The organism is Cytobacillus sp. T106 (assembly GCF_040492155.1).
In the GTDB taxonomy this organism is placed as follows: domain Bacteria; phylum Bacillota; class Bacilli; order Bacillales; family Cytobacillaceae; genus Bacillus_AB; species Bacillus_AB infantis.
The window spans coordinates 170,010-227,518 of sequence record NZ_JBEUMK010000005.1 but is presented as its reverse complement, the minus strand read 5'-3'; the positions used below and the strand labels follow the sequence as shown (position 1 = coordinate 227,518).

Here is a 57,509-nt window from a genome sequence, read left to right as displayed (position 1 = left end):
AAGGGCAGTCATGTATTCGGGGAGCGTTCCGGGATACATAAGTTGTGCTCAGGAAGGGCAGTCGTGTATGGAAAGAGTTCCAATCGCTGCATGACCCAGCACTAAAAAGGCAAGTCATGCATAGAAAGAGCCCTCATCAATGCATGACACACAACCAGAAAAGAAAAGCCTCGCCCAAAATATGACCGCACTCCACCAGGCCCAACAAAATCTCCTGACAAACAAAAAAGGACCGGAATCCCCAAGATTCCGGTCCTTTTTTGTACCGTTCTTCTTACTTATTCATCCCTGGTTTGTCGTTGTAGCCGGCAGTGAAGATGGCTGACAGGAACGCGATAGTTACGCCGATGATCAAAATCAAGCCCATGATGTTGGCCTCCTTTTTATGTAGGGATTCCTTTTTGCATACCTATGTAATCTTATTATAGCCCAATTCCGGCATGGTGTGAATGAAAAACTGTGGATATTTTATGGAGAATATCCGGGGAAATGCGGCACGGCTGGCAGTTTGAGGGACCCTGAAGGCGAGGGGAATTCTGCTTTTCTTCCGGGTTATAGAATGTTTAATTGCCCAAGCGCATAGATTATATTAATCGTCTCTGATAATGCGACAGGGGGAGGTCCTTATGGATATTTTAAAAAAAATCGAGATGTACAGACACGAAGAGGAAAAGCTTAAATGGGAAGGGACATTCAGGGAGTATTTAGACATTGTCAAAGAGAAGCCATGGGTAGCCCAGTCAGCACATTCCAGGGTATACAGTATGATAAAGGATGCCGGTGTCGAAGACGATAAAGGGAAAAAGCGTTATAAATTTTTCAGCAATCAGCTGTTCGGGCTTGAAGAATCGCTTGAACGGCTTGTGGAGGAATATTTCCATCCTTCTGCTAAAAGGCTTGATGTCAGGAAAAGGATCCTGCTTCTGATGGGTCCTGTGAGCGGGGGGAAATCAACGCTCGTCACGATGCTAAAACGCGGGCTTGAAGCGTATTCCCTGACCGACAGGGGTGCAGTATTTGCAATCAAAGGCTGCCCGATGCATGAAGACCCGCTCCATTTGATTCCGCATCATCTGCGCAAGGACTTTTTCGATGAGTATGGAATCAGAATTGAAGGGAATCTGTCTCCGCTGAATATGATGCGGCTTGAGCAGGAGTATGGGGGACGGATTGAAGACGTTGTGGTTGAGAGGATCTTTTTCTCAGAGGATAAACGGACCGGGATCGGAACATTCAGCCCGTCTGATCCGAAATCCCAGGATATTGCCGATCTTACCGGCAGCATAGATTTCTCCACGATTGCCGAATATGGTTCAGAGTCTGACCCGCGGGCCTACCGGTTTGACGGGGAGCTGAATAAGGCGAACCGGGGGATGATGGAGTTCCAGGAGATGCTGAAATGCGATGAGAAATTCCTCTGGCATCTGCTCTCTCTCACACAGGAAGGCAATTTCAAGGCAGGGCGGTTTGCGCTCATTTCTGCGGATGAACTGATTGTGGCGCATACAAATGAAACAGAGTACCGTTCCTTCATTTCCAATAAGAAAAACGAGGCGCTTCATTCCCGGATCATTGTCATGCCTGTCCCTTATAATCTAAAGGTGACAGAAGAAGAAAAAATCTATGAAAAAATGATCAGTGAGAGCGATGTTTCTGATGTCCATATTGCACCGCACACGCTTAAGGTGGCAGCGATGTTTACGACCTTGACGAGGCTGAAGGAACCTAAAAAGGGTGATATTGACCTGGTGAAGAAAATGAGGCTCTATGACGGAGAAAGCGTGGAAGGCTACAACCGCGCAGACGTGGAGGAGCTGCAAAAGGAATATCCTGATGAAGGAATGAGCGGAATTGATCCGCGTTATGTCATCAACCGGATCTCATCCACAATCATCCGAAAAGAGATTACCTCAATCAATGCGCTGGATGTTTTGAGATCCCTGAAAGAAGGGCTTGATCAGCATCCGTCGATCACCGCTGAGCTGAAGGAACGCTATTTGAACTTCATTTCACTGGCCCGCAAAGAGTATGATGATATTGCCAAGAAGGAAGTCCAGAAAGCATTTGTCTACTCATATGAAGAATCCGCCAAAACACTCATGGACAATTATCTGGACAATGTGGAGGCATACTGCAATAAAGCGAAGCTCCGCGATCCTCTGACAGGAGAGGAAATCAATCCGGATGAAAAGCTGATGAGGTCGATTGAAGAGCAGATCGGCATCTCGGAAAATGCGAAAAAGGCATTCAGGGAGGAAATCCTGATCCGCATCTCTGCCTATGCAAGGAAAGGCAAGCGGTTTGACTACAATTCGCATGACCGTCTCCGCGAAGCCATCCAGAAGAAGCTGTTTGCAGACCTGAAGGATGTTGTGAAGATTACAACCTCTTCCAAGACCCCTGACGAGCAGCAGCTGAAAAAGGTGAATGAAGTTGTTGCAAGACTCATTGATGAGCACGGCTATAATTCTACTTCTGCAAATGAGCTGCTGCGGTATGTTGGAAGTTTGCTGAACAGATAAATGTGAAAAGGCTGGCAGGGTTTGCCGGCCTTTTGGCTGTTTTCTCCCAGGCAAGAGTTAGTTTTAATTTGGGCGGACAGGGGAAAAGGGTGTATAGAGGTGATTGAGATGAAGAAAAAGGAACTGGACAAGGACTTTGTGCCAAGAAACAGCTCCATGGCTGAGAATGTAGAAGAGATGCATAATCTAGGAAAGCAGATGGAGCATCTCAGGACTGGGGAAGAGCTTGAAGAGGATGGAAAGCAGCCTGACCCTATCCAGTATAAAGATAACGAAAAATGACTCCTGCGCTGAAGCTGCAGGAGTTTTTTTGACCGCATTTTTCCGGGGTTCTATTTCAACCTGACCCTTAATAGATATAGCAATAAAAAGCTATTAGTCAGGGGAGAAGCAGGGATGAGAAAATGGGTGGCTGCTATTTTAATAGCGATTGTGCTGTTTGTACTGCAGGAAGGACAGGCTTCTGCCGCACAAAGGAATGAGTATATATGTGCAGTCGGCGTGAATGACTCTGTTTTGAATTTGAAGCAGAACCCTCCGTTTGTGCTGGAGCATACAGCCTATATGCCTATTAAAGATTTGGCAGCAGCCATTGGAGCCAGCATCTCTATAGAAAATCCTGATAGCTATACGATCAAAAAGGGCAAATCATGGATCCGCTATTCAGTAAAACAACAGCAGGCCTCAACGTCCATGGGAAAAACGGCCGAATGGAAAGCGGTGGTCCGGGAAAACAGCCTATTCATACCGATCCGGTCAGCCGGCGAGTTTTTTGGCTATAGAGTTGAATACCTCTCAGCCGGCCCTGTCGTCCGTCTGGTGAACAAAGGAGCGAAAATGGCAAACGAACAATTCATGAGCGCCAATAGAGCGGCTCTAAAAGATTTTTATGTGAAAAAAAAGGCGGTGTACTTAACCTTTGATGATGGACCTGCGAAGGGAATGGAATCCATCCTTGATATTTTGAAGAATAAGAAGGCAAAAGCGACATTCTTTATGATTGAGCCGCAGGCAAGAGCCAACCCGGCTTCTGTTAAGCGGCTGGTGGAGGAAGGGCATTATCCGGCCCTGCACAGTGTTACCCATGATAAAAACAAGCTTTATGCCGGAAACCCGCAAAATCCCGCCCTGGAAATGGATAAGACCAGGAAAACAATATTGAGCCTGACAGGCATTGACTCCAGGCTGGTGAGAATGCCTTATGGAAGCAAGCCTTATATGACAGGGCCGTTCAGGGACGCCCTTGTGCAGAAGGGATATAAAATGTGGGACTGGAATGTTGATACATTAGACTGGAAATATGCAAGGAGCAGTCCGAAGACTATCTTTGAAAATGTGAAAAAAGGGCTTCAGCCGGCGGCTGCAGGCGGGAAGCCCCCAGTCATCCTGATGCATGTGAACAGCGGGACGGTTTCCATGCTGCCGCAGATCATCGATTACCTATACTCACAAGGATATGAATGCCAGGCTTATAACCCCAATGCCCACTTTTCAATGAATTTCTGGAAGGATGAGAGGCTCTAAAAAAGGCTTGTCCGACAGCATAGGCATTTGTCTTATTGTCAAAATTATTTGTAAATTATTTCGATGTCTCGCATAGTATAGAGTAATTAATATTTCACGTTCCTTTTGACACTCGGGATATTGTATGTTGCTAAAGGCAAATGTGTGCAATGAATCCATGAAATTTTTTCAAGGAGGGGTTATAATGACCGACATCAACAACCGCCAGTTTGTGATTTCCGAAGAAGATTGGTCCCTCCATCGCAAAGGCCACGATGATCAGCAGCGCCACCAGGAAAAGGTACAGGATGCGATCCGGAACAATCTACCAGATCTGATAACAGAAGAAAGCATCATTATGTCCAATGGCCGTGAAGTCGTGAAAATTCCGATTCGCTCTCTTGACGAATATAAAATTCGTTATAACTATGATAAAAACAAACATGTAGGCCAGGGAGACGGAGACAGCCAGGTAGGCGATGTGGTCGCCAGAGACGGCTCCAGCGGCCAGAAAGGCCCCGGGAAAGGCCAGGGTGCAGGCGACCAGCCGGGTGAGGATTATTTTGAAGCTGAAGTGTCCATGATGGAGCTTGAGGAAGCACTGTTCAAGCAGCTGGAGCTGCCAAACCTGAAGAGGAAGGAACAGGAAGAGCATCTGGTTGAGAATATTGAATTCAATGATATCCGCAAAACAGGATTAATGGGCAATATTGATAAAAAGCGGACAATGATGACCGCCTTTAAACGGAATGCGATGACAGGCAAGCCGGCATTCTATCCGATCTATCAGGAGGATCTGAAGTTTAAGACATGGAACGAAATTGTAAAGCCGGATTCAAAGGCAGTCGTGCTCGCAATGATGGATACGAGCGGATCGATGGGATTATGGGAGAAATATATGGCCAGAAGCTTTTTCTTTTGGATGACCCGGTTTTTACGGACAAAGTATGAGACGGTGGAAATAGAGTTCATTGCCCACCATACAGAAGCGAAGGTCGTATCAGAGGAAGATTTCTTTTCAAAAGGGGAAAGCGGGGGAACCATTTGTTCATCAGCCTACCGCAAAGCTCTGGAACTGATCAATGAAAAATATAATCCAAGAAGATTCAATATCTATCCTTTCCACTTTTCCGACGGCGACAATCTTACCTCTGATAATGCCCGCTGTGTGAAGCTTGTTGAAGAGCTGATCGCGGTATCGAGCATGTTCGGGTACGGTGAAGTCAATCAGTACAACCGCCACTCGACCCTCATGTCCGCTTATAAGAATATAAAAAATGAACACTTCCGATACTATATCCTCAAGCAGAAAGCTGATGTTTTCCATGCGATGAAGAGCTTCTTCCAAAACGAAGAAAATAAAATCTATGCATAAACAGAACCGGCGGGCGCAATGCCTGCCGGTTTTACTGTCCGCTCGCACAAAAAAAGCCGTTTAATAAAAAGCGGCTTTCGTTGGCTTTCCATGAAGGTGTTCTTTTATTTCTCCAGCGGGATTGCGATAATTTTCCCGCCGATCTGGACGTGGACTGTGTCAGTGAATACAGCTTTCACAATCCCTTTTAAGGAGATCGAAGAATTTAATGCCAATTTGGATTGTGCTGGATTTTCCGCCATGAAGATTCCCCTTTGCTTCGTATTTGAAGAGTAGCACCTAATTAAAGTAAATGAGTTAGTTACTTTCTTTTTGCCACTTTTTTGGAACTCCTAAACCTGATTTGGCGCATTATGAAGGAAATAAAGATTTGGGAAGGGGAAAAGAAAAAAGCAGCTGCTCATGAATAGCAGACTGCTTTCTCTTCTTTCAGCACTGAGCTTTTGCAGACAGGGCAATCGATATCATCACTCTGCTTAAATTGGATTTTTTTGAAATCTTTTTTGATGAATGTGGTAAAGCCTTTGTACTTATAGCCGCATTCACAGAAATTCGAGTCTTTGACCAGATGCCTCTGATTAGTCTCTTTGCATAAAAATGTCGGGTAAAACATTGATATCCCTCTCTTTAATAAATGGATTAGGCAAATTAGAAAGGGTGTATGATTTATAAAAGTTTACAAGAATGATATTCTTGGCGGCCCGGCTGCCATGACAAATAACTTGTTTTAGGCCCGTGGCTTTGCGTCTTTTACTTTCGTAAAATTTGCCCTTAGTAAGATTAGCACTAAATCAGGGGAAAAATAAAGAGTTTGTTTATTGTTAATATTCTTACTTTAGCCACTCTCCGTTGTAGAGGGGAGTGATGACCTATGGGGAATTGCAGAAAAGAAGCAGCCTGGCCGGTTGGCCAGGCTGTGAGATTAAGAAAGGAACTCTGCCGGATTGAGCCCGAGCTCCCGGCAGATGTCACTGACTGCCTGCTGCTCATTCGGATCAAAATGTCCGTCTGCAAAGCCGATTGCGATACAATAGCGGGCCACCAGCCTGGCGATTTCCGGTTTCGTCCGTATCCTGCCAAGCGCTCTGAATGCCTCTGCCCTGCCGATCGAAGGATCGCGTTCAATCTTCTGGACGTACAGGTTAAACTGCTGAATGACCTTCTGCGTATCAAATACCCGAAGTTCATCACTCTGGTTGACGAATTCAACCATTTTCTGGCGTTCTGCCGGATCCAGCCTTCCATCAGCCATAGCTACAAGTGCACATGCTGCTACAATGGCCTCAAGGACGTCCTGGCTCTTGAATCGGTTAAAGAGGTCCTGGGCTTTTCTTTTTTGCTGGTTGGCCCATTCGGCGTAATCGGTCTGGGATGGAGACCAGGCATTGCCGCAGCTGTTACAGGTAAACTTCAGCTGTTTTTTTCCAATGAAGCCGCCCAATAATCCGACAGGCCCGAGGATCAGGCCGCCAATTGCCGCTTTACCGAGGCCGAAGCCCTTTTCGCCGGTGCGTACATTTGTGGAATGGCAGCGTGGGCATACAATTTCTTCTCCCCCATATCCCTGTGAGGAAGAGTAGGAAGGCTGTCCATAGGAAGGGGACGAATAGGAAGCTTGCGGCTGTGTCTGCTGATAGCTTCCTGAGCTATAGTTCTGCTGGGAGCTGCCTGTGTTATAGCCCTGCTGGTAATTTTGCCCTGCAGGAGCCTGCTGTGAAAAGCTCTGCTGGTAAGTCTGGTTCTGCCCGAAAGGCTGATTGCCATGTGAAGGCTGGGGAGCCGGTTCATCATCCACCGTCACGCCGAAATTACGGCAGAGGGCAGCCAGGCCGCCCTGAAAGCCGCTGGCGATGGCATTAAATTTCCATTCGCCATTATGCCTGTATAGCTCTGCTGCGACGATGGCCGTTTCAACGGTAAAATCCCTGCCAAGGTTAAAGCGGATAAGCTCTTCATTATTTTGTTCATTAAAAATCCGTACATACGCATTTTCAATATGGCCGAAGTTCTGCTGTTTTGCCTGAGCATCGTGGATGGTAATTGTAAAGGCAATCCGGTGGATCGAGTCCGGCACCCTCCGCAGGTCAATTCTGATTTGTTCATCATCTTGATTGCCCGCGCCTGTGCGGTTATCGCCGCTGTACAGGATAGAGCCATTCCCGCCGTTAGGGTTATTATAGAATACGAAATCGAGGTCACTATGTACTTTTCCTGATGCGCCTAATAAGAAAGCAGATGCGTCCAGATCATAGTTGGATCCCTGACGGCTGATATCCCAGCCTAATCCAACAACAACATTTTGAAGCCCGGGGCGGTTCTTGGTCAGATCGACCTTCTGCCCTTTGCTGAGCGTCACTCCCATAATTTCACTCCTTCTTTTCCAGGACCGGCGTAAGCCGTCTCTTGATAGAATCATATATTCCCAATATAACACAGTTCTTAAAGCGGTTTACAGCTTTGGCTGTGCGGACATGCCTCTTTTTATCATACGGGTCAAGGAAGGAAAAGTTTCAGGGGGAGGAGGTTCGTTCAAAGAAAAAAGCAGCTTCCCTGATTGGGGGAGCTGCCTCATGATTGGGCAATTTATTATCTGTCGACATAAGCCGGGCCTGAATGGTCCTGGCGGGTGTTTCCTTGGTCAGAATTCAAAAATGGAAGCTTTGATTTGACTTTGCTGATATTGTCTTCACCGAATGTAGACTTTACCTTATTCATAACCTTATCCCGAGATTCCTTGTTCCTGAACATATACGCAAGCGCACCCAGTGCCACTACCCCAGTCAGGGAATTTCTTTTGCTCATGGATTAGTCCTCCTTAGGTTTGATATTATTCCTTTCCCTTTGCAGGGGGAGATAAACAGTTATATTTTGCTAACTGGGTGAGCGAAGTTAAAGTTGCGATTATATCGAAAAGGGATTTGTATTAACTGGGTTAGAATGAAAAAAAGTTTGATAAGCCTGTTGATTGGAGTGGAAGGCACGTAGACTCCTGTGGGATTGCAGCGGCAGAGCTGAGACCCCGCAGCGCGTAAGCGTGAGGAGGCTCAGCGCCGCCCCGCGGAAAGCGAAGTGCCTGGAACGGAAATCAACAGCCAACATTCAGAGGCTATTAAGACAAAAAGGGATACAGAATGAACCCATTCCATACCCCTTTTGCATATTATTAGAAATTGAAGTTATCAGGATCGGCACCGACGCGTTCGTTTTTGTTGAGGGCATCGATTTTTTCCATGTCTTCTGAGGAAAGCTCGAAGTCAAAGATATCTGCATTTTCAATGATGCGGTGTTCTTTGACTGATTTCGGAATGGTGATGACCTCATTTTGAAGGTCCCAGCGCAGGATGATCTGGGCAGGGGACTTTTTGTGCTTTTCGGCAATCTCTGTAATAACAGGCTCATCCAGGAGCTGTCCCTGCTTAAGAGGAGACCAGGCTTCAAGCTGGATTCCTTTTTGTTTGCAGAATTCGCGGAGCTCAAGCTGGGCCAGATGCGGATGGTATTCAACCTGGTTGACCATCGGCACGATTTCCGCTGTTTCAAGCAGATCCTCCAGATGGTGTACATGGAAGTTGCTGACCCCGATTGCACGGACTCTGCCATCCTTATACAGCTTTTCTAAGGCTCTCCAAGTGTCTTTATACTTGCCTTTGACAGGCCAGTGGATCAGGTACAGATCGACATACTCCAAGCCAAGCTTTGAAAGGCTTTCGTCGAATGCAGCCAGTGTAGAGTCATAGCCCTGCTCAGAGTTCCAGACCTTAGTCGTGATGAATAGCTCTTCGCGCGGGGCACCTGATTCTTTTATAGCCTGTCCCACGCCTTCTTCGTTGCCATAGATGGCTGCTGTGTCAATGCTCTTGTAGCCGTTATTGATGGCTGCTTTGACTGAATCAATGACTTCGGATCCTTCCTGGACCTTGAAAACGCCGAGTCCGAACCAGGGCATTTCCACTCCATTATGCAGCTTTGTTGTGTCCTGCAAGCTTTTTGGCATATTGTTACCTCCCGGAAATTTAATTGCCTTTTTATTTTCTCACAAATGGGGATATTTACTATATTGATATGCTCAGAAATTTAATGATTGATGCCTGCTACCTGATCGACATCAAGGATAAAGGAAATCCCATTGCCAGGAACATTCAGCTCGACAGCATCGCAGATTGCCTGGAATACTTCCTGTGTCCGTCCGCTGTGGATGATGGTCAGCACAATCTCTTTTTCAGGCTCGATCAGCATATTGAATAAAGTGGCTTTTTCGTTGATGCCGATCCCTCTGCCGGAAATGATGGTTGCCCCGTCAGCCCCGGCATCTTTTGAGGCCTTTATAATCTTTTCGGCTTCCGAGCTTTTTACAATGGTCACAATCAAATCGTATTCTTTATCGGCTGGCTTCATATTGGCCGCTCCTTCCTCTGCTTCTGCATCAGCGGGGACTTCCGGGGACTGGACGCCGATGAATCCGTTAATATTGATAAGCAATCCAAGTCCTGTACCGGGCCTTTCAAAATGGAGATGGCTGCTGACTTCCGTAATGACTTCTTCAGCGGATTCTTCCTTGATCAGCATAAGGATGACTTCTTTCTCGTGGTTGATCTCCAATCCGAGAAATGAGGTTTGCTCATTTTTTCCAATTCCCCTTGCATATACAGTTGCCGCAGCAGCAAGCCCGGATCCCCGGGCAAGCCGGACAGCTTTTTTTGCAGTGCCTTTTTTTACGATGGCGATGAAAAGCTTGTAGATCATTTAAGAAGCACCTTCCTTCCTCTTGAACAGGAGCCCCAGGATCAGGACAGCCAGTATCGGTATAAGGGCGACCAGGGCGATCAGGCCAAAGCCATCTGTCAGGGGATCCCGCCCCTCAGTTACTGCGGCAGCGCCGACAGCCATTGACAGGATAAAAGTAACGGTCATCGGCCCTGTTGCTACACCGCCCGAATCGAAGGCGATGCTTATAAAGCTGGTGTTGGAAAAATAAATCAGGATCAGCACGAGTGCATATCCCGGCGCAAGATAGTACCAGAGAGAGAAGCCGTGATGGATGCGGAGCATGGCAAGGGCAATGGACAGACCGACTCCCCCTGAAAGGGTGATGAGCATGATTTTTTCTGAGATGTATCCCGATGTTACTTTTTCAACCTGTTTGTTTAATATTTTTACAGCTGGTTCTGCCAATGTAGTGACAAATCCGAGTACAAATCCAATTGGAATGATGATCCAGGAATATGGAAGATTACCCAGCTTCTTTCCCATTTCCTCCCCGATTGGCATAAAGCCGAGATGGACCCCGTGAAGGAAGAATGCCAGTCCGGCAAAAGCAGACAGAAAACCGGCAAGGATCTGGATGACCTTCTGTTTCTTTAATTTTAGAAAAAATATCTGAAATATGATGAAGCAAAGAAGAAGGGGAGCAAGGGCCAAAGCAACCTCTGTCAGAGTGCTGCCGAAACCATGAAATAGCTTGTCCATCATTTAAAGATCCCTCCCAGCAGCAGAACGGCCAGGATCGGTCCGATGCTGGCAAGGCCGACAAGGCCAAATGAATCGCCCGAGGATTGTTGGTTCCGGAAAACCTGGGCCACACCTACTCCGAGTGCCAAGATGAAGGGTACGGCGAGGGGCCCTGTCGTTACGCCTCCCGCATCAAATGAAATTGGCACAAATGACGATGGGGAGAAGATGCTGACAATAAAGACGATGGCATAGCCGGCTATCAAAATGGCGGTAACAGGGATTTTGTAAATGGTCCTGATCATAGCAAGGCCGACAAAAAGACCGACTCCGGCAGCCACGGATAATATGAGGGAAATGGACGATATCTTTCCTCCGGATACCTGGTCAACCTGTGTGGACAGTACCCTGACGTCAGGCTCTGCCAGCGTGACGGCAATTCCAAGGATGAATCCTGTGAGGATGATGACCCACGCTTTATTCGACTTCGGCAGGATTTTCCCAATCATCTCGCCTATTGGAAGAAGGCCGATATTGACGCCGATGAGGAAGAACATCAGTCCCAGGATGACAAAGAATAGGCCAAAGAGGAATGGAAGAAAGTCCTTGAAAGGCAATTGGATCAGGACAAGCTGCAGAAGGATGACTGCAGCAGAGACGGGAAGGATGGCAAGCAATGTTTCTTTGATGGATTCTTTAATTTCTTTCACATGAAGCGCCGCCTTTATTAACAATTTTTTTGTTTTTTATTTCTGCTTTTTTACCCAGTTTTACAGTTGCAGTAACAGCCTGTGGAAAAAAACATTTTCCAATTAATTGCGGTGGCGGATAAAAAAAGCAGGCACCCCATTGGGGCGCCTGCAGCGGTTATTGAAGGGTATTCATATTAGGCTGGTTCATCATTTGCTGTCCGCCTGCCTGGGTATAGCTTCCAAGCAGCTGTTCTGTATCCTGCGGCGCAAGCTGGGGAACCTGGTAATAATGCTTTTGATTCTGGTAGAGGAACAGCTCGTAAGCCATTTCTGCATAATTGGGAACACTATCAGCAAGCACACGCCTTACGACTGGGTTTGTGCACTCCAATGCGGCCATTGACAGCTGGGAGGCTGCACCTTTCATTAAAGCAAGCAGGTAGCCTGAATAGCATTGGTCGCCAATCTCGGAAGCTGACTGTTTTGGTGCAGCAGGCTGGGATGGCTGTAGTCCGTAGATGACGTCATGTGTTTCGCCCATCATATAGGTTGTAGTCGATACAGCCGGCTTTTGGCCGGTAGTGAAGCAGTCAACCATGGTGTTGTATTGGGTGATCATAAACTGCCTCTGGCGGTTTGCAATTTCCTTAAGCTGCGGATCCTGGATTTGCCCGCTGAACATAAGGTATTGATCGATTGCCGCTACGGTGCTTGAAAGGACCTCTTTCATGTCCAGCATCTCGTGTCCGCCATGATTCATATGTGCCGGGATCTGCTCATTTGTGTTCATTCCTGACTGTCCTTGCTGGTTAAACTGCTGCATCTGACTACCCCCAGTTTGTAATTTTTTCCCTCATGAAGGGCTGTGATGGTGAAGACCATACATAACTATTGTGGTTATTCCGTAGGGCAATCATGCGGGGCAGTTGCAGCTAAAAGAGGAATAAACATCCATCATGAGGATTCTATCTGATGGCGGGAAACATATGGGCTGCCTTTTACCCAGAAGCGCCACGGATAGTCTTTTGCTTCGCCGGAATTATCAATTCCAATCCTTTTTCCTTTAGCTATCTCAGCAGGGGTATAGCCTTCAGCAAGAATGAGGGGAGGCTCCGAAAAGAGGCGTCCATAATCCTCCATGGTGACGCCAAGGGCTTTCGTAAGCTTCCCTGGCCCGTTGGTCAAATTCTTCAGATTATCCATCTTTCTCCGCTCTTTCATCAGGGAAATTCCTTCAGCAGGTTCTATGGCCCTGATGAGAACAGCCTCCGGTTTGTCCTTTTCAGCGCTGACGACATTTAACAAACAGTGGGTATGCATAAGGTATGTGTAGGCGAACCCCGGACCGGCGTACATGACTTCTGTCCGCTTGGTCCGGCGGTTATTATAGCTATGTGCAGCCATGTCTTCGGGGCCTTTATAGGCTTCTGTTTCTACAATATATCCAGCGGCTGTACCATCAGGTGTTTCCTTTATCAAAAGACAGCCAAGAAGAGCCTTGGCAAGTTCAAGGGTCGGCTGTGTGTAAAATTCGGCCGGCAGTGGTGTCCTATCCATCATGATTCAACGCTCCTTCGGTTATTGCTGCAGAAAGAATTTTCCGCACAGTTAAGCGCGGAGCATTCCCATTTTACCCTCTAACACCCTGATATAACCGGAAGTTGGAATTGAAGCAGGCGAGGAAGTATAATATAGGGAGCAATTTATGTAGGGAAGTGGAAAAATGGATAAGAAAATCGGTTTTATAGGGTGCGGAAAGATGGCCCAGGCAATCATCGGGGGAATGCTGAAATCAGGGATCGCCCGGCCGGATGATATAGTTGCAAGTGCAAGGACGGAGAGTACTCTTGCCTATGTGAAAAATACATATGATATTGAAGTGACCCTTGATAATAAGAGAGCAGCTGAACAGGCTGATTTTTTATTTCTGGCAGTAAAGCCTGATGTTCATATGGAAGTGATTGAGGAAATCAGCGGGAGCGTTTCTGAAGATGCTATCATCATCACCATAGCGGCAGGGATCAGCCTTGCCTTTCTACAGTCTGCTTTCGGCAGGGAAATAAAAGCGATCCGTTCTATGCCCAATACCCCATCGCTTGTCGGGGAGGGGATGAGCGCCCTGGCTGCCAGCAGGCAGGTGACTGAAAAGGAACGGTTGGAGGCTGCAGAATTATTCGAAAGTTTTGGGAAAGCTGAGTTTATTGAAGAAAAACTGATGGACAGCATCCCTGCCATCAGCGGATCTTCACCTGCTTATGTCTATATGTTCATTGAGGCTCTTGCTGATGGCGGCGTCCTTCAGGGGCTTCCAAGGGAAACCTCGTACCGGCTGGCAGCCCAGGCAGTGCTTGGCGCAGCCAAAATGGTGCTTGAGACAGGTAAGCATCCGGGTGAATTGAAAGATCAGGTATGCACGCCTGGGGGAGCCACTATTGAAGCGGTAGCTGAGCTGGAAAAACAAGGCTTTCGGTCTTCGGTCATTTCGGCCATGCATAGCTGCACCGACAAATCAAGGCAGCTGGCAAAAAAACAGGCGGAATAGTCATGATTATCAGGACAGAGCAGGAAGCTGATTATAGCAGATCAGAACATGTCCACAGGCTTGCTTTCAGCCGTGAAAACGAAGCCGCCCTTGTCAGAGCCATCCGAAGCTCGGGGGAGTATATTCCTGAACTATCGCTAACAGCGGAAGATGGAAAGGATATCGTGGGCCATATCATGTTCAGCAAGGCAGTGATTGATACAGGGGAAGGGGAAGTGCCTACCTTGGCGCTTGCCCCGGTTGCTGTCATGCCCCAGCGGCAAAATGAAGGGATAGGATCCCTTCTTATAAGAGAAGGTTTGAAACAGGCGGAACTCCAGGGCTTTGCTCATGCCGTTGTATTGGGACATCCCGATTATTATCCGAGGTTTGGGTTCCGGCCTTCCACAGTTTTTGGGATTTTTTCACCTTTTCCTGTACCGGAAGAGGTATTTATGGTTATGGAATTTAAGGAGGGATCATTAACTGGAATCAGCGGGACGGTAAAGTACCCGCCATCATTTGATCATGTGTAAGAACAGCTGCTAATCAGGACATTTTTCAGCAGGAAGCAGGATGGTAAAGGAGGTGCCTTTATTCAGCATGCTTTCTGCTTTTATTTTTCCGCCCATTCCCTCAATGATCCGAAAGACCACCATCATTCCAAGCCCCGTCCCTTTCCCTTCTTTTGTTGAAAAATACGGTTCCCCCAGCCTGCTGAGCTGCCCGGAGGTCATCCCCTTGCCTGTATCAGATATCAGGAGCTCCGCTTTGTCGTCCTGCAGCTTTGCCGATATAGAGAGGACTCCTCCGCCAGGCATTGCTTCGATGGCATTTTTAAGAAGGTTTAGCAGGCATTGCTGAACCTTTGCATCTTCTCCTTTGATATATAATTCTTCCTCTGTGTCGCAATGGATTTCAACAGAATGGGCATTCCCGTAGGGTGTGATCAGTTCAACCGCTTTTCTGATTTCCCCTTCTAATGAAAAACATGAATTTGTTTCACAGTGCGGCTTGGCAAATGTAAGATAATCACTGATGATCACTTCCGCTCTGTTCAGCTCTTCAAGGGCTGTGTCTAAATAATAGGAACGCTTTCCTCCGCCTGGTTCTTCTTCTTTTAATAACTGGAGAAATCCTTTCGTTACGGTCAGGGGATTTCTCACTTCATGGCTAATGCTGGCAGCCAAATGGGAAATGACCTCCATTTTTTCTGTCTTCATTACCGCCCGGTTCAGCTGCTGGTTCTGTACGATCAGCTCAATGGTGTAGGCAGTCAAAAACGCCCCCAGTGTCTGGGTGATCGTATAAATGGCCATGAAACCGAGGCATTCCTTCAGTTCGGCTTTTGAAAACAATAGCATGAACGCTGCGATGGATACAAGAAAAGACAAGAGTGATACTGTAAGCAGCTTCCGCCGGGTGTCCATGATAATGAAGGATGGGTGAAGCTTATATACAATAAAGCCGGCAAACAAACCGGTGAGAATATTATAGGCCGCCCCGATCCCTCCGAGGGGAATGCGGATAAAGATGACAAAAATGAGCAGGGCGAGGATGACTCTGGGACCTCCGTATAATCCTCCCAGCAGGAATGGAATCCATCGCAGATCAAAAATAAAGCTGCTGTTCATCTTGATTGAACTGATCAGGCAAAGGGAAGCAGTTATGATGCTGATGCCGGCAATAATATACTCGCGGTGGCGCAGAAAAAGCGATTGAAGGCGGCTGGCAAAAAGGAGCTGGAAAGAAAGCATGACGATAAGAATGATCAGCAGGTTGAACAGCAGGTCTTTAATATGCTCCATTGCTTAGTCCTCCTATATTTAGATATATATTCCTAATTTTACAAATGCATGTCCAAATCGACAATATCATCTTATTGACAAAAAACCGCTTTAAGCGACATATTCAGACAAGGGAAAATGGTAATAATATACCATTTTTTCCAGGCGGCATATTGGCGTCTGCATCTTGTTGGTTTTTTCGGTATACTCAAGGCAAATGAATAAAATATATATTGACTTAATATGACAGGAATCATATATTTTAATTGGCTTGCAATTGTCTGTTTCGACAGAAAATGCAAGGGTGTTTTAAGAATATAGAACACTGTGATGAGCGGTTTTTATTTGCACTTTAAACCGCTTGGAGTGACTAGTGCAGCCGGCCAATGATCTATGATGGCTGGTTTTTATTTTGGCCGGGGCCTCTGCTTCCTGGCTGATGCTTAGGATGAAAGAGGTGCATTTAATGAAGCTTGATAAATACAAAACTTTATTGTTTCAAAAGATTAAGAATCAAATGACTCTTTGGTTTGAACAGGAAGCGGAAACTCCTGTGAACAACGAAGATGTTTACCGTTTCCTTCACTCCATCAAGGGGACAGCAGGAACTCTGCAGCTTGTCGGACTCCATCAGGTGGCAGGCAAACTGATGGACCAGGTGGAAAAGAGCAGCGAAAAAATCTGGGGAAACCGGGAGCTGCGGGATTTTTTATATGAACTGATGGGCCTGAGCTATGAATATGAACATTTCCAAAGAGAAGAGGAGAAACAGAGTCTTCCAAGGGATGAAAATATGCCATTGATCCAGGTGATTGATGATGATGTATCCATGCTGATCCTCCTTAAAGATGCACTGGAAAGCAAGGGCTGGATGGTTATGGCAAATACCGAGCCTGAAAAAGCTGTCGACCAATTCTTTGATATGAATCCCGACTGTCTTATCATCGATGTTAATCTACCGGGCAAAAGCGGGTTCCATGTGCTTGAGGATATTCAGAAGCATACGAATAAAAAGTTTATACCAAAGCTGATGATCAGCATAATGAATGACAGAGAAACGAGAATAAAGGCTTACAGGCTGGGGGCGGATGATTTTATTTCCAAACCTATTGACCTGGAAGAATTCCTTATAAAGGTAGAGCGGCATTTGGACAGGAAACAAATATTTGACCAGTCTGTCCTGATCGATGAATTGACGCAGGTATACAACCGCAGGTTCCTGAAGGATTCTCTTAAACGGTATTTAAAAGAACTAGAACGGAGCAATCAGTATTTTTCTATTGCCGTCCTTGATCTGGATCATTTCAAGCAGGTGAATGATATGTACGGCCATCCGGCCGGAGACCGTATCCTGTCGGAGTTTGCCCAGTATCTGAAGGATCATGTCAGGATTGGAGATATAGTGTTCCGCTATGGAGGAGAGGAATTCATCCTGCTGCTTCCGCGCACCAATGACCATGACAGCAAGGAGGTCGTCTCAAGGCTACTTTCCGGCTTCTCAAGCCGAACGTTCATAGAGGGCGGGGCGGAATTGAAAATGACCTTCTCGGCCGGTGTATATATGGTCCATGATCCTTCTGCTACTGTGGCAGAAGCAATCAAGACGGCTGATCAGGCTTTATATGAAGCAAAACGGAACGGCCGGGCCAGGGTGGAAAGTGCCAATAAATTGATCGGCGGCCATTCAAGGAAGGTTCTGAATGTATCTGTCATTGATGATGATGCAATCATCAGGACCATGCTGATGAAAATCCTGCAATCCATGGAATTCGAGCATACCAGCCTGGATATCCAGGTGTATGAGGATGGACAGAAGTTCCTTCAATCCGGCCGTATGGAGCAGAAAGGGGAGCATTTCCTTATTTTGGACGGAATCATGCCTGTAATGGATGGGACGGAAGTTCTCCAGAAGGTGAAGGAAAATCGGAATGCAAGCCGCGTCCATGTTTTAATGCTGACAGGCAGAAAAACGGAATACGATATTGCCAGGGCACTGAAGCTGGGGGCAGATGATTATGTGACAAAGCCGTTCAGCATCACTGAGCTGCAGGCAAGAATTCATCGCCTGATCCAGAGGATGTCATAATGAGACTAGATCAGGAACTGTTTGTTCTCGCTGCAGCGGCCCTTTCCATTACAGGAATATTGACAGTCATACTGGTGTATCTCGTGATTAGAAAAGCTTTTGAAATAACAGCAAGGCGGAAGGTTGAAGATTGGAAGCAAAAACTGAACCTTCCGCTGTTTTCTTTTTTATATGAAGGGAAGCAGCTGGAGGAAGCTGCCCTGGCTGACCGGGCAAGCCTGCTGGCTGCTGAGGAGCTCCTCGGTCATTATGCGGATATCCTTGAAGGGGAGCAGGAAAAAGAAAATCTTTCTTTTTTTGCAGAGTCCTATCTTAGGGGCCATTATGCCAAAGGACTTCAAAGCAGAAAGTGGAGTACGCGGATAAATTCGCTTTATCATATAGAGGATTTCCATTTGAAAAGTCTGGAGGGAGAAGTACTGCGGATTGCCGAAAGCGGGGGAAGCTCAACTTCTGAAAAAGTCCAGGCCTTCAAGATCCTGGCAGATTTCCAGAGTGAGAATCTATTCATGCTGCTGGATTCCCGGAGTTTGCCGTTCTCGGAATTCGATCTCAGGAATATTCTAATCCGGCTTGATGACAAAGGTTTTGGCCGATTTGTTGAAGGCTTTAGAACTTCTCCGGAAAGACTGCAGTTTGCTGTATTGGATGTGATTGCTGTCAACAAGCAGCTTGGTTATCTTCGTTTTGTGGAAGAGGTGTTCATGTCCGAGGCGGGGGAAATGAGGCTCCGGGCATTGAAGGCATTAGCTTCAATAGGATATACAGAGGATATAGCCCCTTATGAGGAACTCGCTGAATCTTCCAGCTGGCAGGAACGGATGCTTGCCGCCAAGCTTTTCGGCAGCTTAAAAGACGAAGGGCTGCTCCCAAGGCTGGCAGAAATGCTGCACGATTCATCCTGGTATGTAAGATCACAGGCAGGCCAGTCTATCTTGGCTTTTTCAAAGGGGAAAGAAATATTGCAGAAAGTAATTGATAGTTCGCATGATCCTTATGCCAGGGATATGGCTTGGGAATGGATGCAAAAAGGGGAGCGGCACTGATGCTGGCAGTTTTATGGGAGAATGCCGCTTTGTTTTTTGGCTGGTTCATCGCTGTTTATATGGTGATTGTCATCTTTTTTTACACAGTTGTTCTTGCTATTTCGATGGTTCAGCTGCGAAGGGAATACCGTCTTAAGCGCGACCGGATCTATGAGGAATATATGAGTGAGATTTATACAAAGCCTGTTTCCATCATTGTCCCTGCCTATAATGAAGAAGCTGGGATCATCCAGAGTGTCAGGTCCCTTTTGAGCATCAGCTATCCTGAGTATGAGATTCTGGTTGTGAATGACGGATCGAAGGATGGAACACTGGCAAAGATGATAGGGCACTATGAAATGATAAAAGTGGATAAGGCTGTCAGAAAGCAGGTGGAGACAAAGGAGATTAAAGGTATTTACCAGTCCCGCCTGCTGCCTAATTTATACTTGATCGATAAGGAGAATGGAGGAAAAGCCGATGCGCTCAACGCCGGCTTGAATATCTCCCATTATCCTTATATCTGTTCCCTGGACGGGGATTCTGTCCTGGAGCATGATGCGTTCCTTAAGGTGATGAAGCCGATCATTGATTCGAATGAAGAGGTGATTGCATCCGGAGGAAGCATCAGGATTGCGAATGGCTGTGAAATCAAGGATGGAAACCTGCTGAAGGTAGGGCTTGCCAGGGAACCGCTCGTCATCATGCAGATCATTGAATACCTGCGGGCTTTTCTGATGGGCCGCATCGGGCTGAGCCGTCATAATCTGCTGCTGATCATTTCGGGTGCATTTGGCGTTTTTTCAAAACGTTGGGTGCTGGAGGCAGGCGGGTACAGAACCGATACTGTCGGCGAGGATATGGAGCTTGTGGTCAGGATGCACCGGCTTATTAAAGAAAAAGGGCTGAAGAAGCGGATCGTCTATGTCCCCGACCCGGTCTGCTGGACGGAAGTGCCGGAAAGCGCGACTTTCCTGAGGAAGCAGAGGGGCAGGTGGCACAGGGGGCTGTTCGAAAGTTTGTGGACTCACCGGAAGCTGACCTTTAATCCGAAATATGGGGCAATCGGGTTCATCTCCTTCCCGTATTTCTGGGTTGTCGAATTTTTCGGGCCGATTGTCGAGCTGCTTGGCTATGCCTATGTGGTGCTGTCACTGTTCCTTGGGGGGATTTATCTGGAGTTTGCCATTCTGATCTTCCTGCTTTCCTGCCTCTACGGTTCTATTTTTTCAATGGCAGCGGTTTTGCTTGAAGAATGGAGCCTGCGCAAGTATCCGAAGGTGTCTGATTTGCTGAAGCTGTTCTTCTACTCTCTGACAGAAACCTTATGGTATCGCCCTCTAACAGTATTTTGGAGGTGCGAGGGCATCTGGAAGCTGATCAGGGGAGATAAGAGCTGGGGAGAAATGAAACGAAAAGGTGTGTCTGAATGAAAAAAATGTTTACGAAATCACAGGCTGCCGTATTCGGTGTGGTCGTCGGCATTCTTTTGCTCCTGACAAGTCCTTTCTGGCTGTGGCAGCTTGCACCGGACAAGACGCTAGAGGCATTGATCATTGATAAAACCGTGCCTGATGAAACTTACCGGGAGCATAAAGGCCTTGTCTGGATTCTGAACAATGGCAAATGGCAGAGAAGAAATGGCGAACATTATGAGGTAAAGAGCGACTACAGCGGGTTTAAGCCGCTTGGGGAAGATGAATATAAAGTAAAGCCGCTTCCGGAAAATCTTGAAAAATATGATGTCTTTTATCTCGCTGACCAATACGGTGTGTATGAAGAGGAATTTTTCGGCAGCAACAGTCTGGGCGAAAGATCGGACAGCATCTATGGTGGCCTTCAGGCTGAAGAGGCTGACAGGCTAAGGGATGCCCTTATTCATTCAGAAGGAAAGACGCTGATTGCTGAATTCAATACTTTTGCAGACCCGACAGATGATGCTGCCCGGGAGAAAATCACCTCGCTCCTGAATATCAGCTGGAGCGGCTGGATAGGCAGATATTTTCCTGACCTGTCATCTGATGAAGTCCCTGTCTGGGTGAAGGAACAGGAAAAGAGCTGGGATTATGAAGGCCCTGGCCTTGTACTGGTCAACAAAGACAATCATATTGTGGTATTCGGCGAAGAGGACCTCGAGGGAGAAGGTGCCCTTTTCAGCTACACCGAAGCAGGGGCTGAGAAGCTGGGTGCAGAGGGGGAGTCCCGCTATTCATACTGGTTTGATATTGTTGAAGCGAATAACCAGGAGGAAGTACTGGCAACCTATCAGCTTCCCCTTAAAAAGGAAGCAGAAAAAGAACTGGAGGGATACGGGATCCCATCCGTCATCCCGGCTGTCATCCAGCATGTGAATGCAAAATATTCTTCCTATTATTTTGCAGGTGACTTTGCGGATGAAGCGGAGGTTCCCGGTATTTATCAGACAAAGGGTCTCGATGTCTGGAAAGGGAATTTCAGCTCACGGGATTCTTTCTATTGGAATACGTATGTCCCGTTGATGAAAACAATCCTGGAAAGAGGCACCGGCCTGCATCATGAGCAGGAAAAGCCGGAAATTGCCGGGCAGAACGGGATCATAACGAACAGCAGGACCGGAAGCGAGTATATTCAAGTCCGTAAAGGCGGCAAGTGGGAAAATCTCCTGATTAAAGGCGTTAACATGGGCATAGCAAAGCCAGGCTCTTTTCCAGGGGAAACGGCCATTACGAAAGATGAATATCTCCGCTGGTTCAAGGCAATAGGAGCCATGAACAGTAATGCCGTACGTGTTTATACCCTCCATCCGCCAGGTTTCTATGAAGCTTTTTATGAATATAATCAAACTGCTGAACACCCGCTGTATTTATTCCATGGAGCGTGGGTGAACGAAGAGAATCTTGTCAGTGAACAAAATGCCTACAGCAGACTTGTAACAGATGATTTTAAAACTGAATTGAAGCATATGGTGGATATTATCCACGGAAACGCAAGCCTGCCGGAACGGCCGGGCCATGCTTCAGGGGAATATAAGTATGATATATCGGAGTATGTGCTGGGATTCATGATCGGGATCGAGTGGGATCCTGAAGCAGTCTTACAGACAAATGCAGGCAATGAAGGGAAGGGCTCTTTTTCCGGGAAATATTTTCAGACTGAAAATGCCTCCCCGTTCGAAGGCTGGATCGCCCGGATGATGGATTATACGGCAGAGTACGAATCAGGGCAATATGGATGGCAGCATACAATGAGCTTTACAAACTGGGTGACCACTGATCTTCTGGACCATCCGGCCGAGCCTTCGGAGGATGAAGACAAAGCAGTGGTGGATCCGAATCATATCCTGCCGGCGGAAGGATTTATAGCCGGGATGTTTGCTTCCTACCATATCTATCCTTACTATCCCGATTTCCTGAATTATGAAAAGAAGTATGTGAATTATATAGATTCACAGGGAGAAAAAAATAACTATGCCGGATATCTGAATGATTTAAAAAAGGTCCACTCTATGCCAGTCCTGGTGGCTGAGTTCGGCGTTCCTGCTTCAAGGGGAATGACTCATGAAAATGTAGACGGGATGGACCAGGGGCATCATTCGGAAGAAGAGCAGGGGGAAATAAACAAACGCCTCTTCGAATCTATTATGGATGAAGGCTACGCCGGCGGCCTTGTATTTACTTGGCAGGATGAGTGGTTCAAGCGTACTTGGAATACGATGGATTATGACAATCCTGACAGGCGGCCGTTCTGGTCCAATATGCAGACGAACGAGCAGCACTTTGGGCTGCTGGCGTTTGAGCCCGGCAAATATGAAGCTGGCATCTATCCGGATGGTCTTACAGGCGATTGGGATAAGCTTGGTGCAGAGCCCCTCTTTAAAAGCAGCCAAAAAGAAGATGCAATAAAGGCTTTATATGCGGCATCAAATGAAGAATACCTTTATCTCCGCCTCGACTACAGCAGGCCTCTGGATTGGGGAAGGGACAGCACGCATCTGCTGCTTGATACTATCAAGGATCAGGGGCAGAGAACTGTCCCGCTTGGAAACGAAGCTGAAGCTGCTGCCGATTTCGGGGTCGATTATTCTATTAATCTTACAGGGGAAGATACATCGAATATGATGGTAGACAGCTATTATGACACTTTCTATTATCAGTACGGAGAGCTGCTGAATATGCTCCCGGAAAGACCATATGCAGCTCAAAAGGATAATGGGATTTTCCATCCGATCAGATTGGCTTTGAATAAAGAACTGACGATTCCATCTACCGGAAAAACCCTTCCGTTTTCTTCTTATGAAACAGGGAAACTTATGTTCGGCAATGCCAATCCGGAAAGTGAAGATTTCAACTCCCTGACCGATATAAGTATAAGTGATGACAGGAAAACGCTGGAGCTGAGGATTCCGTGGCTGCTCCTGAATGTAAAGGATCCAAGCAGCCGGGAAATACAGGGAGACCTTTGGCAATCCGGCCTATCCGGAAGCAGCATCATCGAGTCTATCACAATAGGTGCAGCCGTCACAGAAAATGGAAAATTGGCAGGCACCGCTCCGGCAATGACTGATGGAGTAATAAAGGAAGAAGATTCTTTCAAATATTCCTGGAAAAGCTGGGAGGAGCCGCAATACCATGAAAGGCTAAAGCAGTCCTACTGGATCATGAAAGATGCATTCAGTAAAGCAGCTGCTGGAGGAGGAGCGAAATGAACAGAATTTTACTGGCAGAAGATGAAGATATATTGAGAATGCTGATTGTGGATACGCTGGAAGACGGCGATTTCGAAGTGGATGAGGCAGCAGATGGACAGGAGGCGCTGGATTTATTTCAGTCAGGAGATTACAGCCTCCTGATCATTGATTATATGATGCCTGTATACACGGGGCTTGAGGTCATCGAAAAGATAAGGGCCAATAGTGAAAAAAATCATGTCAAGATTCTCATGCTGTCAGCAAAAAGCCAGCAGTTTGAGCAGGACAGGGTGCTGGAAGCAGGGGCCGATTATTTTATGGCCAAGCCGTTCAGCCCGCTGGAGCTCCTTGAAAAGGTAGAGGAAATACTGAATGAAAATCAATGATTATTTTAAAAAGAGCCTATCGAGGCAGTTTGCCGGGTTAATGGGTGTCTTTATTTTCTTTTTCATTGCCGGAACGATTGTGCTGGTCATCCTGCAGCAGAACCTCGGCGATTCTTATAATGAAAAGCGGGCTGAACTCGTTAAAAAGGAAGCGCTCGTCCAGGAAATCGACAGTACCTTCAATCGTGTATTCTTTGATGTAAGAGGCTATTTGGCATTTGACAACGATGATATGAGGATCAGCGCACAGTCAAAGCAGCCGGAGCTGAGAAAGATGGGGAAGCAGCTGGATGAACTTGCTGCCTCCCAGGATGATAAGGCATATGCGAGAGAAGTAAGGGAGTTTATTGATTACTATTTTATTGAAAAACTGCCTGCTACGGTAAACTATTTTGAAACCGGGAGAATAGAAGAGGTCAAGAGATTGGCAAGCACCGGAGCGACTGCGAGGGTAAATACTTTCCAGGATGATTCGCTTAAATATCTGCAGGGAATAAATGACCAGCTTAATGAAGAAGCGGAAGGCCTGATGGAGAAGCAATCTTATATCCAGATGGGCTTTGTCTTATTCAGCTTTGTCATCCTTGTCCTTTTGGCACGGATTACCCGGGTAATGTTCCGTAGAGTCGGACAGCCGCTTGCTGACTTTGCAGCTGCTGCCAATGAGATTGCGGCAGGGCGCGAAGCAGTGATAACCGTCGAATCCAGCAGAGAGGATGAACTCGGCGCATTATCGGTCGCATTCCAGAAAATGGTCTGGAGTGTGCAGGACAAAGAACAGGACCTGACTGCCCAGAATGAAGAGCTGCTCGCCCAGCAGGATGAGCTCCAGGCCCAGCAGACTGAGCTGGAGGAGATGCTCGAAGCTTTGCGCGAGAACGAGCTGAAGCTGAAGCGGAGGAATGACTTGACGAATGGAATTTCCAGCTCCCTGGACCTTCAGAGCATCCTTGACAGCATTGTGGTCAATATGTGCGGAATCATCAGTGCCGATAGAGGGATGATCGGACTTCTGAACACAAAGGCAGCAGCGGCTTACGCCATTTCAGCATCAGGTGTGGAGCAGTTTATGGACCACATTGAAAACGGGCTTCACGAAAGGCTGATCCAGTCAAAAAAATCCTTTGCCATAAAAAGGGAGCTGCTGGCTGGAGAAAAGGGTTATCATGAGGAAGTGTCCTACAGCTATGATTTATATCTGCCAGTCATTTCCTCCAAGGACGAGGTTATAGCAGTGATGCTGTTCAGCCGCTTCGGATCTCCATTCTCGGAGAAGCAGATGGATGAATATGAAGCATTATCCAGGCAGGTAGGAATCAGTCTGGACAATATCAGCTTATACAGCCAGTCAGAGGAAGAACGGAAGCTTAACAAAGATATCCTGAATACAGTCCAGGAGGGCATCCAGATGGTGAGCCGCTCAGGGGCCATCCTGCAGGCGAACCGCCAGCTGGAAGAGATGTTCACCTGCCCGGGTGCTGCCGGAAGGCTGGAAAATCTCCCATGGGAAATTTGGTCGGCCGAAATGGCAAATAAGGTTGAGCAGCCTGATGAATTTTTGGCTTTCCTTCAAAATGCGGTTCATAGTGACAGCTGTGAGATGGAGAGCATCATCTATCAAATGAAGCAAACGGGGCAGGTCATCAAAATGTACTGCGAAGGCCTCGGGCAGGAAGATGAAAGGATCGGCACCGTGCTGGTGCATCGCGACATAACAAAAGAATTTGAAGTCGATCAAATGAAGTCTGAGTTTGTGAGCACTGTCAGCCATGAGCTGCGCACACCGCTCGCGAGCATCCTCGGCTTCACCGAACTGATGCTGAACAGAGAGCTGAAGCCTGATAAGCAGAAAAAATATTTGACGACCATTTATAATGAAGCCAGGAGGCTGACTTCCCTCATCAATGATTTCCTTGATGTCCAGCGGATGGAAGCCGGAAAACAGACATATGAGAAGAAATATCTCAGGCTCCTGCCAATCATTGAGCAGGTTATAGAAAAACAGCAGATCAATACAGATATCCACAAGATAAAAATTGATGACCGTTCTATAGGAAATGATGTGATCCTGGGAGATAAGAGCAAGGTGGAGCAGGTATTCACCAATCTGATCTCCAATGCTGTCAAATATTCTCCAGGCGGCGGGGATATAATCATCAGGCTCTATCAGGAAGATAAGTCTGTTCTGGCAGAAGTGGAAGATAAGGGCCTCGGTATACCGGAGGATGCGCTGGATAAACTGTTCACCAAATTCTACCGTGTGGATAATTCCGACAGGAGAAGGATCGGCGGTACAGGGCTCGGGCTCTCGATTGTCCAGGAAATCATGAAGGCGCACAGCGGCAGCATTTCCGTTGCCTCAAGTTATGGAAAAGGAAGCATCTTCACACTCTCATTTCCTCTGATTGAAACTGCTGAGGAACCAGGGGCTATATCAGTGCCGAAAGCCTCTGCAGAAGGCTACCGCGTTATGGTAGTGGAAGATGACCAAAGCCTGGCGGAGCTGATTATCCAGGAGCTGTCTGACAGCGGTTTCCAGGTAGTTCATTATAAAAGGGGACAGGAAGCCCTGGATTTTCTTGCCCTCCATACACCTGATGCGATCGTGCTTGATATCATGCTGGAGGAAGAACAGGTGGATGGCTGGAGGATCATGGAGCAGATAAAGGAAAATGACAGGCTTAAGAACATACCTATCATTGTTTCCACGGCTCTTGATGAAAAAGAAAAAGGCTTTTCGCTTGGTGCGAATGATTATTTGGTCAAGCCTTACAAGCCGAGCCAGCTGTCCAGGGCAATCATGCAGACTCTCCTCAAAATCGGCAAGGTTGGGCAGATTCTCATTCCTGAAAAATAAGAACAGACAAACAAGCACCCCGGCTGCAGGTTCTGCCTGCAGATTGAGGGTGCTTGTTTGCTGTCCCAGCCTCATTTTTATATAGTAGTCCTCTTAGATAGAAGCAATCTTAACCAAGCTGCAGTGCGCATATATTTGCGCAAGAGCTCATATATAAGAAGTGCTTTAAAATATATTGCAAGAAAGGAGGATATCCAGGCAATCCCGATTTGACAGATGGGAATATATGAAATAAAGTGTGTTTATAGAAAATATTAGGAGGGATAGTATGTCTGCGGTATATATTATAGTGAATATTGCCATTATGCTTTTATTGATTTATGGGCTATATGTGATGCAGAAAAAACATATATCGTTCTCCAAGCGTGTATTCACTGCACTTGGAGCGGGGATTATATTCGGCTTTGCCCTGCAGTTCATTTACGGATCCGGTTCGGAAGTAATCGCCGAGTCGGCTGAGTGGTTCAATCTTGCCGGGGGAGGATATGTCAGATTTCTGCAAATGATTGTCATGCCGCTCGTCTTTATTTCAATCCTGGCTGCTTTTACGAAACTGAAGCTGACCAATAATATTGGAAAAATCAGCACCCTGATCCTTGGGATCCTGGTTGGGACCACGGCAATTGCGGCTGCTGTCGGCATCACTGCCGCGCTTGGCTTTGATCTGGAGGCAGTGCAGATTACACAGGGAGAAGCGGAATCTGCAAGGGCTGAACAGCTTGAGCAGCGGTACGGGGAAATTCAGGACCGCACTTTCCCGCAGCAAATACTGGATCTTCTGCCTGCCAATCCATTTCTGGATTTCACAGGTGCGCGGCCTACGTCCACCATTTCTGTTGTTATATTTGCCGCCTTCCTGGGGATTGCCTATCTTGGCGTAAAACGGAAAACACCTGAGCATGCGGAGCTTTTTGCGAGAATAGTAGATTCTTTTTACAGCATTATCATGAGGGTCGTTACATTGATTCTCCGCCTTACGCCATACGGGGTTCTGGCCATCATGGCAAAGACCGCGGCTACCAGCGATCTTGATAGCATCCTGAATCTTGGCAAATTTGTCGTTGCTTCCTATGCAGCTCTCATTGTTATGTTCCTGATTCACCTGCTGCTGCTGATATTGGCAGGCCTGAATCCTGTCACTTACATGAAAAAAGCTTTCCCTGTCCTGGCTTTTGCCTTCACATCCAGGACGAGTGCTGGAGCACTGCCGCTGAATATTAAAACTCAGCGGTCACTCGGGGTATCTGAAGGGATAGCCAACTTCTCAGGTTCATTCGGCCTTACTATCGGCCAAAACGGATGTGCCGGAATTTATCCGGCGATGCTGGCAGTCATGATTGCGCCTACAGTAGGGATCGACCCTCTTTCACCGTCATTCCTGCTGTCTGTCATCGCCATCGTCGCCATCAGTTCTTTTGGCGTAGCAGGCGTAGGCGGCGGAGCTACCTTTGCGGCACTGCTTGTCCTTTCAGCACTCAATCTGCCGGTAGGGCTTGCAGGCCTGCTCATTTCCATCGAGCCCCTCATTGATATGGGGCGGACAGCGGTCAATGTATCCGGAAGCATGACATCCGGCATTCTCACAAGCCGTTTGACTGGGGACATTGATACTGCAGCTTATAATGATGCTGCTAATAAAATTGAAGCAGAAGCTTGATTGGAAAGGCCGGGGGGCTCCCTCGGCTTTTTCTGTATAAAAACGAAATGAGTGGCAGAAGAACGCATGTCCCATTACAATTAAGGAAAAAAAGGAGTTCGGACGTGAAAATGGATAACTTTGAAGAATATGAAGATCCTGTTTTATATGATATTGAGAACAGCTGGACAGGGGAGCTGCATCTGCTGCTGGAGCTTTTGGAAGGTAAAAGGGGGCCGGTCATCGACCTGGCATGCGGGACAGGGAGGCTCGCTATCCCGCTGGCTGAAAAGGGTTTTGAAGTGACAGGCGTCGATATACATAAAGGCATGCTCGGCAGGGCGGCTGAAAAAGCGAAAGGGCTTCCCATCAAATGGATCTGCGGGGATGTAAGATCGGTGGATCTGGATTTGAAGTCTGGGCTAGTTTACATGTCCGGCAATTCCTTTCAGCATTTTTTGACCAATCAAGACCAGAACAGACTGCTGGAAGCCGTTGTAAACCATCTGGACAAAAGCGGGCTGTTTATCTTCGATACCCGTTTTCCTTCTGCAGAAGAATTGCTTCAGCCTGAAGGAGAGGAATATTGGAAAACCATCACTGGAAAAAGCGGGGAGCAAATAAAGGTTTCTACGATAAGCAAATACGACAAGTTAACACAGATCCAGCATTACCAGACAATCCGAAGGAGCGATCTGGAAGAGACAGTAAAGAATATTTTTCTGAGATATACATATCCGCAGGAAATGGAACGTCTGCTTGAAAGCTGCCGCCTGGAGATAATCCAGGTCTATGGAGGCTGGGACAAAAGGGCGCTGACTGCCCGGTCTGAATCCTTGGTCTATGTATGCAAACTGGCTGAAGAAGCCTGATACAGGCTCCTTCAGCCAGTTTGCCGGGGCTATGCCCCTGCTGCTGAATGCCGGCCCCGATTCATCATGATCGTCAGGATTGCCACACTGATGATGGTCAGGAACGAATAGAAAAAATGCGTCCATCCGACTGCTTTGATTCCTGATGAAATAATCAGCGCATCCATCATAAAGATGATCAGACCCACATTGACAGAAAATGCTTTTGAGAGAAGCTGTGCAAGCAGATCAGAGCCGCATGTGCTTGTGTCATACCGGAGCATGAGTCCGATTCCGCAGCCGACCAGTATTCCTCCAATAACAGCGCTTGGCAGTATCCCCAGCGGCATGGTTCCTTTGATAGGTTCAAAGAGGTCAATAAAAATAGAGGAAGCCAGCAGACCGGACAAACTGTAAAAGAAATACTTGCGGTGATAAAACCAGGCCGCTGTATAAACAGGGATGCTGAGGCATACCAAAGACAGGCCCGGGGGGAAATCATAATAATAGTGCAGAATCAGGCCAAGCCCGATAAAACCGCCATCCAGCAGATGATGAGGAATGATGAAGCCATTGATGCCAATCCCCATTAGAAAGCTTCCCATTATGATAGCAGTCATTTTATGTACCATCTCTCACATCACCTTATCTTGTCCTGTCCTATAAAGAAAAGTATGTGCGAATTGTACATTTAGAACGTCACCTTAAGGGTCATAAATTGAAAGCTGAGACTGGAAGGCTTCTGTTCAATCCTGCTCCTGCAGCTGCTGACAAGGCAGTAATTTTCAGTAGAAGAGGGAGGAAAATAACAGGAAGATACAGCCCGTACTCCTATATTTGTCGGGCGCTGCTGCCCATGTTCCAAAAGTTGGTAATGGGTGATTGGTATCTTTTCGCGAAAATATCAGCTATAATGCCCACTATATAAGAAAATTATAGAAATAGCCCTTATCAGGAGGGCGAAAGGGGACGGATCATGAAGAAGATTAAATGGACGATGCTGGCAGTCTTGACCGCTGCCGTTTTAACTGCTTGCGGCGGGAACGAGGACAATGCTCAATCAGAAGATAAGAATGCAAGCAAGCAGGAAGAGAAGAGCCAGGAGGCCAGCATGAAGGAAATGCAGGAAAAACTGGACAAGCAAAAAGTCGATGAAAAAGAAACCGTTGCTGTTGTCAATGATGATAAAATTCTGGGCAAGGATTTTAACGGTATGCTCCAGAATGCTCAAATGAGCTACCAGATGAGCGGACAGGATCCAACTACCAAGGAAGCCTCAGAACAAATTAAGCAGCAGACAATAGACAGCCTGGTCGGACAAAGCTTAATCATGCAGGAAGCCGCTGAAAAAGGCTACAAGGCCTCAGAAGAAGAGGTGCAGGGCCAGCTGGATGAAATAAAGAAACAATACGAAGGCGATGACAAGAAATTTGCCGCTGCCCTAAAGGATGCGGGATTGACTGAAGAAGAGCTGAAGGGGCAAATCAGCGATTCTATCGTATCAAATAAGTATATCGATAAAGAAATTAAAGCAGATGCCGCTACAGAAGAAGAAGTAAAAGCATATTATGATCAAGTGAAAGCATCAACACCTGAAGGGCAATCAGTTCCGGAATACGAAGAAATAAAAACAAAAATCCAGGAACAGCTTAACGACCAAAAGAAACAGGAAGTACTGGTCAAACAGGTTGAAGATCTGAAAAAGGATGCCAAGGTTGAAGTACTGATATAAAAGAAAGAGCAGCTGCATATGCAGCTGCTCTTTTTGTCATTTCGATTGGTCCAGCTCCAAAGCCTAGCCCCTCGAGTCATAAGCCACTTTGGAACCGAAGGCAAAGAACGCCTTCAATTCCAAAGCGTCTTATGCTTGTCGCACCTGAACAGTGCCTCCGCATTTCTATCAATGCGGCAAAAACGCCAGCTGATAAAAGAACAATACGGCAAAAAGGTAAACAAGCGGGTGGACGTCGCGCCATTTTCCTTTTACGATTTTCATCAGCGGGTAGGAGATGAAGCCAAGTGCGATGCCTGTTGCGATGCTTGATGTCAGCGGCATGCTCAGGATGATCAGGAAGGCAGGGAATGCTTCATCCAGCTCATTCCATTTAATATGCGAAATGCTCCCCATCATCAGGCTGCCGACAATGATCAGTGCTGGTGCAGTGATGGCCGAAAGTCCGGATACCGCGCTTACGAGCGGACCGAAAAAGGCTGCAAGGACAAACAGACCAGCTACAGTCAGGGAGGTCAGGCCGGTCCGGCCGCCTGCGGCTACTCCTGAAGAAGATTCAATATATGCGGAGGTCGGGCTTGTACCGAACATTGCACCGATTGTGGTAGCGATGCTGTCAGAAAGAAGCGCCTCCCTCGCCCGCGGCATGGTATTGCCTTTCATGAGCCCGGCCTGCTGGGCCACGCCGATCATTGTTCCTGTTGTATCGAAGATCGTAACAAGCAGGAAAGAGAAGACGACTGCATACAGACTATGCTGGAAGACTTCCGCAAATGCTGACAGCGGATTGGCAATGATCAGGCCATCAGGAAGTGACGGCAGTGAAACAAATCCTTGCTCAAAGCTGAGCTGGCCGGTGAAAAAGGCAATCAGTCCGGTAGCGATCATTCCGAAAAACATTGCGCCATTTACATTCAATACCATAAGGACGAGTGTGACGGCCAGGCCGATAAGCGCAAGCACGGCAGATGGCTGATGAAGGTCCCCAAGTGCTACCAGATTGGTCGGATGGCTTGTAATGATGCCCGTAAGCCGCAGTCCGATAAAGGCAATGAACAAGCCGATCCCGGCCGTGATGCCATGCTTCAGATTTTCAGGAATCGCTTCAATCAGCTTCTTCCGGAAAGGGGTCAATGACAGGATGATAAAGATGATCCCGGCAACGAAAACGGCTGCAAATGCCGTCATATAATCAATATTTCCATGAGTGCCCACAACTGAATAGGCGAAATACGCATTCAAGCCCATTCCAGGGGCGATGGCTATCGGGTAATTGGCGAACAGGGCCATCCACAATGTCCCGGCAACAGCAGCAATGATGGTCGCTGTGAATACTTGCTCAAAAGGAACACCTGCATCTGAAAGGATGACAGGATTGACGACTACAATATAAACCATCGTCAAAAACGTTGTGATGCCTGCTAGAACCTCTGTTTTCACATTGGTTTGATAATCTTTAAGTTTAAACATAAAAAACCTCCGGAAATACGAACATTTAAAAAGCACAAATAATATAATATTCGTTTTTATAATGAAATTCAAGTGCTAATCATTATTATTCTGTAAAATGCCTGAATGCATTCGGTTTCACATAAACTTCAGCTTAAAACTGGTACCGGGAAAAAATTTAAATAATTTGAAAATGGGTTGATTATTGTATCCTGCAGACTTTACACTTATTTCAATTACTGAATGGGGGAATTTTGCATGTATGCAGAATTGCAGGGACTGACAATCTTTGAACAGGCGGAAAAGCTGACAGCAGAGCTCATCAAGCGGGATAGCTATACCAATACAGACGGTGAAAGAAAGAAGGCAGAATTTATTAAGGAGATCATCGGCACCTTTCCATATTTCAAAACCCGCCCAAGTTTTTGCTGGGAGCAGAAGATTGAAGCGGACCCTTTTTCCAGGAAAAATGTATTTGCTTTTATTAAAGGAAAGGGAAAGCAGACAATCCTCTATCATGCCCATTTTGATACGGTAGGGATTGAAGACTATGGCACATTAAAGCCCATTGCCCATGATCCGGACGGGCTGCAGGCTTTCTTTGCGCAATATGAAGCAGATATGGAGCTTTGTAGTGATGCAAGATCAGGTGAATGGCTTTTTGGCCGAGGGGCGCTTGATATGCAAAGCGGAATTGCTGTCCACCTGGCAAATCTCCTTTATTTTTCAGAGCATCCAGAGGAGCTTGACGGGAATTTGCTGGTCCTCTTCAATGCGGATGAAGAAGGCCAGCACACAGGCATTCGGGCTGCACTGGGGGAACTGCTCCGGCTCAAAGCAGAGCACGGGCTTCAATACCGGGCCAGCATCAATAATGACTTCATCTCCCCTCTGTTCGACGGAGACAGCAGAAAGTATATCTATGCAGGAACTGCCGGCAAGCTGCTGCCGTGTTTTTATATTGCAGGGAGAGAAGCGCATGCAGGCGAAAGCCTTGCAGGGCTTGACCCGACGATTGTAGCATCAGAGCTCAATCTAAGGATCAGCCAGAACTTCAATCTTGCGGAAAAGGTAGAAGATGAATTAATCCTGCCGCCGAGCTGCTTATATATGAAAGATGACAAAAAAAGCTATGATGTCCAGACAGCCGTAAGCTGCAAGCTGTATTTTAATTATTTTATCTATAATAAATCGCCTGTAGAGCTGATGAAGGAATTGAAGATGATTGCAATGGAAGCGTGCACTGACGCTGAGAGGAGGCTGTCGGAGAGCTATGAGCTATATCGGCGCACCAATAGCCTTCCCAGGGGAGGTCATGACTGGGGAATGGAGGTCATCACCTTTTCGGAAATGGTCCATTATCTTGATGGACTAGGGCTCGATCCTGTGAAAGCTGTGAGGGATAGCATTAAAGAAGCGGGAGAGTATGAAAATGATGAGCGGATGCTTGCATTCGCAGCTGTCGAGGCACTTCACCGGCTTGATCCCGAGAAAAAGCCGAGAGCAATCCTGTTCTTTGCACCTCCATTCCTTCCTGCGAATCACATTGAGGGTGGAATCATCCTGAGCTGTCTAGAAGAAGTGCTTAGAGAGGAGGAGATGCTGACAGGCGAGGAATTTAAACTGAGAAAGTATTTCCCTTACCTGTCTGATGCCAGCTTTCTTTCATACAGCGGGTCAGATAATGAAATTGGCTTGTTAAAGCAGAATTTCCCGGCAATGGACAAGCTCTTTCCCGTCCCGCTGGGAGAAATGAAAACACTGAATATTCCTTCCCTGAATATCGGAGTCTATGGAAAGGGAGGACATAAATGGACAGAAAGAGTCTACAAGCCATATACCTTTGGCATTCTGCCTGACCTGATCAGAAAGCTGACTGTCAGGCTGCTTCAAAGCGGCTGATCATAAGTCCCGTTCTTTAAAAGGCTGCCTCAGTCAGCAGCCTGATCCAGGAAAAATCTGCGTGTAAGCACAAGCCCTGCTATATAAAGCCCAAAAGCAAAATAGGCAGGGAGGAGATGATAAAAGGTGGTATAGCCGATATAAAAATGGGTAAGAATGCCTGCCGCAAAGGCAGGAATCCCGCCGATGAGGAGCATCCTCCACACCCACTTCTCACCTTGCCGGAAGCCCCATAGGGCGGTCATCAGCACCAGCAGGCCAACACTGAACAAAGCGCTGCCAAAACCGGCACGGTCATGGGCAATCAGCGGGATGAGCTTTTCATTGAGATTGTTCATCTGTTCAGGGGTCATGCAGATATATCCGATATCAGTCTGAACGAAAACACCGGTTGCACCTATGGCGGAAATGGATATCCCCCCAATAACAAAAGAAAAACCAAGGATGACAAAACACAGCTGCCCCCAGAGGCTTTTGCGCCAGGCTGCTGTGTTTTTTTTATTAATAGAACGAGGCCTTTGATTGGCTTCCTTTGAGTTCCGGAGCCCCAATAAAAAGAAGGGAAGCAGAATAAGCCAAAAAAGTCCGTGAAGCCAATCAAAGTAGCCGTATCCGATAAACAGCAGGATTCCGAGAAAACCAGTCACCGCGCCAGCATTGATGGCCTTCCGTGCCCAGTGGAGACCGTTCCTGGCACCGTGGCGGGCAAGCTCCATATAGAGGATTCCGCCGGAGATCATGGTCCCGGCGAGTGTCATCCGGTCGTGCAGCATAAATTTGATGAGCAGCGGGTTCATCAGTATAAGGTCTTCCCGGCTGATGCCAAGGAAATGTTCATCATAGGGAAGAATGACAGATGTCAGGCTGAAAAAAAGGGCGATCAGCCCGCCAATCAGGATGAAAAGACCAAACAGCCAATACAGCATCCAGCCTCCAAAATCCTCCCTTCCTGCATGAACCTCGAGGACTGCAGCCGCTTCATTGATCCTCTTTGGAAGCCCGGGCCCTGAGGAAACATATCCTCCCGACAGCATAATCAAGTCTGCTCCTGCTGTATATAATGAAATGGCATCCTCCGGCTCAAGGACTCCCCCGGAGATAATTGCAGGAAAGCCAGCTGGATATGCGTTTCTTATAGTCGATAAACAATCCGTGAAAGCTTCTGGAGCGCTCAATGGGAAGGTCTGCCTGCCGCCTGAAAAAGACGCCTCTTCATCTAATACAATCCCCTGAATCAGGTCTTCATCTGCCAAAGCGGCAATAATGGTTTGCTGCTTCCGGAAGGCAGCGGGGGAAGTGCCCAGGAGGACAGGTTTGCCTTTAAGAATACCGGCAATCTTTCTATAGTGATCCTGCTTAAACCTCCAACCGTTTTCAATGATCATTGCCGAAGCATATGGGCAAAGGCGTCCAGCCAGCTCGATAATTTCAGCTGCTGCCAAATCCATGCTGGAAGCAGGTGAATCTATTCTGATGAACAGCGGCTGATGGGCAGCTTTCATTTTTTCAAGCTGGGAGATCGTCCTATCCACTCCAATGGACTCCAGCGGGACAGGATAGGAAATCGATCCATCTTGATGCTTGACAGCGGTCCCGCTGGAAAGCTGCACTTCCATAGAAACAGGGCCGGCTTCCAGAAAACCGAAGCCGAGCCCGGTAAAAGCCTTTGTACCGGAAAGAAGGGGGTCCACTTTCCCGCTTAAGCCGACAGGCGATTGAAAGCTGTATCCAAGCATCGTCTTTTGAAGTTCAGGTGCCGGAGACATATGGCCAAGAAATTCAATGATGTGCCTGCCGCCCGGCAGCGATGAGAGAGTGTTCATCCCTTTATGGATAAATTCCCGTCCCGCTCCGCCCGGGAGCCTTTCCAGAATCGGTTTGAATATCGGATGATATGACCAGTCAGGCATCGTGTGCACCTCCCTGATGATTTTCTAATCCTAGTGTACTGGAAAACTTCCATTCTAACCAGAAGGCAGCGAGGGGCAGGACGGCATTTTTTTCTGAAAATACAAATGAAAATATTTTCCAAAATCAGTACCCGTTGTAAAATAAAATTATGAAATCAATTTGAATGTGCGAGGTCACTAGAATGATAGAAGGAAAAATCTTGGTTGTCGAGGATGAATTGCCGATCCGGAAGCTTATCTATTTTAATCTTGAAAGATCCAACTTCGAGGTCCTTGAAGCGGGAGATGGGAAAACGGCGTTGCAGCTTGCGGAGGATAAAAACCCTTCACTCGTGGTGCTGGATGTGATGCTTCCTGATATGGATGGTTTTGAAATATGTGCAAGGCTCAGGGAGCGGCACCCGGATCTGCCCATCATTATCCTATCTGCAAGAGGGCAGGATATGGACAAAATCATGGGTCTTGAAATCGGGGCAGATGACTATATTGTCAAGCCCTTCAACCCGCTTGAGCTTGCCGCAAGGATCCGCTCTGTTCTGAGGCGGACATCAAGGAATACTTCCCCGGTCCGTCCTGCAGCCTTAGAGCTGGGCCCTTACCTGCTTGAAGTCAAAACCCAGCGCCTGTATAAGTCGGGCAGGCTTGTAAAATTGACGGCAAGAGAATTCCAGCTGATGAAGTTTTTCCTGCAAAAGCGGAATGAGCCAGTCACTAGGGATGAGCTTCTTGACGAAGTGTGGGGATTGAATTATTTCGGTGATCCGAAAACAGTGGATGTCCATATCAGGAGGCTGCGGGAAAAAATAGAAGATGAACCATCAAGCCCTTTGTTTCTTAAAACGGTTTGGGGGTATGGCTATTGCTTTCAGGAAAGCGGGCATAAGTCATGAAAAATGGGATCGGAAAACGTCTTGCAGGAAGCTACCTTGTGATGATCATCATCACAGTGGCCCTTTTCGAGGCCGTCATCCTGTCAGCCCTGCGGCTTTATTATATGGGGGGTGTCAAGCAGGCGCTCAGGGATCAGGGGAGCATGTTCTCCGTTTATTATGAGCAATATTTCCAGACTAGGCCGCTCAAGGATTCTGCAGATCAGCTCCTGCAGCAGTACAATTTCCTCCTTGATGCAAAGGTGCAGATCGTCGGCAAGGATGGAGCACTGCTGTCAGGGAGCAGCCTGTCGGAAGGAAAAAGCCTGAAGGGTTTTCAGGATATAGAATCTGCCCTTTCCGGTACTACAGGCTATTGGACGGGGACCGAAGCTGGAGAAAAGCTTCTCTCTGTAGCAAGGCCAATCCTCGTTTCCGGAGAGCCGGTAGGTGCCATCAGGCTGACAACTTCACTCGAACAGCTTAATGAAGTTTTCCTGCAAAATGCATCAGCATTAATTATGATCGGACTCGCCGTCATCCTGATTGCCGGGATTATAAGCTATTTTCTGGCGAATACGATTATTAAGCCTGTAAGCCGTATAACAGAGGCTGCAGAACTGATGGCATCCGGAAAGTTTTCAGTGAGGATCAAGAAGGAGCGGGATGATGAAGTTGGCCTGCTTGCCGATACATTGAATTATATGGCCGAGGAAGCCGAAAAGCATGAGAAGCTGAAGAATGAATTTATTGCCTCTGTTTCCCATGAGCTGAGGACACCTTTGACCTCTGTCAAAGGATGGGCCCTTACACTCCGGAGCATGACGGATGAAAAGGTGTTCACCGAAGGATTGGATATCATTACAGACGAAAGTGAAAGGCTTAGCCATCTGCTCGGTGAATTGCTTGATCTATCAAGCCTTTCATCAGGGAAGGCGGGCTTTGTTTTTGAGCGTATCCTGCTGCAGAAAATGGTCCAGCAGACAGTCAATCAGCTTAGACCGCGGGCGAATCGCCAGAATATCCTTTTATCCAGTGAAATAACGGAAGAACCCCTTTTTTTAAATGCAGACAGAGATCGGCTGAAGCAGGTGCTGCTGAATGTTCTTGATAACAGCTTGAAGTTCACGCCTGCAGAGGGCACCATATCTGTCGCTCTGAAGCGGAAGGAAAAGGAAGCAGTCATTATCGTCAGTGATACAGGGGCAGGGATACCTTCCGATGAGCTGGAAGCAGTAAAGGAAAAGTTTTATAAAGGAAAAATCCATGGAGCAGGAACCGGACTTGGACTTGCAATCTGCCAGGAGATCATAGCGGCACACCAAGGGCAGTTTGAGCTGGCCAGTGAGAGAGGAAAGGGAACTGCCGCATATATCAGGCTGCCTTTGTAAGGATGGAAGAATGTATTTCCTTCTAGCCCTTGAGGGAGAGTGGAGGGGAAAATGAGAAAACTCAAACTTATAACCATACTGCTGGGCTTTTTGCTGCTTGGAGGGTGCACGTTTCTTCCTGAGCCGGTCAGCCTTATACAGGCGCCAAGGCCCCCGGCAGAAAAGATTCAGGAAAAAGAAAATCTTGAGCCTGTCGCCAAGCGGTTCCTCCCTGCAGATGCAATTTTAGCGGTTCCTGACAGGCCGGTTGGAGGAAGCAGCATACTGGAAGCGGATTTTGATGGAGATGGGTCACCGGAAGCGGCAGTTTTCTACAAGCTCAAAGGAGACCCCGGCAAACCAGGGACTCTTATTCTCAAAAAAGTGCAAAAAGAATGGACTTTGCAGGAAGATATAAAAGGCATTGGATTTGATGTTGGCTGGGGTGCGGCCGCCGACGTGACAGGGGATGGAGCGGATGAACTATTGCTGGGCTGGAGCATCGGCGCTTCAGCAGGAAGCACGCTCAATATTTTTTCCTTTGCTGAAGGCTCCCTGAAAAAGATTGGCCAGGAAAACTATCACGAGCTGGAAATGGTCCGCCCTGAAGAAGGATCTTTCTATTCATTGGCCGTCTGGGCACGCGATCTTGCTGACGTGTATCAGGTTGATATGCTGTCATGGGATGGCAGCCGCTTTGCTTCTGATAAAGAGCTGTATCCAGCTTACTTCCCTAAAGTTTCACAATATTATAAAGCAAGGACAGCTGAAGTCCCTGATGCAGCAATATACTGGTATTTCCTGGCTGAAGCGCAGGTGAAGGAAGGAAAGCCCGAAGAAGCAATCCAATCAATAGAAAAGGGCATGAACCTAAACATGATTATGCCGGGTTACAGCAAGTTTTCAGAGCTGAAAGACGAAATTATAGCAATGCTTGAAGACAGGGAGGGACAGGATACTGCTTTATATATTCCCGAACCTGACCTGACGCTCGCTATCCCGCTTGATTTGTTTCCTTATTTGGCTGTGGAGGGATCTCCCGGACCAAGCAATGAATACCGTTTATCTGCTAGCATCAAGCCCGAGGGGGAGGAAAAAGGGCAGCTGTTTGATATTGTGATTTATCCTAAAGATGCGGGAGAACCCATTGATGAAAAAGATATGCTGAAGCTTTTTGAGGATGACCGTTTTATATATATGGTCAGGAAAGGTTGGAAAAACCCCTATCCCCCGGGCAGTCCTGCTTTTGATCTTTACAGCTTGGCAGTATCCAAAAAGGATGAAATAATCTCCAGCCTGAAGAGGGGCTCTCCTGTACAGAAGCTCGAAAACCTGGAGGAAGAAATGCTGGCTGCTGCCATCAATGAAGCGGCACAAAAGCGCTGGCATGTTCAAAGCGGAGGCAATATAGAAGAAATGGAATCCATAACGATCAATGAATTGGACTATCGCTTTATGGGCAGGGATCTTGATTCAGAATCAAAGCTGATCCAGTATTTTTCATCTTCTTTTACAAACGAAGCCATTTCAGCTTATATCACTCATTCAGGCATCAAGGTCCACAATGGAAGACTCGTGCAGCCTAATGCAGACGGCGGGTCCATCATGGGCTATCAGCATGCAGAAATCCTTCAGATGAAGGATGCCGGTGACGTGAAAGAGTTTGATTTAAAGGCCCCGCTCGGTGATACACTTTTATACGAAACCTTTCATATTGAATTTGAAAAAACAAAAGCCGGCTGGAAAATTTCTTCTATGCCGGGAAGCTTTTAGTGCTTGAACCATCCCCTGCGGCCAGGGTTGGTTCATTTCTGTTATGCTGCTCATGTTATTTTTCATGATCCTTGCTGCTGCCTTTTCTCAGGCTTAAGCTATAGGCAGCAGCTGATATTATTGAAGCGCATAGGAACAGCAGGCATAAAATCCCTAGCATCCGGCATCCTCCTTCCTGAATTTCTCAAACCCTAAGAGGAGCATAAAGTATGAAATGCGTTCCAGCGCAAGTGAAAATGCAGCATGCTATAATGCTGATAAGCAAGGAGGTCAGGGGATGGCGAATATCAGAGAAATTGCCAAACTGGCAAACGTGTCTGTGTCAACAGTTTCCAGGGTGCTTAATAAGCATCCTTATGTGGCTGAAGAAAAGCGGCTGGCCGTCATGCAGGCCATTGAAAAACTTGATTATATCCAGAATATCAATGCAGTCCATCTGTCAAGAGGGAAGACCAAGACGGTAGGGGTTATGCTGCCATATGTGAATCATCCTTATTTTTCTTCCCTTCTGGAAGGAATTGGAGAGGAAGCGTTAAAGCATGAGTATGGGCTTCATCTTTTTCAGACTGCCTATGATCCTGATAAAGAAATAGAGGCACTCGCAAAGATGAAAATGAGGATGGTTGATGGGATGATCATTCTTTCCCGGAAAAGCAGCTGGAGCAAAATGGAGGAGTACTGCCTCAGCATGCCTGCAGTCATTTGTGAAAAGCTGGACCATCCTTCTGTCAGTGCTGTCTTTATCGACCATTATAAAGCGTTTCGCCAGGGGCTCGATCATCTGCTGTCTAAAGGGTATAGGAGAATCGGCTATTGCATTGCCAGGAGAACCGGCACAAACAGCAACCTCCGTTATCAGGCATTCTCTGAAGGACTGGCAGAACAGAATATCGCCGTTACAGAAGATTGGATTTTTGACAGATGCCTGGGCATTGAGGATGGCGAAAGGGTGGCCAGGCAGCTTTATGGGATGGCAGAGAGGCCGGACGCGCTGCTCGTCAGCAGCGATCAGGTGGCAGCCGGCATCATTGCGGAATGGAGCAAGCTGGGACTCAGGATACCAGGTGATCTTGCTGTTTTAAGCTTTGATAATCATCCGATTTCCAGGGCTTTGCAGATTACAACGATGGATCTGCCTGTAAACGAAATGGGCAAAACAGCTTTCAGGCTGTTCCTCGAAAAGCTCACGAGCGGACAGGTAAAACAGATGGAGGCAGAAGCAGCCCTGATTGAAAGGAAAACTGTCTGAAGGGACATGCTGCCGGGGAGTGAGTGTATGGAATTAAACAGTGAAGAAGATATAGTAAAGGCCATTCAGGAGGACGGCTGGATGATGGACATCCTGAAAGCGGCTGAAGCTGCCGGGCTGCCGGACTGGTGGATTTGTGCCGGGTTTGTCCGCTCTAAGATATGGGATGTTTTGCATGATATCCGGGAGAGAACGCCTCTCCCGGATATCGATGTCATATATTTCGATAAAGAAAATACTGGTGAAGCTTCTGAAAAGGAGGCTGAACAGCTGCTGGGGAGGCTGCTGCCCGGTGTTCCATGGTCCGTGAAAAATCAGGCAAGGATGGCTGTCCGGAACGGGATGCCTCCTTACGCTTCTTCTATTGATGCTGTTTCCAAATTTCCTGAAACAGCAACTGCGCTTGCTGTTACCCTGGATCAGGGCCGCCTTAAATTGGGTGCCCCCTGGGGAGTGGAAGATGCCGTCAGCGGAGTGGTCAGGCCGACCAGTTTTTTCCTGGAGAATGAAGAGAAAAGGGAAATATACCGCCAGAGGATAATAAAGAAAAAATGGCATCTCAGCTGGAGCGGGCTGTGCATTCAGCAGATTTAAAAGGGCTATAAAATAATCCAGCAGAAATAGGGCATGAATAAGGTAATTGGGCAGAGGTTGTAGTGATTGATTTTTGGAGATAAAATGTTATAGTTGAAAAGGATTTTAATCAAAGGCTTATGCTGTACATAGGAGGAAGAAACGTGAAGCTAGGTATAATCGGACTGGGCAAAATGGGATATAATCTTGCCCTTAATATGAGAGACAAAGGCCATGAAGTGGTGGCTAATGATGTAAATACAGAAGCAATGGAAAAGATTTCGGCAGAAGGCGTCGCGACGGCAGCTTCGATAGAAGAGCTTGCAGCAAAGCTCCCTTCTCCTAAGGTCATCTGGATGATGGTGCCTGCTGGCGACATCACAGAAAAGGTTCTGAGCAGTGCAGCAGCCGTGCTGACAGAAGGAGATATCATCATTGACGGCGGAAACTCCAACTACAAGGAAACTCTGCGCCGCGGAGATGAGCTGGCAGAGAAGGGCATCCATTATATCGACTGCGGAACAAGCGGCGGCCAGGAAGGTGCACGCCATGGCGTCTGCACGATGATTGGCGGCGACAAAGAAGCTTTCAGCCAGGTTGAGCAGCTGTTTGCTGATATTTCTGTTCCAAACGGCTATCTTTACTCTGGAAAGCGCGGCAGCGGCCACTTCCTGAAAATGGTCCACAATGGCATTGAGTACGGAATGATGCAAGCTTTTGCCGAAGGCTTTGAAATTCTTGAAAAAAGCAATTTCGACTATGACTACAAAGAAGTATCGCGTGTATGGAATAATGGTTCTGTCATCCGTTCATGGCTGTCTGAGCTTCTGGAGAATGCGTTCAGCAAAGATCCTAAGCTTGAAGGCATCAGAGGTGTCATGAATTCTTCAGGCGAAGGCAAATGGACAGTAGAGGCAGCACTTGACTTCCAGGCGTCTGCCCCGGTTATTGCGATGTCCCAGTTCATGCGCTATCGCTCACTTGAGGATGATACATTCCACGGTAAGGTAGTGGCAGCACTCAGGAATGAATTCGGCGGCCATGCGGTCGTAAAAAGCGGCGAATAATAAAAAATGATCCTGCCTAAGCAGGATCTGAAGACTGCAGATAAATTCAATGAAAATTGAATGTCTGCAGTCTTTTTTTTGCTGGTTATGCTGTGAATTTTGCTGTTCACAGCCGTACCTGAAATACGCAGCATATAAAGCGTTTTCATTTTCGGGGTTAAATCCGTTTTGAAGAGATGGCATTTCTCATTTTCCGAAGTGCCTGCTTTCCTTCATCTTTGCGGGCGATCATGACGTTTACATATAAGGCGTCAATGATGCTCAGCTGGGCAATGCGGGATGACAGGGCCTCTGAGCGGTAGTCTGTTTCTTCAGCAACCGTGTAAAGGGCGATGTCGGCCTGCTGGGTCAGCGGGGTTTTGGCAAAGTTGGTGATGCTGATCGTCCTGGCGCCGTTTTCCTTGGCCACCTTCAGCACTCCGATCATATCCTTCGTTGCCCCTGAATGGGAAATGAACACGGCCGTATCTTTATCGGAAAGCTGGGAAGCTGACATGAGCTGCAAATGGGAATCACTGTTGGCATGAACGGTAAGTCCGGTCCGGATGAATTTGTGGTAGGCATCCTGGGCAATGATTCCTGAGCCCCCGCTTCCGAAAAACTCAACCTTTTCCGCCTGCAGGATTGCTTCCACAGCCATTTCAAAAGCGCCTCCTCTTATCAGCTTCAAGGTATCCTCCAATGTATTGATGTTTGAGCGGAACACTTTTTCCGAGACCGTAAGAATGTCATCCTCCTCCTGGATCGTCTCATGGATATCCTTTATCGGTGCGACAATCTCAGAGGCAAGGGCTATTTTCAGCGCCTGATAGCCTTTGAAGCCAATCCTTTTGCAGAAGCGGAAAACCGTTGAATCTGCAATCCCTAAATCATCTGCCAGCTGATTGATGGAGCTGTGGACTATTTTTTCGGGGTTGTCCAAAATATAGTCAGCAATTCTTTTTTCTTTATCACTGAATTTGGAATAATGGGTTTTAATGCGGGCAAAGCAATAAAGAGTTTCCATTGATGCACTCCCTATCAAATTTTTCTATAGTACTATTATAAAAGAAAAAATTTTCTTTGAAAACGGTTGCAATTAGAAAAATATTTTATATAATAAAAACATAAGGCGAAAGAATTTTTTTTCGTTGGTTAATAGATAAAGAAGAAAATTATTTCGTATTCTGCCAAATTATTAGAAATCAAAATGTAAGCGTTTAATAGGGGAGGAACAAAAATGTCTGGTTCAATGCTTATTTTAGTAGCAATGGCAGGAATCTTCCTGCTGCTGTTTCTTGTAATGAAAACCAAGCTCCATGCTTTCGTCGCATTGCTCCTTGTCAGCCTGCTTGTAGGGATTGCTGCAGGAATGCCGCTTGGAGGCGTCATCGAATCTGTCCAGAATGGCATGGGGGGAACCCTCGGGTTTGTGGCTGTCGTAGTCGGGCTCGGGGCTATGTTCGGCCGGATGCTCGAGGTTTCCGGCGGTGCTGAGCGCCTGGCACAGACGATGATCAAGAAATTCGGGGAAGATAAAGCACAGTGGGCCCTGGGCATCACGGGCTTCATTGTAGCCATACCAGTATTCTTTGATGTCGGCTTCATTATCCTTGTGCCGATTGTCTACGGGCTTGCCAAGAAAACTGGTAAATCCCTTCTATACTACGGGATACCGCTGCTGGCCGGATTGGCTGTCACACACAGCTTCATTCCGCCCACTCCGGGCCCAATCGCGGTAGCTGACCTGATTGGTGCAGACTTGGGCTGGGTGATCCTGTTTGGTATTTTAGCAGGTATACCTTCCATGATCATCGCTGGTCCGCTGTTCGGTAAATTTATTGCCAAAAGGATTCATGTCACCATTCCGGAATATATGAATATTGAAGAAAAAGAATATGATAGGGAACTTCCAAGCTTTGGAATGATTGCAAGCATCATCTTCATCCCGCTTGTACTGATTTTAATTAATACAGTGTCCGGTGTTGTACTTGATGAAGGGAACGGCTTGCGTGCCGTATTCACTTTCATGGGACATCCATTTGTTGCTCTGACGCTGGCTACACTGCTGGCATTCTATTTCCTTGGGACGAAGCGCGGCTACTCCCGTCAGGAGGTACAGGATATTGCGACAAAATCTCTTGAGCCAGCCGGGATCATCATCCTTGTAACCGGTGCCGGCGGTGTCTTCAAACAGGTTCTGATTGATTCAGGCGTTGGACAGGTTCTTGGGGATATGATGGCTTCTTCATCACTGCCGCCGATCCTGCTCGCATTCCTGATTGCTACATTTGTGCGTGTGGCCCAGGGTTCGGCAACGGTAGCGATGGTAACAGCAGCAGGCCTTATTGCCCCGCTTATTGAAATCATGGGACTGGAAGGGCCGGTCCTTGGATTGATTGTAATCTCTATCGCGGCAGGCGCAACCATTTTCTCGCATGTCAACGACTCAGGGTTCTGGCTTGTTAACCGCTACTTCGGCCTTGATGTTAAGGACACGCTGAAGTCCTGGACTGTCATGGAAAGCTTGATTGCCATTGTCGGATTCCTGGTTGTATTTATAATCGGATTCTTCATTTCTTAAACAGAGGCAGATAAATATAAAGGAAAAAGGGAGCGGGAGCGCTTCCTTCTTCTGCTTTCCGGACCTGCTGCCCCGGGAGGGATCCATATCGGTGTATGTTATTTTTGATTCGTTGTAAACTTAAAAAGAGAGCTTTAAAAGATTGGAGAGGTTCATATGACAGCTGAAAAATATATGCTAGGAGTGGACATCGGGACGACGAGCACAAAGTCTGTCCTTTTTAATAAAGAAGGCAAGGTGGCTGCCAAGCATTCCATCGGCTATCCTTTACATACGCCAAGCCCCTCGGCTGCAGAGCAGGATCCGGATATCATCCTGGCAGCTGTGGCCGGCACCCTAAAAGCCTGCATGGAAGAAGGGGGCATCAGTTCAGCCGACCTGCTGTGCGTGAGCTTCAGTTCTGCCATGCACAGCGTCATTGCTGTGGATGGGGATGGGATACCCCTGACCAAAAGCATCACATGGGCGGATAACAGGAGCGCCGGATGGGCCGAGAAAATCAAACGCGACCTGAACGGCCATGAAATCTACTTGAGGACAGGTACACCTATCCATCCTATGTCACCATTATCCAAACTGCTCTGGATGAAAAATGAGGAGAAAGAAATCTATAATCAGGCGGCGAAATTTATCTCAATCAAGGAATATGTATTCTTCAAATTCTTTGGCGAGTATATTGTCGATTATTCCATTGCGTCTGCAACAGGCATGTTCAATCTAAAAGATCTGTCGTGGGATGCTGAAGCGCTGGAGGTAGCCGGAATTCAGGGGGATAAGCTTTCAGAGCCGGTCCCGACAACCTATACTCTGAAAGGCCTGAAAGAGGAATATCAGAAGCTGACAGGACTTGATGCCTCGGTGCCTTTTGTAGCGGGAGCGAGCGACGGGGTACTATCAAATCTTGGAGTCAACGCGATCGATCCAGGCGTCGTAGCTGTTACAATCGGAACAAGCGGAGCCATCCGGGCTGTGACCGATAGGCCTGTGACAGATCCGAAAGGAAGGATTTTCTGCTATGCGCTCACTGAAAAGCATTGGGTGATAGGAGGACCGGTCAATAATGGCGGCATGATTTTCCGCTGGGTCCGGGACGAACTTGCTGCCTCCGAGGTGGAGACTGCCAAGAGGCTGGGAATGGATGCCTATGATGTGCTGACAAAGATTGCGGCTGCGGTCCGCCCCGGCGCGGACGGCCTTATCTTCCATCCATATATGACAGGCGAAAGAGCACCGTTATGGAACAGCAATGCAAGAGGTTCGTTTTTCGGACTCAGTCTTCACCATAAAAAAGAGCATATGATCCGCTCTGTTCTTGAGGGGGTTATTTATAATCTGTTCACCGTCCTGCTGGCCCTGGAGGAACTGATCGGGGAGCCGAAGAAAATCCAGGCGACAGGCGGATTTGCAAGATCTGAGCTGTGGAGGCAGATGATGGCTGATATTTTCAATCAGGAGGTCGTCGTGCCTGAGAGCTATGAAAGCTCCTGCCTGGGCGCTGCCATCCTGGGCTTGTATGCCGTCGGTGAAATCGAGGATCTGAGCATTGTGTCAGGCATGGTGGGGGATACCTTCAGCCATAAGCCGAATCCAGAGAATGCAGCTGTTTACCAGGAGCTGCTCCCGGTCTTCATCCGCCTATCCAGAGCACTTGAAGGCGAATATGAGAACATAGCCCGCTTCCAGAAAAAGCATCTGGGATGAAAAAAAAGCTATTGGAGATTGGCTCCAATAGCTTTTTTGCTGTTTGTTTAGAAAATTGCATTCAGCAATAAGTACACAAGACCTGCAATCGTAGCGGAAATCGGCAGGGTGATGACCCAGGTGATCAGCATCCGCTGTGCCGTGCCCCATTTAACGCCTTTTAGGCGGTGGGCTGATCCCACTCCAAGAATGGAAGAAGAAATGACATGGGTTGTACTGACCGGCAGGTGTATTGCCGTTGCACCGAAGATGATGGCTGCGCCGGTCAAATCAGCTGCAACACCGTTGATAGGGCGAATTTTCATGATCTTGCCGCCGACAGTCTTGATGATTTTCCAGCCGCCGACTGAAGTACCAAGCCCCATTGCCAAGGCACAGGAGAACTGGACCCAGAACGGGATATCATCAGTTGTGACATAGTTATTGGCAATGAGCGCCATTGTAATGATCCCCATTGCTTTCTGGGCATCGTTCGTACCATGTGTGTATGACTGCAGGGCCGCAGTGAAAATCTGGAACAGGCGGAAATTCCTGTTTGTTTTAGTCAGGTTATTGTGTTTAAAAACAATTTTAAAAATGCTATATACGATGAATCCAACAACAAATGCGATGAGCGGAGAGAAAATCAGCGCCTGGATGATTTTCATGAAGCCCCCGTAATTAAGGGCCTGGAATCCTGCTGCTGCTATCGCAGCGCCTGCAATGGAGCCGATAATCGCATGAGATGAACTGCTCGGAATTCCGTAATACCAAGTGAGCAAATTCCAAAAGATCGCAGCAATTAATGCTGCCAGGATGACAATTGATCCGTTCTGCAGAGTGAAGGGATCAACAATATCTTTTGTAATGGTCTTGGCTACTCCTGTAAAGGTCATAGCCCCGACAAAGTTCATCGTGGCGGCAAGAATAATGGCATGCCTTGGCTTCAGTGCTTTCGTTGAGACGGCTGTAGCAATGGCGTTGGCTGTATCATGGAAGCCGTTAATAAAGTCGAAGGCCAATGCCCCTATGACAATCAGTATGGTTATGATGAATATGGAATCCATTTATGAAAGCTCCTTACGCATTCTTCATGATGATGGTTTCTAGAGTGTTGGCGACATTCTGGCAGCTGTCAGCGATGTCTTCCAGGTTTTCATAAATTTCTTTATATTGAATGATGCGGATCGGATCTTTTTCAACTGAAAATAAGTGCTTGATGGACTGGCGCAGGACCCCGTCACATTTTGATTCGTAATCCTTGATTTTGATGGCATGCTCTCTGATATCAAGAAGCTTTTTGGTTGAAAGCAGCTCTACGGCCTTTTCGATTTCCAATGAACAGCTGCGGATGGCATCAACAAATTTAAGCATATAATCGTCTGCCTGTGTAATCGAGTACATCTCAAACAAGGCAGCACAATGTTCAATCCCATCAAGGACATCATCCATGCTCATCGCAAGGTGGAGGATATCTTCACGCTCGATCGGAGTGATAAAAGCATTATTAAGTTCTTTGATGACCTCGTGGACAAATGTGTCGCCTTTTGTTTCATACTCTTTCATCGTTTCGGAAAAAATCTTCAGATCACTGACGTTTTTCAATTTGTAATCGGCAAAATAGTGAGCTCCCTCTTTTACGTTGGAAGAGATGCTGCTCAACAAAATTGCAAACTTGTCCTTCTTCTTGAAAACCATATTTAAACCCCCATTTGTTAAATGCCTAGAACCAAAAGCTGCTTAAGCGGATGGCAAATTGCTGTTCCGGTTAGTTACATAGTATACCCGCTATCCCGCTAAAGAAGCTCTTTCATCCAAAATTTGTGGCGATTCCCTGCCTCAGCTCCAGCAAAAAACCCCCCAAACGAAAATATTTTATATGAAATTTGTCGAATAAGGTAGCATTTCGCTCAAAATTTACAAAAACTTAATATAAATACTATACTGGCTGAGAATTTATATGGTAATATCCTGAGAATTTACATTTTTTCCAGCTGAAACAGAAAGGTGTTGTAAGTGGTTGACTTTTCTGATAATATAACTTTCTGCTCCTTACAAGCCCATATAAACTTCTTTCTCAAGCGGCTGAATTGGAATGAAAGGAGAAACATATGACATCAGACCAGCATCCCGATTATCAGAAGGAAAGTGAACGGCTCGATTTTACCAGAAAATATATGGAGGCTGTCATTAAAACAGCTGAATCCAGCAAAGACCAGTTCAAGGAAAATATGAAAGAAGCCTTTCAGGACACGGACTGGCTCGAATCAAGCTTAAGCTATTCCTCCATTTTGACAAACGCCCGTTTTTTTGAAATGTCCAAAGATGAGCTGTCAAGCCTTCGAAATGCCCATCCAAAGCCTTATTTTGCCCGGCTTGATTACCAGCATAAAGGCCAGGAAGAGAAGGAGAGTCTGTATATTGGAAAAACCTCGCTCTATTCCAGGGAAAACCAGGAGCAGATTATCGTGGACTGGAGGTCCCCGATTGCCAATCTCTATTATGAAGGCAGGCTTGGAAGGGTCGAATATGAGGCCTACGGTGAAAATTATGATGGCCAGCTGACATTAAAAAGACAGCTAATGATTGAGGATGGCATTCTGGAGGAAATCCGGGACATCGATCTAACCACTACCGACGAACTGCTTCAGGATTCCCTCGCCAAAAGCTCCAGCAGCCGGCTGACTGAAATTATTTCAACGATCCAGGAAGAGCAAAACCGCATCATCAGGGCTGATCTGAACAAGCCCATCATCGTCCAGGGAGCAGCGGGAAGCGGAAAGACAACCATCGCCCTCCACCGAATCAGTTATTTCATCTATCAGTACAAAGAGAATTTCCTGCCGGAGCAGCTGATGATCCTGGCTCCGAGCCAGCTGTTCATAGACTACATATCAGAAGCATTGCCTGAGCTAGGTGTGGAAAGAGTCAGGCAGACAACGTTTCCCGAGTATGTCCTGCAGTGCCTATCCGGAAATTTCTCCATTGCAGAGGACAGGAAGCTCATCCAGCTTCTTGAAGAAAAAGAAGAAGGATTCGGGCTCAGAGTTTCAGAAATCAAGGGATCCCGGGTGTTCAAGACCGTTTTAGATCAGTACTTAAAGAGCATCTCTTATACCTTTTATCCTTCTGACGACTTTATGGCGGATAAGTTCCGCCTGTTCAGCAGAAAGAAATTCATCAGGCTTTTTCATGAAGATTATCATTATCTTCCCTATTTCCGGAGGCTTGAAAAGCTTAAGAGCATCCTTCAAGGCGATTTGAAAAGGAAGAAAAAGAATATCCTCGCCAAAATTGAAGCCTACTATGATGACCGGATTGACAGGGCCATATACCGCGGCAAGGATCAGGATAAAAGAAGGGAATATGTCTCGCATGCCCTTGATCAAAAAGCCGGGCGGCTGGAGGAGATCCAAAAGAGCATCAGAAGGGCTGTGCCCGACTATATGAAGCAGTTTCCGAAAAAGAAGGCGCTGGATTACTATCGTGAGCTTTTCGAGGATCCGTCAAGGATCGTCCGTTTTTCAGGGAATGAACTGACAAAAGGCGAAGCAGAAGAATTATGCAGCTACTCACTTTCCATTCTCTCCAAGAAGAAGGTTGAACGGGAAGATCTGGCTGCCCTTCTGTATCTGCAGACAGAGCTTTACGGGGTTGATAAAGATTTAAAGGCAAAAAATATTGTCATTGATGAAGCCCAGGATTACAGCTATATGGAGATATATGCTCTAAAAAAGGCCTGTGATACAGATATGTTTACGCTGGTGGGAGATCTCGCTCAGGGAATCCACTCTTATCGGGGGCTAAAGGCTTGGGAACCGGTCTTCACCGAGATATTCCCGCGTGCTACCTATACTGAGCTGCAGAAAAGCTATCGGACGACAATAGAAATCATGGAAAAAGCAAACCGCCTGCTGAAGCTCCTGCCCTACTCCTTTCCGCAGGTGGAACCTGTTGTCAGGCATGGTGAGAGCCCGTCTTTTATAGAAAGAGAAGAAGGAGCCGGGCTCGCGCGGCAAATTGCAGAAAAGGTAAAGGAGCTGCGGGGAGAACAGCTAAAGAACTTTGCTGTCATCGGTAAAACAATGAAGGACTGCCAGACTTTATTCGATTATTTCAAGGAAGAGACTGATGAAAAAGTCCGTCTGCTTGCAGAACGGGAAAGCATTCCGAAGGATGAAATCGTAATTGTCCCTTCCTATCTATCCAAAGGACTGGAATTTGATGCAGTATTCATTGTTTCGATACATGAAAAATATGATGCATCTTCAGAAATCGATATTAAGCTTCTATATGTGGGAATGACCAGGCCGCTCCACCGGCTGTACTTTTACGGAGGGGAGAAGGCCGATTTCCTGCTTGAAGAATAAAGCGTGCAGAAGAATCCTGTTGAACAGGATTCTTTTTTGTTAGGCACAAATTCTGCTGGTGGAAAATTGGGCTCGTTTTAGAAAAAATCTTTGCAGAAAATCAGTTTTGGACAAGTTTTCCAGGGGAAGAAGATAATTACAATATCGGCGGAAGCCGTTTATATAAAATGGGCGGCTGCAGCGGGAGCAGCCGCTTTCGGTTTTTCTAGAACATTTTGGCGCAGAGACAAGACCAACTATCTTGTTTTCCCGCTGTGTAAAAATTCACCCTAGCAAATAAAGGAAAGAAGACGCATGTTTTAGATTTTGAAGCTGGGGTAATTTATTTGTACAAGCAGCAAACAACAAACCGAAAAGGAGGGTGATGATTGAAAAAACTCTATTCGGTACCGATTATTGCCATCTTAATATTTCTTATAGGCTGCAGCAACGGGCAGGAAGCTGAGCAGGAACTGAATCAGGCGGCTGATGAACTGGAACAGTCAGCTGAGGAAGTTGCTCAATCTGCCAAAGAGAAGACCGAAGAGGCTGCTGATGATGTTAAAGAAAATGCGCCTGATACGATTGATAAGATTAAAGGTGCATTAGAGGAAGGCAAAGAAACTGTTAAGCAAGAAATGGTCGAAAAAGGGGATACTGTTAAAGCGGAGGAGGATTTTTACCTCGCTGCGACCCCAGAAGCCTATGACAGTCTCTACGATTTCATCCAGATCAATGATTACGATGGAATCAAACAGCTGGAAGAAGAAAAGGATGCGCTGCTTGTAGAAAAAGGAACCGAACTTGAAGTGCTGGACCGTGATCCGGTCCGTGTAAAAGTGGCGGTAAAGGCCGGAGATGAAGAAGGCTTTGCGCCAGTCAATCTGTTAGAGCCAGCTGGCAACAGCTGATGCTTTTATAAACTTAATTCTGCAAAACAAAAAACTAATTAGGAGTGAGAAATTATGTTAAGTTTTCTTTGGGCATTAATTATTGGTGGAATCATCGGGTGGATTGCCGGCATGATCGTAGGAAGAGACATTCCGGGCGGCGTAATCGGTAATATTATCGCAGGTTTCGTTGGAGCTTGGTTAGGTACATTGATTCTTGGCGACTGGGGTCCTGTCGTAGCTGACTTTGCTATTATCCCTGCCATTATCGGTGCTGTTGTTCTGGTATTTGTACTAAGCTTGATCATGAAAGGTATGCGTAAAGCAGACTAATACAAGAAAGCCCCTTTTTAGGGGCTTTTTTGTGTTTGATTATCTATTTGTTTCACTAGGGTGTAGTGGAATCTTTTGTTTGGTTTTTTAGGTGGATAGAGGGTCTGAGTTGATTCAACTGGACTAGAACCCTCTGCAGGGATATTAAGAGTCCAGAGGGTCTTAGTCAGCTGGACTAGAGCCCTCTGTGTGGCTTTTAAAAGTCCAGAGGGTCTTAGTCAGCTGGACTAGAACCCTCTGTAAGGCAATTAAGAGTCTAGAGGGCCTTAGTCAGCTGGACTAGAACCCTCTGCAGGGATATTAAGAGTCCAGAGGGTCTTAGTCAGCTGGACTAGAACCCTCTGTAAGGCAATTAAGAGTCTAGAGGGTCTTAGTCAGCTGGACTAGAGCCCTCTGTAAGGCAATTAAGAGTCCAGAGGGTTTTAGTCGGCACGACCGGAACCCTCTGTAAGGCTTTTTGCAGTAAAGAGGGTCTCAGGTGGCTCAGCATGAATCCTTCATTTGCTTCTGCAGAAAGATTTAAAGCTCCTCCGGCTGAAAGCCTCTGAACATTTCCGGGCAGTCAGTTACAGGTGCGTAACAGACCACTGCTTCCTCTGTAAAGGGATGCGGAACCTCCAGCTTGGCAGCATGAAGGGCCTGCCGCGGAAAGGCCGGGCTGCCGCCATACAATCTGTCCCCGGTCAATGGGTGGCCCATATCACTGAAGTGGACCCTGATCTGATGGGTCCTTCCTGTTTCCAGCCGGCAGGATACAAGGGTCTGCTGCTCTCTTGGAAATATTGCAGCAACTTCATAATGAGTGACCGCATCCTGACCGCCTGGGGAAACTCGCCTTCTTGTAGGGTGATGCCTGTCCCGCCCAATGGGCTTGCGGATCACCCCTTTTTTTTGTTTAATGACCCCGTCCGCCATGGCGATATAGGTCCGCTTGATTTTTCTTTCCTTAAGAAGCTGATCAAGCATGCCTCCTGCAAGTGCATGCTTGGCGAACAATACAGCACCGGTTGTATCTTTATCAAGGCGGTGGATGTGCTTGACCTGGCGGTACTCCCCTTTGGCCAGGAGATGAAAGGCAGCTGCGTTGGCAAGCGTGTCTTCCTGCATCGGCTCATTGGGGTGAGTATCCATGCCGGCAGGCTTGTTGAGAATCAGCATATGATCATCCTCATACAGCACGTCAATTTCATGGTATGCAGGCTTTACGCCGAAATCTTCTTCAGCAAAAAGCTTTAGCCCCAGCCTGCTGCCTTCAATAAGCGGTGATGTCCAGGCAGGAGCTGAGCCGTCCACTAATATGCTTTTTTCCATTCTCATCAAATGGATTTGCTTTTTAGGGGCCTTCCAGCGGCTGCGGAGAAGCTCCTCAAGCGTCATGCCCTCCCAGTGGCTGGGGATTATAATTTCAAACCATTCACCTTTTTTCTTCGTAATGATACAAAGCCCTCCTTCAGCCAGTATTTTCCTATAATAGTAAGCCGTTAATTCACATATAAATCATACATGAAAAATGTTTCCATGCAATGGATGCCGGCAGCCGATTCATATCTCCCCAGTATGCTCCAATATTGTATAATTGTAAGCGGGTAAGCCAAAAGACATATTTTTATGTAAAAAAAAGCGGTTTCTTTATTCGTGATTTCCTAGGCTATGTAAAAAAATGCCGTCTCTATGGGTATAATTACCACCCTTAGAGATTCGGCTGATATGTTATTCTAGGATTATATGTTACGAAATGATTACAAGGATTACAAAGGTGGGTTTTCAGTGAAAGTAGTTTTTGCATCGACTCCTAACCAGGAAGAGAGGATCAGGGAACTGGTAGATTATTTTTATACATCTATTTTTCCTGCTTATTTTTCAGATGAGGATATTAAAGAGTTTGAAAAGCTGAAGGTGCTGCATACTTCTACCAGGCATTTTGAATATTTCGGGACTTTGAAGGAAGCATTTCAGGTGATCGCCAGCCTGCAGACGCTGATTTCTATCCTGGAATCTTCTGATCCGGAAAACCGATATGAGGGCATCTTTCAGAAGAATGTACATATCCTGAAAGATTTCGGATTATTCTTTCCTTTCGGCTTTAGCTCTTTTATTGATGCAAAAGAGCTGAAGGGTGATATGTTTAGTGTGTATACGAAAGCGGCGAATGAGCTTTTGGTTTAAAATGGGGCAGAAGTAGTGAGTTTGAAGAACGGGAAGGAGCGGGGGTGCTTCTTCCTGTTTTTTTATAGTGTTTTATTTAATATGGAGCTGTTTGTTTCCGTTCCGGGCACTTCGCTTTCCGTGGGGCGGCGCTCAGCCTCCTCAGAGCAAGCTCCTGCGGGGTCTCAGCTTTGCCGCTATTCCCCGCAGGAGTCTGCATGCCCTCCACTCCAACCAACAGGGGCGTTGAGAGTTTTGCAGCTCCTGCTGACTTTAATAGGGTAGTCCAGACAATGGTTTCTAGTTCTAATCCTATTTAAAATCAAAAAGATTTTATTAGATTTGCGCTATAACCAAGGCTGTTGATCTGCACTCCAGGCACTTCGCTTTCCGCGGGGCGGAGTTGAGCCTCCTCGCGCTTGCGCGCTGCGGGGTCTCAACATTTCCGCTGCAATCCCGCAGGAGTCTGCGTGCCTTCCGTTCCGATCAACAGGGTTTTTGATAATTTTGTGGCAAATGGCACCTCATTATTCCTATTTAAAATCAAAAGATTTTATTAGATTGCGCTATAACTGAGGCTGTTGATCTGCACTCCAGGCACTTCGCTTTCCGCGGGGCGGAGTTGAGCCTCCTCACGCTTGCGCGCTGCGGGGTCTCAACATTTCCGCTGCAATCCCGCAGGACTTTAAATTATCTTCCGCGTGCTTGCATCGCACGAAGAAAATGAGCATGCATTTTATGAGGAGTCTACGTGCCCTCCACTCCAACCAACAGGGCTTTTTAAACTTTGGTACATTTCTGCAAAACCAATAATCGGGACTAAAGATTCGTTTCAATCTCTTTTTCAGGAGCACTAGATAAATAAAGTCTTAAGAGGTATAAACCCGCTAATTGTTGGACATCCTGCATAACAACCAGCTCCTTCCGTAATGCAGCTCTGATTCGGGAATGTCTGTAACTGCAGACATTCCGGCCGGATTAACCTGCGATGTTACGAGTAGGGGCTTGTTTATTAACAAAAAATTTTAAGGTCTTTTTGATATACAACGTAAAAACGGGAAGGAGCGATCCTTCCCGTTTTTTCTTATTTAGAATTCTCGTTAAACCATTCTTCGAATACTTCTTTGTCTTGTGAGCCTGTGATTCTGTTTGTTTCTTTGCCGTCTTTGTATTGGACGATTGTTGGTGTTTCGTTTATGTTGTAGTTGTCCCAGCCGTTTTCGAATTCCCACAGGTTGAATTGTACAAGGTCGACTCCCATTTCATCTGCCAGCGGGGCGACAACAGGGGTTGTCCTTTGGCAGTGCGGGCATGTAGGGCTGAAGAAGTAGACGGTTGCGTCTTCTCCTGCTTCAAGCTTTTTCTCCAGTTCATCCGGGAGAATAATGTTCTGGTAGTTCGGATCATCGAGCTGGTCGATTGTTTCAGACTTCAGATTCTCTGTTCCGTATGGGTTATTGCCGGATACCTTTTCTTTATTCTGCATACTGGTGAGCACTGCCACACCTGCAAATAGTGCTATGATTATAACTAAAAATATAATGACTTTCTTCAAATCACACTGCCTCCTTTGTTTTTTTCCAGATGATCAAGCTTGTTATAAAGATAATGATAAAAGCTGTAAGCGCAAGCAGGGGAATCGTAATGAATCCCAGCCAGTTGATATATTGCCCTGTGCATGGGACCCTGCCGCAGGAAAGGGCATTTTCGCCAAGGAATGAGACCTTCTGTATAGAATAATGATAAATAGATATGCATGCACCGGCAGCGGAGAGGATCATTGTATAAAAGCTGATTTTAAAGTCTTTTTTAATCACAGCGATCCCGAGTATGACGGCGAGGGGGTACATGGCGATGCGCTGGTACCAGCAGAGTGCGCAGGGCTCATAATGGCGGACTTCAGAAAAATAGAGGCTTCCGAACATCGCCAGGATGGAGGCTGCCCAGGAAAGGAATAAAAGGTTTTCCCTCGGATCTTGTTTTGGCTTATCCATATGCTTCTCCTTTAATTGGTTTATGGTGAAATTATAAAGAGATTCTCCGGACTTGTAAATTCCCTTGAATTAAAGACACCTAATCTTCACATTTTTGCAGTGTTCAGGACAGCATGAGTGAAGATGTGCAGGCATAAGCTGTTAACGGCAGCCGGAAATTCCTTCTTTCATTCTACCATTGATACAGGGGCGAGCATCAGTCCTAATATTATCCTATCTGTAAAAGGAGTATTAATATGAAAAAACATGCGTTAGTCATTGGCGGAACGGGTATGTTAAAAAGAGTGATTGAATCGCTCTGCAAAG

Annotated in this window: 49 protein-coding genes and 2 riboswitches (1 of these 51 only partly in view); of the genes, 29 read left to right on the top strand and 20 right to left on the bottom strand. The window is 46.9% G+C overall.

The features are described 5' to 3' along the window. The first annotated feature begins 626 nt into the window (after positions 1 to 626). The 4 genes from ABU165_RS12595 (at position 627) to yhbH (ending at position 5,400) form a co-directional block, all read left to right on the top strand. Positions 627 to 2,522 carry a PrkA family serine protein kinase gene (locus ABU165_RS12595; protein ID WP_009795007.1) on the top strand — a complete coding sequence of 632 codons (1,896 nt, stop codon included), beginning with the start codon at positions 627 to 629 and terminating at the stop codon, positions 2,520 to 2,522. A gap of 108 nt (positions 2,523 to 2,630) precedes the next feature. Beyond that, complete coding sequence (locus ABU165_RS12590; protein WP_009795008.1) at positions 2,631 to 2,804, top strand: hypothetical protein; 174 nt, start codon at positions 2,631 to 2,633, stop codon at positions 2,802 to 2,804. Positions 2,805 to 2,918: 114 nt separating this feature from the next. Continuing rightward, the gene (locus ABU165_RS12585) at positions 2,919 to 4,046 is read left to right on the top strand and encodes a polysaccharide deacetylase family protein (protein ID WP_101551108.1); all 1,128 of its coding nucleotides are present in this window, start codon (positions 2,919 to 2,921) and stop codon (positions 4,044 to 4,046) included. Positions 4,047 to 4,230: 184 nt separating this feature from the next. Continuing rightward, entirely contained in the window at positions 4,231 to 5,400 is a 1,170-nt protein-coding gene (gene yhbH / locus ABU165_RS12580) for a sporulation protein YhbH (RefSeq protein WP_009795010.1), read from the top strand. A 104-nt stretch (positions 5,401 to 5,504) separates the two neighbouring features. Here yhbH and ABU165_RS12575 read toward each other — a convergent pair whose 3' ends face one another. The 10 genes from ABU165_RS12575 to ABU165_RS12530 all read right to left on the bottom strand — a co-directional run bounded on the left by ABU165_RS12575 (position 5,505) and on the right by ABU165_RS12530 (position 13,100). Next, a complete protein-coding gene (locus ABU165_RS12575) occupies positions 5,505 to 5,642 on the bottom strand; it encodes a hypothetical protein (protein WP_022543523.1) in 138 nt (45 codons plus the stop codon). 158 nt (positions 5,643 to 5,800) lie between these two features. Further along, entirely contained in the window at positions 5,801 to 6,013 is a 213-nt protein-coding gene (locus tag ABU165_RS12570; RefSeq protein ID WP_094768381.1) for a hypothetical protein, read from the bottom strand. A 79-nt stretch (positions 6,014 to 6,092) separates the two neighbouring features. After that, positions 6,093 to 6,180: riboswitch (cyclic di-GMP riboswitch) on the bottom strand. A gap of 142 nt (positions 6,181 to 6,322) precedes the next feature. Continuing rightward, positions 6,323 to 7,762, bottom strand: coding sequence for a TerD family protein (locus ABU165_RS12565; RefSeq protein WP_311225853.1), 1,440 nt, complete (start codon positions 7,760 to 7,762; stop codon positions 6,323 to 6,325). Between the two features lie 224 nt (positions 7,763 to 7,986). Beyond that, positions 7,987 to 8,202, bottom strand: a complete 216-nt coding sequence (locus ABU165_RS12560; RefSeq protein WP_094768379.1) for a hypothetical protein — start codon at positions 8,200 to 8,202, stop codon at positions 7,987 to 7,989. Positions 8,203 to 8,563: 361 nt separating this feature from the next. Beyond that, on the bottom strand, positions 8,564 to 9,394 hold the full coding sequence (locus ABU165_RS12555; protein ID WP_009795016.1) for an aldo/keto reductase: 831 nt from the start codon (positions 9,392 to 9,394) through the stop codon (positions 8,564 to 8,566). A gap of 80 nt (positions 9,395 to 9,474) precedes the next feature. Then, positions 9,475 to 10,143 (bottom strand): P-II family nitrogen regulator, encoded by a 669-nt coding sequence (locus tag ABU165_RS12550; RefSeq protein ID WP_009795017.1) that lies wholly within the window; start codon positions 10,141 to 10,143, stop codon positions 9,475 to 9,477. Further along, the gene (locus ABU165_RS12545; RefSeq protein WP_009795018.1) at positions 10,144 to 10,869 is read right to left on the bottom strand and encodes a DUF1538 domain-containing protein; all 726 of its coding nucleotides are present in this window, start codon (positions 10,867 to 10,869) and stop codon (positions 10,144 to 10,146) included. Then, positions 10,866 to 11,558 carry a DUF1538 domain-containing protein gene (locus tag ABU165_RS12540; protein ID WP_022543524.1) on the bottom strand — a complete coding sequence of 231 codons (693 nt, stop codon included), beginning with the start codon at positions 11,556 to 11,558 and terminating at the stop codon, positions 10,866 to 10,868. Before ABU165_RS12540 ends, ABU165_RS12545 begins: the two co-directional genes overlap by 4 nt. Positions 11,559 to 11,715: 157 nt before the next feature. Continuing rightward, positions 11,716 to 12,363 (bottom strand): spore coat protein, encoded by a 648-nt coding sequence (locus ABU165_RS12535; protein ID WP_009795020.1) that lies wholly within the window; start codon positions 12,361 to 12,363, stop codon positions 11,716 to 11,718. A gap of 131 nt (positions 12,364 to 12,494) precedes the next feature. Then, positions 12,495 to 13,100, bottom strand: a complete 606-nt coding sequence (locus ABU165_RS12530; RefSeq protein ID WP_009795021.1) for a DNA-3-methyladenine glycosylase — start codon at positions 13,098 to 13,100, stop codon at positions 12,495 to 12,497. A 163-nt stretch (positions 13,101 to 13,263) separates the two neighbouring features. On the opposite strand from ABU165_RS12530, the gene proC reads away from it, so the two are divergent. Both proC and ABU165_RS12520 read left to right on the top strand, forming a co-directional pair. Then, entirely contained in the window at positions 13,264 to 14,082 is an 819-nt protein-coding gene (proC, locus tag ABU165_RS12525) for a pyrroline-5-carboxylate reductase (RefSeq protein WP_009795022.1), read from the top strand. Between the two features lie 2 nt (positions 14,083 to 14,084). Then, the gene (locus ABU165_RS12520; protein ID WP_009795023.1) at positions 14,085 to 14,597 is read left to right on the top strand and encodes a GNAT family N-acetyltransferase; all 513 of its coding nucleotides are present in this window, start codon (positions 14,085 to 14,087) and stop codon (positions 14,595 to 14,597) included. A gap of 9 nt (positions 14,598 to 14,606) precedes the next feature. On the opposite strand, the gene ABU165_RS12515 is transcribed toward ABU165_RS12520, so the two are convergent. Further along, positions 14,607 to 15,869, bottom strand: a complete 1,263-nt coding sequence (locus ABU165_RS12515; RefSeq protein WP_009795024.1) for an ATP-binding protein — start codon at positions 15,867 to 15,869, stop codon at positions 14,607 to 14,609. A gap of 290 nt (positions 15,870 to 16,159) precedes the next feature. After that, positions 16,160 to 16,242: riboswitch (cyclic di-GMP riboswitch) on the top strand. Positions 16,243 to 16,314: 72 nt separating this feature from the next. On the opposite strand from ABU165_RS12515, the gene ABU165_RS12510 reads away from it, so the two are divergent. From ABU165_RS12510 to ABU165_RS12475, 8 genes are all read left to right on the top strand, one after another. Next, a complete protein-coding gene (locus tag ABU165_RS12510; RefSeq protein WP_248137760.1) occupies positions 16,315 to 17,934 on the top strand; it encodes a diguanylate cyclase in 1,620 nt (539 codons plus the stop codon). Continuing rightward, positions 17,934 to 18,980, top strand: coding sequence for a HEAT repeat domain-containing protein (locus tag ABU165_RS12505; protein WP_009795026.1), 1,047 nt, complete (start codon positions 17,934 to 17,936; stop codon positions 18,978 to 18,980). Before ABU165_RS12510 ends, ABU165_RS12505 begins: the two co-directional genes overlap by 1 nt. Continuing rightward, a complete protein-coding gene (locus tag ABU165_RS12500) occupies positions 18,980 to 20,392 on the top strand; it encodes a glycosyltransferase family 2 protein (protein WP_022543525.1) in 1,413 nt (470 codons plus the stop codon). Before ABU165_RS12505 ends, ABU165_RS12500 begins: the two co-directional genes overlap by 1 nt. Further along, a complete protein-coding gene (locus ABU165_RS12495; protein ID WP_253616488.1) occupies positions 20,389 to 23,643 on the top strand; it encodes a hypothetical protein in 3,255 nt (1,084 codons plus the stop codon). Before ABU165_RS12500 ends, ABU165_RS12495 begins: the two co-directional genes overlap by 4 nt. After that, the gene (locus ABU165_RS12490) at positions 23,640 to 24,011 is read left to right on the top strand and encodes a response regulator transcription factor (RefSeq protein WP_009795029.1); all 372 of its coding nucleotides are present in this window, start codon (positions 23,640 to 23,642) and stop codon (positions 24,009 to 24,011) included. Before ABU165_RS12495 ends, ABU165_RS12490 begins: the two co-directional genes overlap by 4 nt. Continuing rightward, a complete protein-coding gene (locus ABU165_RS12485) occupies positions 23,998 to 26,868 on the top strand; it encodes a hybrid sensor histidine kinase/response regulator (RefSeq protein ID WP_318060181.1) in 2,871 nt (956 codons plus the stop codon). The genes ABU165_RS12490 and ABU165_RS12485 overlap by 14 nt, the downstream gene beginning before the upstream one ends. A 268-nt stretch (positions 26,869 to 27,136) precedes the next feature. Continuing rightward, on the top strand, positions 27,137 to 28,525 hold the full coding sequence (locus ABU165_RS12480) for an L-cystine transporter (RefSeq protein ID WP_094768364.1): 1,389 nt from the start codon (positions 27,137 to 27,139) through the stop codon (positions 28,523 to 28,525). A 110-nt stretch (positions 28,526 to 28,635) separates the two neighbouring features. Then, positions 28,636 to 29,376, top strand: a complete 741-nt coding sequence (locus ABU165_RS12475) for a class I SAM-dependent methyltransferase (RefSeq protein WP_035403173.1) — start codon at positions 28,636 to 28,638, stop codon at positions 29,374 to 29,376. A gap of 29 nt (positions 29,377 to 29,405) precedes the next feature. On the opposite strand, the gene ABU165_RS12470 is transcribed toward ABU165_RS12475, so the two are convergent. Next, positions 29,406 to 29,975, bottom strand: coding sequence for a YitT family protein (locus ABU165_RS12470; RefSeq protein WP_224949857.1), 570 nt, complete (start codon positions 29,973 to 29,975; stop codon positions 29,406 to 29,408). A gap of 356 nt (positions 29,976 to 30,331) precedes the next feature. Here ABU165_RS12470 and ABU165_RS12465 point away from each other — a divergent pair, with 356 nt between their 5' ends. Continuing rightward, positions 30,332 to 31,087 (top strand): SurA N-terminal domain-containing protein, encoded by a 756-nt coding sequence (locus ABU165_RS12465; RefSeq protein WP_009795034.1) that lies wholly within the window; start codon positions 30,332 to 30,334, stop codon positions 31,085 to 31,087. Between the two features lie 168 nt (positions 31,088 to 31,255). Here the strand turns inward: ABU165_RS12465 and ABU165_RS12460 are convergent, their stop codons facing one another. After that, complete coding sequence (locus ABU165_RS12460) at positions 31,256 to 32,557, bottom strand: NCS2 family permease (RefSeq protein WP_009795035.1); 1,302 nt, start codon at positions 32,555 to 32,557, stop codon at positions 31,256 to 31,258. Positions 32,558 to 32,794: 237 nt separating this feature from the next. Here ABU165_RS12460 and ABU165_RS12455 point away from each other — a divergent pair, with 237 nt between their 5' ends. Beyond that, complete coding sequence (locus ABU165_RS12455) at positions 32,795 to 34,438, top strand: M20/M25/M40 family metallo-hydrolase (protein WP_022543527.1); 1,644 nt, start codon at positions 32,795 to 32,797, stop codon at positions 34,436 to 34,438. A gap of 29 nt (positions 34,439 to 34,467) precedes the next feature. On the opposite strand, the gene ABU165_RS12450 is transcribed toward ABU165_RS12455, so the two are convergent. After that, positions 34,468 to 36,348 carry a beta/alpha barrel domain-containing protein gene (locus ABU165_RS12450; RefSeq protein WP_318060182.1) on the bottom strand — a complete coding sequence of 627 codons (1,881 nt, stop codon included), beginning with the start codon at positions 36,346 to 36,348 and terminating at the stop codon, positions 34,468 to 34,470. A 182-nt stretch (positions 36,349 to 36,530) separates the two neighbouring features. Between ABU165_RS12450 and ABU165_RS12445 the strand changes: the two genes are divergently transcribed. The 6 genes from ABU165_RS12445 to gnd all read left to right on the top strand — a co-directional run bounded on the left by ABU165_RS12445 (position 36,531) and on the right by gnd (position 43,249). Next, positions 36,531 to 37,238, top strand: coding sequence for a response regulator transcription factor (locus ABU165_RS12445; RefSeq protein ID WP_318060183.1), 708 nt, complete (start codon positions 36,531 to 36,533; stop codon positions 37,236 to 37,238). After that, positions 37,235 to 38,608 (top strand): sensor histidine kinase, encoded by a 1,374-nt coding sequence (locus ABU165_RS12440; RefSeq protein WP_311225858.1) that lies wholly within the window; start codon positions 37,235 to 37,237, stop codon positions 38,606 to 38,608. The genes ABU165_RS12445 and ABU165_RS12440 overlap by 4 nt, the downstream gene beginning before the upstream one ends. A 51-nt stretch (positions 38,609 to 38,659) precedes the next feature. Continuing rightward, the gene (locus tag ABU165_RS12435) at positions 38,660 to 40,360 is read left to right on the top strand and encodes an IseA DL-endopeptidase inhibitor family protein (protein ID WP_224949868.1); all 1,701 of its coding nucleotides are present in this window, start codon (positions 38,660 to 38,662) and stop codon (positions 40,358 to 40,360) included. A 277-nt stretch (positions 40,361 to 40,637) separates the two neighbouring features. Then, positions 40,638 to 41,609, top strand: a complete 972-nt coding sequence (locus ABU165_RS12430) for a LacI family DNA-binding transcriptional regulator (RefSeq protein WP_318060184.1) — start codon at positions 40,638 to 40,640, stop codon at positions 41,607 to 41,609. 27 nt (positions 41,610 to 41,636) lie between these two features. Next, the gene (locus ABU165_RS12425) at positions 41,637 to 42,203 is read left to right on the top strand and encodes a nucleotidyltransferase family protein (protein ID WP_101551068.1); all 567 of its coding nucleotides are present in this window, start codon (positions 41,637 to 41,639) and stop codon (positions 42,201 to 42,203) included. A gap of 119 nt (positions 42,204 to 42,322) precedes the next feature. Further along, positions 42,323 to 43,249, top strand: a complete 927-nt coding sequence (gene gnd / locus ABU165_RS12420; RefSeq protein ID WP_263625375.1) for a phosphogluconate dehydrogenase (NAD(+)-dependent, decarboxylating) — start codon at positions 42,323 to 42,325, stop codon at positions 43,247 to 43,249. 157 nt (positions 43,250 to 43,406) lie between these two features. Here the strand turns inward: gnd and ABU165_RS12415 are convergent, their stop codons facing one another. Continuing rightward, on the bottom strand, positions 43,407 to 44,255 hold the full coding sequence (locus ABU165_RS12415; RefSeq protein WP_009795046.1) for a MurR/RpiR family transcriptional regulator: 849 nt from the start codon (positions 44,253 to 44,255) through the stop codon (positions 43,407 to 43,409). 213 nt (positions 44,256 to 44,468) lie between these two features. Here ABU165_RS12415 and ABU165_RS12410 point away from each other — a divergent pair, with 213 nt between their 5' ends. Beyond that, entirely contained in the window at positions 44,469 to 45,812 is a 1,344-nt protein-coding gene (locus ABU165_RS12410) for a GntP family permease (protein ID WP_022543531.1), read from the top strand. A 156-nt stretch (positions 45,813 to 45,968) separates the two neighbouring features. Then, the gene (gene gntK / locus ABU165_RS12405; protein WP_224949877.1) at positions 45,969 to 47,513 is read left to right on the top strand and encodes a gluconokinase; all 1,545 of its coding nucleotides are present in this window, start codon (positions 45,969 to 45,971) and stop codon (positions 47,511 to 47,513) included. A 47-nt stretch (positions 47,514 to 47,560) separates the two neighbouring features. Here gntK and ABU165_RS12400 read toward each other — a convergent pair whose 3' ends face one another. Next, a complete protein-coding gene (locus ABU165_RS12400; RefSeq protein ID WP_009795050.1) occupies positions 47,561 to 48,559 on the bottom strand; it encodes an inorganic phosphate transporter in 999 nt (332 codons plus the stop codon). A 13-nt stretch (positions 48,560 to 48,572) separates the two neighbouring features. Continuing rightward, positions 48,573 to 49,190 (bottom strand): DUF47 domain-containing protein, encoded by a 618-nt coding sequence (locus tag ABU165_RS12395; RefSeq protein ID WP_009795051.1) that lies wholly within the window; start codon positions 49,188 to 49,190, stop codon positions 48,573 to 48,575. Positions 49,191 to 49,603: 413 nt separating this feature from the next. Here ABU165_RS12395 and helD point away from each other — a divergent pair, with 413 nt between their 5' ends. The 3 genes from helD (at position 49,604) to ABU165_RS12380 (ending at position 53,064) form a co-directional block, all read left to right on the top strand. Then, positions 49,604 to 51,862: an RNA polymerase recycling motor HelD gene (helD, locus tag ABU165_RS12390; protein ID WP_318060185.1), complete on the top strand. Its 2,259-nt coding sequence runs from the start codon at positions 49,604 to 49,606 to the stop codon at positions 51,860 to 51,862. Between the two features lie 368 nt (positions 51,863 to 52,230). Further along, positions 52,231 to 52,752, top strand: coding sequence for a YtxH domain-containing protein (locus ABU165_RS12385; protein ID WP_009795055.1), 522 nt, complete (start codon positions 52,231 to 52,233; stop codon positions 52,750 to 52,752). Between the two features lie 54 nt (positions 52,753 to 52,806). Continuing rightward, complete coding sequence (locus ABU165_RS12380; RefSeq protein ID WP_009795056.1) at positions 52,807 to 53,064, top strand: GlsB/YeaQ/YmgE family stress response membrane protein; 258 nt, start codon at positions 52,807 to 52,809, stop codon at positions 53,062 to 53,064. 519 nt (positions 53,065 to 53,583) lie between these two features. Here the strand turns inward: ABU165_RS12380 and ABU165_RS12375 are convergent. Beyond that, positions 53,584 to 54,441: an RluA family pseudouridine synthase gene (locus tag ABU165_RS12375; protein ID WP_009795057.1), complete on the bottom strand. Its 858-nt coding sequence runs from the start codon at positions 54,439 to 54,441 to the stop codon at positions 53,584 to 53,586. A gap of 390 nt (positions 54,442 to 54,831) precedes the next feature. On the opposite strand from ABU165_RS12375, the gene ABU165_RS12370 reads away from it, so the two are divergent. Beyond that, positions 54,832 to 55,230 carry a YhcU family protein gene (locus ABU165_RS12370; protein WP_022543532.1) on the top strand — a complete coding sequence of 133 codons (399 nt, stop codon included), beginning with the start codon at positions 54,832 to 54,834 and terminating at the stop codon, positions 55,228 to 55,230. A 1,063-nt stretch (positions 55,231 to 56,293) separates the two neighbouring features. Here ABU165_RS12370 and ABU165_RS12365 read toward each other — a convergent pair. Together ABU165_RS12365 and ABU165_RS12360 are read right to left on the bottom strand one after the other, a co-directional pair. After that, complete coding sequence (locus tag ABU165_RS12365) at positions 56,294 to 56,764, bottom strand: thioredoxin family protein (RefSeq protein ID WP_009795059.1); 471 nt, start codon at positions 56,762 to 56,764, stop codon at positions 56,294 to 56,296. Position 56,765: 1 nt separating this feature from the next. Beyond that, positions 56,766 to 57,203: a disulfide oxidoreductase gene (locus ABU165_RS12360; protein ID WP_009795060.1), complete on the bottom strand. Its 438-nt coding sequence runs from the start codon at positions 57,201 to 57,203 to the stop codon at positions 56,766 to 56,768. A gap of 236 nt (positions 57,204 to 57,439) precedes the next feature. Here ABU165_RS12360 and ABU165_RS12355 point away from each other — a divergent pair, with 236 nt between their 5' ends. Next, positions 57,440 to 57,509, top strand: the beginning of a protein-coding gene (locus ABU165_RS12355) for a Rossmann-fold NAD(P)-binding domain-containing protein (RefSeq protein ID WP_101551062.1). It continues 479 nt past the right edge of the window; 70 of the gene's 549 nt are visible here — the first part of the coding sequence; it begins with the start codon at positions 57,440 to 57,442; its stop codon lies off the right edge, out of view.

Coding starts and splice junctions, on each gene's coding strand:
- ABU165_RS12595 (WP_009795007.1), top strand. CDS start 627: ATGGATATTTTAAAAAAAATCGAGATGTACAGACACGAAGAGGAAAAG.
- ABU165_RS12590 (WP_009795008.1), top strand. CDS start 2,631: ATGAAGAAAAAGGAACTGGACAAGGACTTTGTGCCAAGAAACAGCTCC.
- ABU165_RS12585 (WP_101551108.1), top strand. CDS start 2,919: ATGAGAAAATGGGTGGCTGCTATTTTAATAGCGATTGTGCTGTTTGTA.
- yhbH (WP_009795010.1), top strand. CDS start 4,231: ATGACCGACATCAACAACCGCCAGTTTGTGATTTCCGAAGAAGATTGG.
- ABU165_RS12575 (WP_022543523.1), bottom strand. CDS start 5,642: ATGGCGGAAAATCCAGCACAATCCAAATTGGCATTAAATTCTTCGATC.
- ABU165_RS12570 (WP_094768381.1), bottom strand. CDS start 6,013: ATGTTTTACCCGACATTTTTATGCAAAGAGACTAATCAGAGGCATCTG.
- ABU165_RS12565 (WP_311225853.1), bottom strand. CDS start 7,762: ATGGGAGTGACGCTCAGCAAAGGGCAGAAGGTCGATCTGACCAAGAAC.
- ABU165_RS12560 (WP_094768379.1), bottom strand. CDS start 8,202: ATGAGCAAAAGAAATTCCCTGACTGGGGTAGTGGCACTGGGTGCGCTT.
- ABU165_RS12555 (WP_009795016.1), bottom strand. CDS start 9,394: ATGCCAAAAAGCTTGCAGGACACAACAAAGCTGCATAATGGAGTGGAA.
- ABU165_RS12550 (WP_009795017.1), bottom strand. CDS start 10,143: ATGATCTACAAGCTTTTCATCGCCATCGTAAAAAAAGGCACTGCAAAA.
- ABU165_RS12545 (WP_009795018.1), bottom strand. CDS start 10,869: ATGATGGACAAGCTATTTCATGGTTTCGGCAGCACTCTGACAGAGGTT.
- ABU165_RS12535 (WP_009795020.1), bottom strand. CDS start 12,363: ATGCAGCAGTTTAACCAGCAAGGACAGTCAGGAATGAACACAAATGAG.
- ABU165_RS12530 (WP_009795021.1), bottom strand. CDS start 13,100: ATGATGGATAGGACACCACTGCCGGCCGAATTTTACACACAGCCGACC.
- proC (WP_009795022.1), top strand. CDS start 13,264: ATGGATAAGAAAATCGGTTTTATAGGGTGCGGAAAGATGGCCCAGGCA.
- ABU165_RS12520 (WP_009795023.1), top strand. CDS start 14,085: ATGATTATCAGGACAGAGCAGGAAGCTGATTATAGCAGATCAGAACAT.
- ABU165_RS12515 (WP_009795024.1), bottom strand. CDS start 15,869: ATGGAGCATATTAAAGACCTGCTGTTCAACCTGCTGATCATTCTTATC.
- ABU165_RS12510 (WP_248137760.1), top strand. CDS start 16,315: ATGAAGCTTGATAAATACAAAACTTTATTGTTTCAAAAGATTAAGAAT.
- ABU165_RS12505 (WP_009795026.1), top strand. CDS start 17,934: ATGAGACTAGATCAGGAACTGTTTGTTCTCGCTGCAGCGGCCCTTTCC.
- ABU165_RS12500 (WP_022543525.1), top strand. CDS start 18,980: ATGCTGGCAGTTTTATGGGAGAATGCCGCTTTGTTTTTTGGCTGGTTC.
- ABU165_RS12495 (WP_253616488.1), top strand. CDS start 20,389: ATGAAAAAAATGTTTACGAAATCACAGGCTGCCGTATTCGGTGTGGTC.
- ABU165_RS12490 (WP_009795029.1), top strand. CDS start 23,640: ATGAACAGAATTTTACTGGCAGAAGATGAAGATATATTGAGAATGCTG.
- ABU165_RS12485 (WP_318060181.1), top strand. CDS start 23,998: ATGAAAATCAATGATTATTTTAAAAAGAGCCTATCGAGGCAGTTTGCC.
- ABU165_RS12480 (WP_094768364.1), top strand. CDS start 27,137: ATGTCTGCGGTATATATTATAGTGAATATTGCCATTATGCTTTTATTG.
- ABU165_RS12475 (WP_035403173.1), top strand. CDS start 28,636: ATGGATAACTTTGAAGAATATGAAGATCCTGTTTTATATGATATTGAG.
- ABU165_RS12470 (WP_224949857.1), bottom strand. CDS start 29,975: ATGACTGCTATCATAATGGGAAGCTTTCTAATGGGGATTGGCATCAAT.
- ABU165_RS12465 (WP_009795034.1), top strand. CDS start 30,332: ATGAAGAAGATTAAATGGACGATGCTGGCAGTCTTGACCGCTGCCGTT.
- ABU165_RS12460 (WP_009795035.1), bottom strand. CDS start 32,557: ATGTTTAAACTTAAAGATTATCAAACCAATGTGAAAACAGAGGTTCTA.
- ABU165_RS12455 (WP_022543527.1), top strand. CDS start 32,795: ATGTATGCAGAATTGCAGGGACTGACAATCTTTGAACAGGCGGAAAAG.
- ABU165_RS12450 (WP_318060182.1), bottom strand. CDS start 36,348: ATGCCTGACTGGTCATATCATCCGATATTCAAACCGATTCTGGAAAGG.
- ABU165_RS12445 (WP_318060183.1), top strand. CDS start 36,531: ATGATAGAAGGAAAAATCTTGGTTGTCGAGGATGAATTGCCGATCCGG.
- ABU165_RS12440 (WP_311225858.1), top strand. CDS start 37,235: ATGAAAAATGGGATCGGAAAACGTCTTGCAGGAAGCTACCTTGTGATG.
- ABU165_RS12435 (WP_224949868.1), top strand. CDS start 38,660: ATGAGAAAACTCAAACTTATAACCATACTGCTGGGCTTTTTGCTGCTT.
- ABU165_RS12430 (WP_318060184.1), top strand. CDS start 40,638: ATGGCGAATATCAGAGAAATTGCCAAACTGGCAAACGTGTCTGTGTCA.
- ABU165_RS12425 (WP_101551068.1), top strand. CDS start 41,637: ATGGAATTAAACAGTGAAGAAGATATAGTAAAGGCCATTCAGGAGGAC.
- gnd (WP_263625375.1), top strand. CDS start 42,323: ATGCTGTACATAGGAGGAAGAAACGTGAAGCTAGGTATAATCGGACTG.
- ABU165_RS12415 (WP_009795046.1), bottom strand. CDS start 44,255: ATGGAAACTCTTTATTGCTTTGCCCGCATTAAAACCCATTATTCCAAA.
- ABU165_RS12410 (WP_022543531.1), top strand. CDS start 44,469: ATGTCTGGTTCAATGCTTATTTTAGTAGCAATGGCAGGAATCTTCCTG.
- gntK (WP_224949877.1), top strand. CDS start 45,969: ATGACAGCTGAAAAATATATGCTAGGAGTGGACATCGGGACGACGAGC.
- ABU165_RS12400 (WP_009795050.1), bottom strand. CDS start 48,559: ATGGATTCCATATTCATCATAACCATACTGATTGTCATAGGGGCATTG.
- ABU165_RS12395 (WP_009795051.1), bottom strand. CDS start 49,190: ATGGTTTTCAAGAAGAAGGACAAGTTTGCAATTTTGTTGAGCAGCATC.
- helD (WP_318060185.1), top strand. CDS start 49,604: ATGACATCAGACCAGCATCCCGATTATCAGAAGGAAAGTGAACGGCTC.
- ABU165_RS12380 (WP_009795056.1), top strand. CDS start 52,807: ATGTTAAGTTTTCTTTGGGCATTAATTATTGGTGGAATCATCGGGTGG.
- ABU165_RS12375 (WP_009795057.1), bottom strand. CDS start 54,441: ATGACGCTTGAGGAGCTTCTCCGCAGCCGCTGGAAGGCCCCTAAAAAG.
- ABU165_RS12360 (WP_009795060.1), bottom strand. CDS start 57,203: ATGGATAAGCCAAAACAAGATCCGAGGGAAAACCTTTTATTCCTTTCC.